Here is a 54,995-nt window from a genome sequence, read left to right on the forward strand (position 1 = left end):
GCGTTGCGCTCCTTGCATGTGCCAACGCACATGCGGCGTCGCGCGCCTTGATTGGCCCGCCCTGGCATACCTTCGCGACCCCGGAGTAGTGTGAACAGGCCCTGGCCGCGCCCCCTACACTCGGGGCCGATGGAAACTCTCACCCTGGTGACCCTGATCGTCATCGGCGCCTACCTCGTCAACTCGCAGCAGCAGCGCCGGCGCATCGCGCTGCTGGGCAGCCACCTCGGCCACTACCAGATCGAGAAGCTGATGGAGAACCTCACCGAAGGCTACCTGCGCTGTCTCGGCGAGGACGATCCCGAGCGCCGGGCCCAGATCTGGGGCCTGCTCGACAGCACCGAGGCCAAGCTGTCGGCGCAGTTCGACAGCTTCGCGGCCGAATTCGCGCAGGTCGGCGAGAAGGAGGCGCGGGTCAGCAAGCTGCCGCTGGCGCTGCCCTTCGTTGCGCAGCTGCTGCCGGCCGCGACCTTCGACCTGCGCCAGGCCTTCGCGATCCATGCCCGCGGCATCGCCGGCGTGATGCGCAACGAAGCGCAGCGCTCGCCGAAGGCCAAGGCCTACATGATGTCGGCCGAGCTGTTCCTGATGCAGCACAGCTGCCATTGGTATTGCAAGTCGAAGGCGGTGGCCTCGGCGCGGCTGATGGCGCGCCACAAGACCTCCCACGCGCAGGTGCTCGACGCCGTGAGCCCCGAGACCCGCAAGGCCTACGCGGCGCTCACCGGTCAGTGAACTGACAGCAGCGGCAGCGTGAGCGTCGCCAGCGCGCCGCCGCGCGGCGCGTTCGCGAGTTCGACCCGGCCGCGATGCAGGGCCGCGATCTCTTTCACGAAGGCCAGCCCGAGCCCGGTGCTCTTCTTCTGGCTGTGGGGCCGGGCGAGCGAGTAGAACTTCTCGAAGACCTTGTCCTTTGCATAGTCCGGGATGCCCGGACCGCGGTCGCGCACGCTGACGATGGCCCGGCGCGAACTGGCCTCCAGCGCCAGCAGCACCTCGGCGCCCGCGGGCGAGAAATCGATCGCGTTGTCGAGCAGGTTGCTGATCGCGCGGCGCAGCAGGAAGGGGTCGCCTTCGACGCTGGCCTCGGCATGGATCGCGACCTGCACGCGCACTTCGCGCCCCGCAGCCGCGGCCTGGGCACCGGCGGCCACCTCCCGCAGCAGGGGCCCCAGCGCCACCGGCTCGCTGCGGTCCAGCGCGCGCCGGGTCTCGAGCGCGGTGAGCTCCATCATGCGGTCGACGATCTCCTGGATGCGCTGGGTTTCGTGCGCGATGTTGCCGAGGAAGCGCTCGCGCTCGGCCTGCGGCATCGACGGCTCCTGGATCAGCTCGGCGGCGCCGCGGATGGCCGACAGCGGGCTCTTGATCTCGTGCGTGAAGGTCTGCACGTAGTCGGCCACGTAGTTGCGGCCGGTGAAGGCGTCGCGCATCTCGCCCAGGCCGCTGCGCAGCGTGTCGGCGGCCCGGCGCAGCATGCGGCCCAGGCTCAGGCTGCGCTGCGCGCGCAGCCAGCCGACGTAGTCCGAGATCAGCCCGAAGGGACGCACCAGCCAGACCGAGACGATGACCGCGCCCACCAGCAGGGCCAGCGCCGAGCCGACGCCGACCCACAGCGTGCGGGCCCGCGCGTCCTCGACGAACTGGCCGAAGCTCTGGACCGGCTTGCCGACGCTGACCACGCCGACGATCTCGTTGCCCCAGCGCACCGGCGCGCCCACGTACATCACCGAGCTCAGCGGATCGCCGGCGATGTCGCGCGTGGTGCGCGCGCCGTAGGTGCCCGCCAGCGAGCGGCTGACGTCGCTCCAGCGCGAGAAGTCGGCGCCCAGGTTGCGGCCCTGCGAATCGAACAGCACCCGGCCGTTGCGGTCGGTCACGTACATCCGCAATTCCACGTGGCGCTTGTGCAGGTTGTAGATCTGGGCCGAGAACTGGCGGGCATAGACCGAGCGGAACAGGGGCTCGAGCCGCGCGGTGTTGATCGCCCCGGCGATCACGTCCTGTTCGACCAGGCTGGCCATCAGCTGCGAGGCCTCGACCAGCGATTCTTCCGCCGACTCGCGGTAGCGCGGGTCGATGTCGATCACCACGCGGTAGAGCAGGAAGGCGATGCCCGCCGTGTAGATCAGCAGGATGCCGAGAAAGATGCGGGTCCTGCTAGTCACACGGCAGGCGGCAGTTCTTCGTTCAGCGCATAGCCGGTGCCGCGCAAGGTGCGGATCGGATCGACCTCGGGCGCGATCGCCTTGAGCTTGGCGCGCAGCGTCTTCACGTGCGCATCCACGGTGCGGTCGAAGCTGTCGCTGGCCTCGTCCCAGACCAGCCGCAGCAGGTCGTCGCGGGTGTAGACGCGCCCGGGCCGCTGCACCAGCAGCCGCAGCACGCCGTACTCGTAGCGCGAGAGTTCGAGCAGGCGGCCGTAGTAGCGGATCTGCATGCGTTCGAGGTCGAGCGCGAACGGCGTCGCGGGCGCGGCGGGGGCGGCGGCCGGTGCCGGGGAGGTGGCCGCCGCCGGCACTCCCTGGGCGCCGCGGCCGCTGCGGCGCAGGATCGTCCGCACCCGCGCCACCAGCTCGCGCGGCGAAAAAGGCTTGGCGATGTAGTCGTCGGCGCCGAGTTCCAGGCCGACCACGCGGTCGATCTCGTCGCTGCGCGCGGTCAGGAACAGCATCGGCACCTGCGCCCCGCCGGGCAGGGCCTGCAGCCGCTTGAACAGCTCGAAGCCGTTCATGTCGGGCAGTCCGACGTCGAGGATCGCGAGCGCCGGCGGCTCGGCCGTGAACTGCGCGATGGCCTGGGCGGCGGTGGCGCACCAGACCGGGACGAAGCCGTCGGTGCGCAGCACGTACTGCAGGGTGTCGGCGATGCCGGACTCGTCTTCGGCGATCAGGATCCGGGGGTTGGAGAGCATGCGGCGATGGTAGCCAGCCGGGGCGCCGGTGCGGCGCAGGCCTCTGAAGTTTGGCCGTATGACGAACGAACACTATGCAACCGCACTCACTTTTTGTAGTATGTAAGTATGCAAGTACAAAATCTCACAGATTCTGCTTCTGCTGCTCCGCCGGTGACTGCCAGCCGCGAGCGCACGGCTGCGCCCTGGCTGCCGATCGAGCGGGCGGATGGCAATTCGCTGAGTTACGACGACTTTCTCGCCCGCTACATGCATGCGAACCGGCCGGTCGTGATCTCGAATGTCGGCAAGGGCTGGGCGGCCATGCGCCAATGGACGCCGGAGTACTTCAAGCAGCGCTTCGGCAGCAAACCGGTCGCCATCGGCTACGAGCGGAACATGCCGTTCGACCGCTTCATCGACGAAGTGATCGCTTCCAGCGCGGAGAACCCCGGTCCCTACATGTACCGCTCGTTCCTGCACGAAGTGCTGCCGGAACTGCTGCCGGACGTGATGCCGCAGAACAAGTTCGCATTTCCTCGGCGCTTCTCGAGCCCCCTGATGCCGGAGAAATGGCGCCGTCCGGACGGCTACCTGAAATTGCTGATCGGCGGTGTCGGCAGCAAGTTTCCGGTGATGCATTTCGACGGCGAGAACGCGCACGCCCAGATCACCCAGATCTATGGCGACAAGGAATTCGTGGTTTTTCCGCCCACCGACACCCCCTATTTGTATCCGCGGGTCGCGTTCCCCAATCATTCGACCGTCGACGACCCGGTGATGCAGAACCGCGAGCGTTTTCCGTTGCTCGCGAAGGCGACGCTCTACCGGACCGTGCTCAAGCCCGGGGACATGATCTTCGTGCCGGCGCGTTGGTGGCATGCCGCGCGCGCGCTGTCGACCTCGATCTCGGTCTGCACCAACATGCTGGACTCGTCGAACTGGCAAGGCTTCCAGGACGAGGTGGCCGCCGAGGAGGCGAAGCGGTCGCCGGAAGCCGGCGCCCGGCTGGGCGGCCAGCTGGCGCGCATCGACCGGATCCTGACCCGGATCGAGCGCTTCCAGAAGGATTCGCCCGCCCTGGCGCGCGCTCTGGTGCTGCCCGCCAAGCTTGCACCACTGTCGGCCGAGGCCGCGCCGGACCCGTCGCGGCGGCAGCTGCGGATCCGCATTCCGACCTCCTGAGCGGCCCCGGCCCATGTCGGGGGCCGGGACGGCGGCCGGGCTACTGCGCCCGGTAGCCGGCGTTCTCGATCGCGACGATGATGTCCTGCCGGGGGTGCTGGCTGACGACGTCGACATGCCCGGTCTCGAGGTCGACCGTGACCTGCGCGCTGGGATCGATCGTCTGGACTGCGTTCTGCACCACGCCGGCGCAGTGGCCGCAACTCATGCCCGTGACCTGGAACTTCTGGCTCATCGTGATAGCTCCTTCATGTGGTTGAAGCGCGAGTTTGAACCTTTCCCCCATGTCAATGTCCAGTGAGGGGGTGCTTCCTGGGGTACAAACAGCAAGTTTTTTTCACTTCACTACCCACCCATGCGAATCCTTCTGGTCGAAGACGATGAGGTCCTGCGCGGCGTGATGCTGCGCAGCCTGGGTGACGCGGGCCACCGCGTCGACGTGGCGGCCAACGTCGAGGACGCCGACCACCTGTGGCGGGTACAGACCTTCGATGCCGTGCTGCTCGACCTGAACCTGCCGGCGACCGCCAGTCCGACCAGCGGCCTCGCGAGCGGCCTGGCGGCCCTGCGCCAGGCGCGCGCCCGCGGCGACCGCACCCCGGTGCTGGTGCTGACCGCCCGCGACCGCACCGACGAGCGCATCGCCGGCCTGGACGCCGGTGCCGACGACTACCTCGGCAAGCCCTTCGACCTGGCCGAGGTCGAGGCCCGGCTGCGGGCGCTGGTGCGCCGGGCTCAGGGCACCGAGGACATCGCGCTGCTCGGGCAGCTCCGGCTCGACCGGCGGGCGCGCCGCTTCGCCGTCGGGGGCGTGCCGCTGGACCTGCCGGCTCGCGAGTTCGAGGTGCTGTGGGAGCTGATGAGCCCGCCCGGGCGCACGGTCAGCAAGCGCGAGCTGTCCGACAAGCTCTCGACCTTCGACGAATCGCTCGGCGACAACGCGCTCGAGGCCTTCATCTCTCGGCTGCGCAAGAAGCTGGTCGCCAGCGGTGCCGCCATTCGCACGCTGCGCGGCATCGGCTACCTGATGGAAGCCGAGACGTGAGCGGCGGCGCGGCGGCCGCGCCCTCGCTCATCGCGCGGGTGCTGCGTCGCGTGCTGCTGCCGCTGGGCCTGACATGGCTGCTGGGCACCGCGGTGGCGCTGGTCGTCGCCAGCTATTTCGCCGAGCAGGCCTTCGACCGCGCGATGCTGGACGACGCCTATTCGGTGTCGGCCAACGTGCGGGCCGGCGAGCGCGGCATTGAGCTTCTGCTGTCGCCGCGCGAGATGAACAACCTGCTGTTCGACCAGGCGGAGACGGTCTACTTCGCGGTGCTGCGGCCCGATGGCTCGCTGCTGGCCGGCGACGCCGGCCTCGGTGCGCCGGCGCCGCAGGACGGCGCACGCCACCGCTTCTCGCGCATCGACTACCAGGGCCAGGCGCTGCGGGCGGTGGTGCTCAACCATGACGAGCCGCTCGCCTACCGCGTCGTCATCGCCCAGACCACGCGCGGGCGCGCCTCGCTGGTCGAGAAGCTGCTGGCGTATTCGCTGGCGCCGCAACTGGTGCTGCTGGCGCTGCTGGCGGCCTGGATCTGGCGCGGCATCGATCGCGAGCTGCATCCGCTGGGCGACCTGCGGCGCACGCTGGAGCGCCGCGACGCCCATGACCTGGCGCCGGTGCCGGTGGCCCGCAGTTCGCGCGAGCTCGAGCAGCTCGGCGACACGCTCAACGCGCTGTTCGAGCGCCTGGCACGCAGCGCCTCCGCGCAGCGCGAGTTCGCGGGCAATGTCGCGCACGAGCTGCGCACGCCCCTGGCGGGCATCCGTGCGCTGGCCGACTATGGCCTGGCGCAGCGCGATCCGGCGGCCTGGCGCGAACAGCTGCAGCAGATCCTCGCCAGCCAGGTGCGGGCCAGCCACCTGGTCGACCAGCTGCTGGCGCTGGCGCTGGCGGACGAGGGCCATACCCGGCTGCAGCGCGAGCCCCTGCGGCTGGACCAGCTGGGACAGCAGGCGGTGCTGCGGCACCTGGCGCGCGCCGATGCCCAGGGCGTCGATCTCGGCGGTCTCGGACTCGAGGAAGCGGTCACGGTGGCTGCCAATGCGGCGCTGGTCGAGGGCATCCTCGACAACCTGATCGACAACGCGCTGCGCTACGGCGGCCACACCATCACCGTGGAACTGTCGGGCCGCACGCTGAGCGTGGTCGACGACGGTCCGGGCATCGCGCCCGATGCCCAGCCCGACCTGCTGCAGCGCTGGGCACAGGGGCCGGCGGGCCAGAAACTCGGACAGGGCGCCGGGCTGGGCCTGGCGATCGTGGCCCGCTACGCGAAGCTGCTCGGCGCCGAGCTGAGCTTCGCACGGGCCTCCGACGAGGGAGGGCTGCGCGTCAGCGTGGCTTTTGCCGCCGACGCGCAGGCGGCCGTTCAGGCCAGGGCCGGGTAGTCGGTGTAGCCGGCTTCGCCGCCGCCGTAGAAGGTGTTCTTGTCCCACGGATTCAGCGGCGCGCCTTCGCGCAGGCGACGCACCAGGTCCGGGTTCGAGATGAAGGGCCGGCCGAAGGCGACCAGGTCGTCGCCTTCCTTGAGCGCTTCCTCGGCCAGCGGCTTGTCGTAGCCGTTGTTGACCATCCAGGCGCCCTTGCCGCCGGCCGCGCGGTAGGCGGCCTTCAGCGCCTCGTAGTCGAAGGGCCGGTCGTCCAGTTCGCGCGGGCCGCCGGTGGCGCCCTCGATGACGTGGATGTAGGCCAGGCCGAGCGGCGCCAGCTGGCGCACCACGTAGTCGAACAGCGGTTGCGGGTCGGCGTCGTGGACGTCGTTGGCCGGCGTCACCGGCGACAGGCGGATGCCGGTGCGGCCGCCGCCCACCGCGTCGACCACCGCGCGCGTGGCCTCCAGCAGCAGGCGGGCGCGGTTGGGGATGCTGCCGCCGTAGTCGTCGCTGCGCTTGTTGCTGCCGGTCTTCAGGAACTGGTCGAGCAGGTAGCCGTTGGCGCCATGGATCTCGACACCGTCGAAGCCGGCGGTCTCGACCGCGTTGCGCGCCGCGGCGGCATAGGCGTGCACGATGCCGGGAAGTTCGGCTGCATCGAGTGCGCGCGGCTCGGAGGTCTCAACGAAGGTCGGCACGCCGTCCTTGATCAGCACGGTCTTGGTCTTGGCGGTGATCGCGGAGGGGGCGACCGGCTGGCCGTTGTCGGGCTGCAGCTCGGTGTGCGAGACGCGCCCGACGTGCCACAGCTGGACCACGATCTTGCCGCCCTCGGCGTGCACCGCATCGGTCACGTGCTTCCAGGCGTCCAGCTGGTCGGTGCCGTAGAGGCCCGGCACGTCGGCATAGCCCTGGCCTTGCTGGCTGATCGCGGTGGCTTCGGTGATCAGCAGGCCGGCGGAGGCGCGCTGCGCATAGTAGGTGGCGGTGATGTCGCGCGGCACGGCATTGGGGGCCCGGTTGCGCGTCAGCGGCGCCATCACGATGCGGTTGTCGAGCGCCAGATCGCCTGCCTGGACGGGATCGAAGAGAGAGGACATGAACGGAGTGCCTGTTGTTGAAGATGAGGGAAGAGAACGCGCAAGGGTAAACCCCGAATCGCAACCCTGCTGTCGCACGGTTGTCCTGTTGGTGCTAGGCGCTGCCGCAGAATGGGCGGATTCCGCATGCCTTCGACGCCCGCCTCGCTCACGCCCGCCCAAGCCCTCCGTCTCGCATTGGCGCTGTCGCTGGGGGCGGCCGTCTCGCTCGGCATCACCCGCTTTTCCTATGGCCTGCTGCTGCCGCCGATGCGCGCGGACCTGGGATGGAGCTATGCGCTGGCCGGCGGCATGAACACCGCCAATGCCGCCGGCTACCTGTTGGGTGCGCTGCTGACGCCGGCGCTGATGCGGCGCTTCGGCGCGGTGCGGCTGCTGGTCGGCGGCGCGGTCGCGGCCAGCCTCTTCATGGCGGCCAGCGGCTTCTTCGTTTCGGCGCCGGCGCTCTTGCTGCAGCGCCTGCTGGCTGGCCTGGCCAGCGCCTGGGTGTTCGTCTCGGGCGGCCTGCTGGCGGCCCGGCTCGGCAGCGCGCAGCCGTCGCGCGCGGGTTTGTTGCTGGGGCTCTACTACGGCGGCACCGGCTTCGGCATCACGCTGTCGGCGCTGCTGGTGCCCGCGGTGCTGCAGGCCGCGGCGGGGGCACCGCATGGCTGGGCCTGGGCCTGGTGGGCGCTGGCGCTGGCCAGCGTCGCGGCCACCGCGGTGCTCGCGTTCGCGGTGCGCGCGTTCCCGGGGGAGGGTGCCGTTGCTGCGGCGCCGACGCCAGCGCCCGCGGCGGGCCGGCCGGCCTGGCCGATCCGGCGCTTCGGCTGGGCGTTGGCGGGCTATGCGCTGTTCGGTGCCGGCTACATCGGCTACATGACCTTCGTCATCGCGCTGCTGCGCGAGCAGGGCGCGAGTCCCGGCGACGTCACGCTGTTCTACGCCTTGCTGGGCGTCGCCTGCGTGGCGTCGGCCCGCCTGTGGGCCGGGCTGCTCGACCGATTTCGCGGCGGCGGCCCGCAGGCACTGCTGAACGCCCTGCTGGGGGTGGCGACCCTGCTGCCGGTGCTCAGTCCGGCCTGGCCCCTGACCCTGGCCTCGGGCCTGATGTTCGGTGCCGTCTTCCTGTCGGTGGTGGCGTCGACGACGGCGCTGGTGCGGCACAACCTGCCGGCCCCGCAATGGGCGGCCGGCATCAGCGCGTTCACGATCGTCTTCGCGCTCGGCCAGATCGTCGGCCCGACCGTGACCGGCTGGATCTCCGACGGCCGCGGCGGCCTCGCCGGCGGCCTGGTCGCGTCGGCCCTCGCGCTGTGGGCCGGCGCCTTGCTGGCGTGGCGTCAACGGCCCGCTTGAGGCCTCAACGGATTACTTCGTGAGGCCTTCTGCCTTCAATGCCTCCTGGACCGCGGGGCGCGAGGCGACCCGCGCGTGCCAGGCGTTGAGCTTCGGCAGGTCGGCGATGTCGACGCCGGTGGGCTTGGCCCAGTTGGTGACCGCGAACAGGTAGCCGTCGGCGACGCTGAAGGTGTCGCCCATCAGGTAGTCCTTGTCGGCCAGCTGGCTGTCGAGCCATTCGTAGCGCGAGCGCAGCTTGGTCTTGGAGATGGCCTTGCCTTCTTCAGGCATGCCCGGATTGAACAGCGGCGAGAAGCTCTTGTGGATCTCGGTGCCGATGAAGGTCAGCCATTCCTGCAGCCGGTAGCGCGGCATCGTGCCGTTGGCCGGCGCCAGGTTCTTGGTCGGCGCCAGGTCGGCGATGTACTGCAAGATGGCCGGGCCTTCGCGCAGGCGGGTGCCGTCGTCGAGTTCGAGCATCGGCACGTAGCCCAGCGGGTTGATGCCGTAGTAGTCGGTGCCGTCCTGAAGCTTGTGGCTCTTGGTGCTGGCGAGCACCGGTTCGAAGGCGAGGCCCGCTTCGCGCAGGGCGATGTGGGGCGACAGCGAGCAGGCGCCCGGCGAGTAGTACAGCTTCATTCGAAAAACTCCTGTGATTAGGCGAAATGCGTTCTTGAGCGTTCTTGACGACGCGACAGCGATGCTAAGCGGTTTCACGGCCCGCGTTTTTGTCCTACGGTGCCTTGGGCGCCGCGACTATGGGGCCGTCGCGAGCGGGTTCCTAAGCTTGCGGGCACCGCGACGGGGTCCGTCGTTCAAGGAGTCCACTCATGTTGAAGTACGCCATTGTCTTCGCCGTCATCTCGTTGATCGCCGGTGCCCTGGGGTTCGGCGGCGTGGCGGCCGGTGCGGCCGGCATCGCCAAGGTGCTGTTCGGGCTGTTCCTGGTGCTCGCGGTCGTCTTTCTCGTGCTGGCCGCCCTCGGCGTGGGCGCGGTGAAGAAAGCCCTGGACTGAGCGCCTGAACGCCATGCACTTCTCGCACATCGACGCGCTGCTCGAATACGAGGTCGCCGCACCGTCGCACCTGCTGCTCAACATCGAGGCCGCGCGCAGCGGCGCGCAGGTGTTGATCAGCGAAGACCTGGTCATCGAGCCCGCGGTGCCGCTGCAGGCCTTCTGCGACGAAGGCAGCGGCAACCGCTTCGTGCGCTTCGATGCGGCGCCCGGGCCGCTCAGGATCCGCTACAAGGCCCATGTGCAGCGCGCCTGGGCGGAGGTCCCGACCGACCTGGCGGAAGTGCCGGTCAACGAGGTGCCGAACGAGATCCTCCACTACCTCATGCCGAGCCGCTACTGCGAGTCGGACCTGATGTCGCGCTGTGCGCTCCAGCTGTTCGGCGACCTGCCGCCGGGCATCGGGCGCGTGCAGGCGATCGTGGACTGGATCCACGACAGCATCACCTACGAGCCGGGCAGCAGCGACTCGACCACCACGGCGCGCGAGGTCTTCGTCGAGCGCGCCGGGGTTTGCCGCGACTTTGCCCACCTCGGGATCACCTTCTGCCGGGCGCTGAACATCCCGGCCCGGCTGGTGGTGGGCTATGTCTGGTTCGACGAGCCGCCGCAGGACTTCCATGCGGTGTTCGAGGCCTGGCTGGGCGGGCAATGGGTGCTGTTCGATGCCACGCGGATGGCGCCGGTCGACCGGCTGGTGCGCGTCGGCACCGGGCGCGACGCCAAGGATGTGGCTTTTTGCACCCTCTTCGGCCCTGTGAGCATGACGGCCAAGACGCTGAGCGTGCGCGAACTGCAGGATGAGCGTCAGGGTGCGCCGGCCGAGCCGCGCCCGAGCGGTCAGATCGTGGGCATCGAGAAGCCGGTGGCGCTGCCGGCGGAAGAACTGGCGTCCGCGCACGAGGTCAGCGCCATCGACTGAGTCCCTGATGCTATCAAAATGATAGCATCAGATCCAATGCCGATGGCCAGTCGGCGCCAGGCATCGGGTCGGCCACCTTGCCCTCACGGCAGCACGAAAGTGCGTCGGCGATTAAAATCACCGCCCCTTCCCGAGCGCGCACGCGTGGTGCGCCCCATCCCATGCTGTACCCCGAAGAATTCGATGTGATCGTCGTCGGCGGCGGCCATGCCGGCACCGAAGCCGCGCTGGCCTCCGCCCGTATGGGCGCTCGCACGCTGCTGCTGACCCACAACATCGAGACCCTGGGCCAGATGAGCTGCAACCCCTCGATCGGCGGGATCGGCAAGGGGCATCTCGTGAAGGAGGTCGACGCGCTCGGCGGCGCGATGGGGATCGCGACGGACGAGGGCGGAATCCAGTTCCGGATCCTTAATTCCAGCAAGGGGCCGGCGGTTCGGGCGACCCGGGCGCAGGCCGACCGCATCCTGTACAAGGCGGCGATTCGCCGGCGGCTCGAGAACCAGCCGAATTTGTCGCTGTTCCAGCAGGCGGTCGACGACCTCATGATCGAGGGCGATCGCGTGGTGGGCGCCATCACGCAGGTGGGCATCGCCTTCCGGGCGCGGGCGGTGGTGCTCACGGCGGGCACCTTCCTGGATGGGCGCATCCATGTCGGCCTCGACAACTACCAGGCCGGCCGGGCGGGGGACCCGCCGGCGGTCAGCCTGTCGGCCCGGCTCAAGGAACTCAAGCTGCCCCAGGGGCGCCTGAAGACCGGCACGCCGCCGCGGCTCGATGGCCGAACCATCGATTTCTCGAAGTGCACCGAACAGCCCGGGGACGGGATGCCGGGCGGCGCCGGCCCGATGCCGGTGTTCAGTTTCATGGGCCGGGCGGAGATGCATCCGCAGCAGGTGCCTTGCTGGATTACCAACACCAACGCCCGTACCCACGACATCATCCGGTCGGGATTCGATCGCAGCCCGATGTTCACGGGCAAGATCGACGGCATCGGCCCGCGCTATTGCCCGAGCGTGGAGGACAAGATCAACCGCTTCGCCGACAAGGAAAGCCACCAGATCTTCCTCGAACCCGAAGGGCTGACCACCCACGAGTTCTACCCCAACGGGATCTCGACCAGCCTGCCGTTCGACATCCAGTACCAGCTGGTGCGCTCGATGGCGGGCCTCGAGAACGCGCACATCCTGCGTCCCGGCTACGCCATCGAATACGACTACTTCGATCCCCGCGAACTCAAGAGCAATTTCGAGACCCGCGCGATCCAGGGCTTGTTTTTCGCCGGGCAGATCAACGGCACGACCGGCTATGAGGAAGCGGCTGCGCAGGGGCTGTTCGCGGGCATCAATGCGGCACTGCAATGCCGGGGCGAGGCCGCGTGGCTGCCGCGGCGCGACGAGGCCTACCTGGGCGTCCTGGTCGACGACCTGATCACCAAGGGCGTGACCGAGCCCTATCGCATGTTCACGAGCCGGGCCGAGTTCCGGTTGCAGCTGCGCGAGGACAACGCCGACATGCGCCTGACCGAGGCCGGCCGGAAGCTTGGCCTGGTCGACGATGCGCGATGGGACGCTTTCTCCCGCAAGCGAGACGTTGTTTCACGTGAAACAGAGCGGCTGCGTTCGATCTGGGTCAATCCGCGGAACCTGCCGGCTGCCGAGTCGGAGCGGGTGCTGGGCAAGGCGATCGACCACGAATACAACCTGGGCGACCTGCTGCGCCGCCCAAACGTCAGCTACGCGTCGCTGATGTCGCTGGACGGTGGAAAGTACAGCGCGCCGGAGGCCCCGGGTGCGGTCGAGATCGAGCAGATCGAGATTGCGGCCAAGTATTCGGGCTACATCGATCGCCAGCATGACGAAGTCGAGCGCGCCGCCCATTTCGAAAACCTCAAGCTGCCCGAGACCTTCGATTACGGTCAGGTCAAGGCTCTGAGCTTTGAAGTGCGGCAGAAGCTGGCCAAGCACCGGCCCGAGACGCTGGGCATGGCCTCGCGCATCTCGGGCGTGACGCCGGCCGCCATCTCGCTGCTGATGATCCATCTTCGAAAGGGTGGGCACCAGGCTTTCGCCCGCGACCCGGTCGAAGCAGAAATCCCGACCGCCGAATGAGCCAGGAGCAACTGCTGCGCGAAGGCTCGGCCGCGCTGGGCCTGGACCTGACCGACATTCAATGCGAGCGCCTGCTGGCCTACGGCGCGCTGATCCTCAAGTGGAACAAGGTCTACAACCTGACCGCGCTGCGCGATCCGGCGACCGTGCTCACGCACCATCTGCTCGACAGCCTGTCCGTGATCGCGCCGCTGCGGCGCGAGTGTCCAGGCGCCGCGAATTTGCTGGACGTTGGCGCCGGCGCGGGGCTGCCCGGGGTGGTCATCGCCATCCTGCGCGACGACGTCCAGGTCACCTGCCTCGATGCCGTGGCCAAGAAGGCCGCCTTTGTCCAGCAGGTGGCGTCGGAGCTGCGCTTGAAAAACCTGCGCGGGTTGCACGCCCGGGTGGAGGCGCTTCAGGGCAGCTATGAGCTGATCAGCTCTCGCGCATTCGCCTCGCTGGCGGATTTTGTCTCGGGCTCGCAACACCTGCTGGCGCCGCAAGGCAAGTGGATGGCCATGAAGGGCAGGGCGCCGGATGACGAAATCGCCCAGCTTGCGGCCAGCTGCGAGGTGTTTCACGTGGAACAACTCACGGTTCCGGGGCTGGACGCCGAGCGTTGCATCGTCTGGATGCGAAAACCCGGCGTCTGACCCACGCTCCGCGCGTCGACCTCGCTTAGACTCGACGCACTCCCCATTGAGGTACTTTGCATGTTCGGCATCGCTGATTACGGCGCGTTCGTCGCGGCCATCGTTCTTTTTCTCGCGATTCCCGGGCCTGGCAACCTCGCGCTGATCACTTCGACCGGCAAGGGCGGCATCCGTGGCGGCCTGGCCGCCACTTTCGGGGTGATCGCGGGCGACCAGGTGCTGATGTGGGCCGCCGTGGCCGGCGTCGCCGCACTGTTGACCGCCTATCCGGCCGCATTCAGTGCCGTCCAATGGCTCGGCGCCGGCTACCTGGCCTGGCTGGGCCTGAAGATGATCCGGGCCAAGCCCGGCGCGGCCCCGATCCTGAACATCCGGCCCAGGCAGTACTTCCAGCAGGCCGTGACCATCACCTTGCTGAATCCCAAGGCCATCGTCTTCTACATGGCCTTCTTCCCGCTTTTCATCGATCCCAGCCGCCACCAGGGCCTGGCCACCTTCGGGGCAATGGCTGCCACGATCGCTTTCCTGACCTTCATGTACGGCCTGATCGTGACCTTGCTGACCTATTTCCTGGCCGAGCGCCTGCGCGCCAATCCCAAGGTTTCGGGTGCACTGGGCAAGCTGGCGGGCGTATTCCTGATCGCCTTCGGCTTCAAACTGGCCATTTCCCGCTGACATGGCCAAGATTTTCTGCATTGCGAACCAGAAGGGCGGCGTCGGCAAGACCACGACCACGGTGAACCTGGCGGCCGGCCTGGCCAAGGTTGGGCAGCGGGTCCTGATGATCGACCTCGATCCGCAGGGCAACGCCACCATGGGCTCGGGCGTCGACAAGCGCCAGCTGGAGACCACGGTGTACGACGTCCTGCTCGAATCGGCGTCGGTCGCCGAGGCCCGGGTCCGGTCCGAAGCCTGCGGCTACGACATCCTCGGCGCCAACCGCGAGCTGGCGGGCGCCGAGGTCGAGATGGTGGCGCTCGACCGACGCGAGAAACGCCTGCGCACCGCCCTGGCCGCGGTCGGGGCCGAATACGACTACATCCTGATCGATTGCCCGCCGAGCCTCAGCCTGCTCACCCTCAACGGACTGTGTGCCGCCCACGGCGTGATCGTGCCGATGCAGTGTGAGTACTTCGCACTCGAGGGGCTGACCGACCTGGTCAACACGATCAAGCAGGTGCACGCGAACCTCAACAAGAACCTTCAGATCATCGGCCTGCTGCGGGTGATGTTCGATCCGCGCATCACCCTGCAGCAGCAGGTGAGCGAGCAGCTGAAGGCGCATTTCGGGGACAAGGTGTTCGACACCGTGATCCCGCGCAACGTGCGCCTGGCCGAAGCACCGAGCTACGGCCTCCCGGGCGTGGTCTTCGATCCGCCAGCCAAGGGCAGCGTGGCCTTCGTGGCCTTTGCCCAGGAGCTGGTGGACAAGATGCCGCCGGCCAGCGCGATGGCGTCGGAGGCCGCAAGCCCGCCCGTGCCCGCCCCGATGGACGCACCGCCGGTGGCGGTCCAACTGCCGGACAGCCTTTGACCGCCCCCAAGATCCTGCTGCTGCCCGGCTGGCAGAACAGCGACGAGGCCCACTGGCAGAGCCGCTGGGAAGCGCTCCATGGCGATCACCGGGTCGAGCAGCACGACTGGATGCGGCCGCTGCGGGGCGACTGGAGCGCCCGGCTCGAAGAAGAGGTGCTGGCCGCCCCGGGTCCGGTGGTGCTGGTCGCACACAGCCTGGGCTGCATCCTGGTGGCCGCCTGGGCTGCGCACTCGGGCCATACGGCCAAGGTGCGGGCGGCGCTGCTCGTGGCGCCCGGCGACCTGGAACGCGACGACCTGCGCCAGATGATTCCCGGCTGGGCGCCGATCGTGCGCCAGCCGCTGCCATTTCCTTCGCTGATGATCGCCGGCCAGGACGACCCGTACTGCGAGCCCGCGCGTTCGCGCCAGCTGGCGCGCGACTGGGGCGCACGCTTCGTCGATGCCGGCGCCCGCGGCCACATCAACGGCGAATCCGGCCTGGGCGACTGGCCCGAAGGCCGCGCACTGCTGAACGAACTACTGAAAGACAAATGACCTCCATGGCCACCAAAAAACCAAAGGGCCTCGGCCGCGGCCTCGAGGCCCTGCTGGGCCCGACCTTCAACGGTTCGGACACCGCGGTCAACGACGACTCGGTGGTACCGAATCCGACCACCTTGCAGCTCGACCAGATGGTGCCTGGCGTCTACCAGCCACGCACGCGGATGGACGAGGGCGCGCTCTACGAGCTGGCCGAGAGCATCAAGGCGCAGGGCATCATGCAGCCGATCCTGGTGCGCCGGCTCGACAGCGACGCGGCGCGCGAGAAGAAGGCCGAGTTCGAGATCATCGCCGGCGAGCGGCGTTTCCGTGCCGCCGGCCTGGCCGGCCTGGAGAGCGTGCCGGTGCTGGTGCGTGACGTGCCCGACGAGGCCGCCGCCGCCATGTCGCTGATCGAGAACATCCAGCGCGAAGACCTCAATCCGCTCGAGGAGGCCCAGGGCCTGCAAAGGCTGGTGCAAGAGTTTGGGCTTACTCACGAATCCGCCGCCCAGGCGGTGGGGCGCTCGCGCAGCGCGGCCAGCAACCTGCTGCGCCTGCTCAACCTGGCCGAGCCCGCCCAGGCCATGCTGATGGCCGGCGACATCGACATGGGCCATGCGCGCGCGCTGCTGTCGCTCGACAAGGGCACGCAGATCACCGCGGCCAACCAGATCGCGGCCAAGAAGATGTCGGTGCGCGAAGCCGAAGCGCTGGTCAAGAAGCTGGCGGCCGAGTTCAGTCTCTCGCCGTCGCCCCGGCGCGGCGCCGCCGAGAAATCGCGCGACCTGCTGCGGGTCGAGGAGGAACTGGCCGACCTGTTGGCGGCCGAGGTTGAAGTCCGCATCAAGAAGCGCACCCGGCGCGGCGGCAAGGTGGAAGAGAGCGGCGAACTGGCGATCCACTTCGGCTCGCTCGACGCGCTCAACGGCCTCATCGACCGCATCCGCCAAACGGCCTAGGTCGCCGTCCGGCGTCCCTTGCTTCTGGTTGAATTGATTTCAACCGGTTACCCGTCCTATGCTCCCGCTACAACTTTTAAATCAAAAGTTCTAAGAGGGGAATCACATGGGACAACGCGTATCGCCATGGGCCGCCATGGCCGCGGCTGCGATGCTGCTCGCGGGCTGCGAAACCACCGACATGCAGATGGGCAGCCAGAGCGCCAAGACGGTGGCCACCGGCAGCGCTGCCGGCAGTGCCAGCGCCAACACCAGCAGCGCGCTCGAGAAATGCGCCTCGCCGCTGGGCACGGTGTCGCTGGTCGAGAACCAGTCGGCCGGCTGGTACACGATCCTGCGCAACGAGTACAAGCTGCCGCCGACGTCCAACCTGCTGCGGCTGCTGATCCAGCAGTCGAATTGCTTCGTGGTGGTCGAGCGCGGCGCGGCCGGCATGAACGCCATGTCGCGCGAGCGCCAGCTGTCGCAATCCGGCGAGATGCGCCAGGGCAGCAACTTCGGCGCCGGCCAGATGGTCGCCTCCGACTACGGCATGTCGCCCGAGATCGTCTTCAGCAACCAGAACGCGGGCGGCATGGGCGGAGCGCTGGGCGGCCTGGTAGGCGGCCGCTACAGCGGCGTGCTGTCCGCGGTCGGCGGCAGCATGCAGACCAAGGAGGCCAGCGCGATGCTGACCTTGATCGACAACCGGTCGGGGGTGCAGGTCGCGGCCTCGGAGGGCAGCGCCTCGAAGACCGATTTCGGGGCCTTCGGCTCGGTCTTCGGCGGCAGCGCCGGCGGCGCGCTCGGCGGCTACACCAACACCGCCCAGGGCAAGGTGATCAGCGCCGCCTTCATGGACGCGTTCAACCAGATGGTTATTGCGCTGCGCAACTACAAGGCGCAGACGGTGCAGGGCCAGGGGCTGGGCGGCGGCGGCCGGCTCGGCGTGGACGGCGCGGCGCCGCCGTCGCAGACCTCGGCGCCGCAACCCGCACCGGCTCGCCGCGGCAGCAGCACGCAGAAATAAGGGCAACGCTCAGGGTGAGAAAAAACCCCGGCCGCTTGCCAGAGCGGCCGGGGTTTTTCATGGGGGGCTTGATGTGAAGAAGGGCTTGATCAGTTGAGGACAGAGCAAAAACTGCTGCGCAGTTTCTTGGTCTGTCCCGCAAGGCTTCAAGAAGTCTTGGTCTGTCCCGCAAGGTCTCACAAGTTAAAGATCTTGCCCGGATTCATGATGTTCTTCGGGTCGAGCGCGCGCTTGATGGTGCGCATCATGTCGATCGCGCCGACACCCGCTTCGGTCACCAGGAAGTCCATCTTGTGCAGGCCGACGCCGTGCTCGCCGGTGCAGGTGCCCTCGAGCGCCAGGGCGCGCGAGACCAGCGCATGGTTGAGCTTCTCGGCGGTCACGCGCTCCTCGGGCAGGTTGGGGTCGAGCAGGTAGCCGAAGTGGAAGTTGCCGTCGCCGACATGGCCGACCAGGAAGTAGGGGATGCCGCTGGCATCGGCCTCGGCGACCGATTCGAGCAGGCAGTCGGCCAGCCGCGAGATCGGCACGCAGGTGTCGGTCGAGATGACACGGCAGCCGGGGCGCGACTGCACCGCCGCGAAGTAGCTGTTGTGGCGCGCGGTCCAGAGGCGGGTGCGCTCCTCGGGCGTGCTGGCCCACTCGAAGGCCTTGCCGCCGTGGCCGCTGGCGAGTTCCTGCACCGTCTCGGCCTGTTCCTTGACGCCGGCCGGCGAGCCGTGGAACTCCATCAGCAGCATCGGCTCCTCACGCAGGCCGAGCTTGGCGTAGGCGTTCACCATGCGCACCGTGTTGACGTCGATCAACTCGACCCGCGCGATCGGCACGCCGAGCTGGATGATCTCGATGGTGGTGCGCACCGCCGCCTCGATGCTCGGGAACGAGCAGATCGCGGCCGACACCGCCTCGGGCAGCGGGTAGATGCGCAAGGTGACTTCGGTGATCACGCCGAGCGTGCCCTCGCTGCCGACGATGAGCCGGGTCAGGTCGTAGCCGGCCGAGGACTTCTTGGCCCGGGTCCCGGTGCGGATCACTTCGCCGCTGGCCGTGACGACCTCGAGCGCCAGCACGTTCTCGCGCATGGTGCCGTAGCGGACCGCGTTGGTGCCGCTGGCGCGGGTGGCCGCCATGCCGCCGATCGAGGCATCGGCGCCCGGGTCGATCGGGAAGAAGAGGCCGGTGCTCTTGATCTCGTCGTTGAGCTGCTTGCGCGTGACGCCGGGCTGCACGGTCACCGTGAGGTCGTCGGCGTTGATCGACAGCACGCGGTTCATGCGGCTGACGTCGATGCTGATGCCGCCCTGCACCGCCAGCAGGTGGCCTTCGAGCGAGGAGCCGACGCCGAACGGGATGACCGGCACGCTGTGCGCGCTGGCCAGCGCGACGGCGTCGGCCACGTCCTGCGTGCTCTCGGCGAAGACCACGGCCGAGGGCGGCGGTGCGTCGAAGGAGGACTCGTCGCGGCCGTGCTGTGTGCGCACCGCCAGCGCGGTCGAGCAGCGCTCGCCGAAGCGGGCCTTCAGCGACTCGATGAGGGCGTCGGGCACCGCGCGCAGCGCGATCTCGGGCGTGAGATGGGAGGGGGCGGTGGGCGCATTCATCGGGGCGGTCTCCTGAAGGGTCTAACATTCTACGAACCGCTTCCTCAACCCGCACCAGAGACCACACCCATGGGCAACCGCCTGACACAGATCGCGACGCGCACCGGCGACGACGGCAGCACCGGCCTCGGCGACAACACCCGCGTCCCCAAGGACCACCTGCGCGTGCACGCGATGGGCGACGTCGACGAGCTCAATTCGCAGATCGGCGTGCTGCTCTGCGAGCCGATGCCGGCCCCGGTGCGCGAATTGCTGGTCGACGTGCAGCACCAGCTGTTCAACCTCGGCGGCGAGCTGTCGATGCCGGGCTACACGCTGCTCAAGGCCGAGGCCCTGCTGCAGCTCGACAATGCGCTGGCCGAGCACAACGCGGCCCTGCCGCGGCTGGCTGAATTCATCCTGCCCGCCGGCACCCGCGCCGCCTCGCTGGCCCATGTCTGCCGCACCGTGGCTCGGCGCGCCGAACGCGCGGTGGTGGCGCTGGGCGCGCAGGAGGAGATCAACGCTGCGCTGCGCCACTACCTCAACCGCCTGAGCGACCTGCTGTTCGTGCTCGCGCGGGTGCTCAACCGGGTCGATGGCGGCGACGACGTCTACTGGAAGAGCGAACGCATGGCGCGCGCCGCGGCCGAACCCCAGGATTGAATGCGAGACGAAAAGGAGATCGAACCCATGTCCCTCACGAGCAAAACCCGCACGTGCACCGCAGGCGCAGCCCTGGCCTTGCTGGGCGCCGTCGCGCTGCTGCCGCTGTCCGCGCAAGGCGCCGAGAGCAAGGTGCTGAACGGCATCGAACGCGGCAGCGACGCCGCGGGCCGCGGCATCGAGCGCGGCGCCCATGCGACCCGGCAAGGCGTCGACCACACGGCCGAGCGCGCCAGCGCGCCGGTGCGCCGCTGGGGCGAGGCCCTGGGCCGCAAGATCACGCCCGCCGGCAGCCACAAGCCGGCCGCGCCGGCCGTCGGGCCTCAAGGCACCGCGCCCTGAATCCGGGCCGGCTTTACCTTGCTTCACGTGGCGCGTACATGCGAGCGCCAGGCGCGACACCTGCGGCTTCCACACTGGACTCCTCATCAACGCAGAAGGAGTTCCGACAATGATCAAGTCCAAGAGCATGGCAGCTGCCGCCGCAGCGCTCGCGATGTGCATGGCGGGAAGCGCCTTCGCGCAGGATTCGCGCTTCGATCGCGGACCCGACCGCAATGACCGGGCACAGCCCGGCTATCGCGTCGACGCCCGTCCCGACTACCGCCCCGACCCCCGAGGCGCCTACCGTCCGGGTCCGGACCGATTCGATCATCGCGCGTATCCGAATCCGCACGCCGAATGGCGCCGCGGCGGGCGCATGCCGAGCGAGTACCGCGGCCGCCAGTACGTCGTGAACGACTGGCGCGGGCACCGCCTGCAGCAGCCGCCGCGCGGTTACCAGTGGATGGGAGTGGGTGGCGACTTCGTGCTGGCCGCAGTGGCGACAGGGCTGATCGCCCAGATCGTCATCGGCCAGTGACCGGGCTCAGGCGGTCGGCGTGAGCTGGGCGCAGACATTGCGCCCGGTGATCGTGAGCCGCAGCCCGCCGCCGTGCCATTCGAGCCAGTTGAGCCGCACGTAGGCATCGATGTCGTTGTCGTCGATCCGGTCTGCCTGGTGGTTCTGCAGATGGTCGACCGTGGCGGGCAGGGCCTGCCGCAGCCGCTCGCGCGCTGCGGCTTCGTTGGCGGCCCGTTCCGAAATGCGCGTCTGAGAATTCGATGCCATGCTGGTTCGTTCCAATCGCTGAGGAATCGCACCAATGTACGCTTCCTGCGGCGCCAGTCACGGACCTATTTCTCGATATTGCGCAGGACAATGCAGATCGAGCCCCGCGGGGCGGGGTTACTTGCGCGGCTGCAACAGCTTGCTGACCTCGTCGACGTTCGAGCGGATGCGCTCGCGCACCACCTCGAAGGCGTCGGACTGCGACTTGGCCGCCATCTCGGACAGCTCGCGGATGTCGTCCAGCGCCTGCTTGAAGGCCGCCTTGCCCATGGCGTCGAGCTTGGCGAAGCCCTCGCGCGGGTCCTTGCCCGACAGCCCCTTCATGGTCCCTTGCCATTCCTCGATCGAGGTCTTGAGCATCTCGGTCTGGCGCTGCACCACGGCCTGCAGCCCCTCGTAGGACTTCTCGTTGGCCTTGACCAGCGCCTGCAGGTCCTTGCGCCCGCTCTCGACGATCGCTCCCGCGGCGCCCGCCAGCGGCAGGTTCTGCAGTCGCTCCGCCATGCCCTTCAGCGGCTTGACGAAGGCTTCCTGGACGTCGGCCGGCGTGGGGATGCCGGTCGAACGCGTCTTCTTCGCGGCGGTGGTGCTCGACTTGCTGGTGGCCATGTGCGGTGTCTCCGGATTTGAAGGTTGGGGTCGCCACGATACGCCCAGAAGGGCGTTTCATGAAAGCCCTTCGCTCACTTGACCAGCTTGAGCGTGCCCTTCATCAGCGTCGAATGGCCGGGGAAGGAGCAGAAGTAGGTGTAGCTGCCGTCGGCGGCCAGCTTGGCCGGGGCGAAGCTCACGCTGTCGCTCTCGCCGCCGCCGACGATCTTGGTGTGGGCCACGACGCGGGCGTCGCCGGCCTTGACGTAGTTCTGGGGCAGACCGGCGGCGATGCCGTCGGCGGCGACCGCCTGCACGTCGGCGGTCTTGGCCAGCACCCAGTTGTGGCCCATGGCCTGCTTGGGCATCTTGCCGCTGTGCTTGAGCTTGACCGTGAACTCCTTGCAGGACTGGCTGACCTCGATGGCGGGCTTGTTGAACTGCATCGCGTCGTTGCCTTCGATCTCGACGGTGCAGTCGGCGGCGAGGGCGGGGACGGAGGCGAAAGCCAGCACGGCGAGGGCGGCGAGACGGTGGCGAAGCATGGGGAAGGTTCTCCAGAAAAAAGGATGGCGCGCGCAACCGTGCGCCAAGCCCATTGTGATGACTCGCCGCCGAGGTCGCGTGACCTGGATCAAGGACGTGCGACAAGAGTGCTTGCCGATACCGCGCGGCGCAACAGGCCGCGGCGACGGCCTTTGATCCAGGTCAAGTCGCGCCGCGCCGCGATCGCTAGTCTCGGGGCATGGAAGCCGTGCTCTCCCTCGCTCCTGGCTTGCCTGCCGCTTCGCAGCCGGCCTGGTCGCTGCTGGACGATCCGGCGGAATGGCCGGGATTCGGGCGTGCGCTGGAGCCCGGCGATGCCGCGGCGCGCTGGGAGTCGCAGGTCGCGGTCGAGGGCATGCACTGCGCGGCCTGCGCGTTCACGGTCGAGGCGGCGCTGATGCAGGTGCCGGGCGTGGTCTCGGCCGAGGTCAATGCGGCCAGCCGGCGCGCCCGGGTGGTCTGGTCGCCCGCCAAGGTCAAGCCATCGCGCTGGTTCGAGGCCTGCGCCGCCGCCGGCTACCGGCTGGTGCCGGCCGGCGACATGCTGGCGAGTGCGCGGCGCGCGCGCGAATCGCGGCTCGCGCTCTGGCGCTGGCTGGTGGCGGGCTTCTGCATGATGCAGGTCATGATGTACGCCTACCCGGCCTACATCGCCCGGCCCGGCGACATGTCGCCCGATGCCGCACAGCTGCTGCGCTGGGCCTCGTGGGTGCTCACCCTGCCGGTCGTGCTGTTCTGCTGCACCCCCTTCTTTCGCAGCGCCTGGCGCGACCTGCGGCAGCGCCGCATCGGCATGGACCTGCCGGTGGCGCTCGGCATGGCGATCACCTTCATCGTCAGCACCGCGGCCACATTCGATCCCGAGGGGCCGCTGGGCCACGAACTCTATTTCGATTCGCTGACCATGTTCGTGTTCTTCCTGCTGACCGGCCGCTGGCTCGAATCGCGGCTGCGCGACCGCACCGCCGGGGCGCTCGACGCCCTGATGAACCGGCTGCCCGACAGCGTGCTGCGGCGCCGTGCCGACGGCGAGTTCGAGCGCGTCGCAGTGCGGCGGCTGGCGGTCGGCGACATGCTGCGCGTGCTGCCCGGCGAAGCCTTCCCGGCCGATGGCCGCGTGGTCGCGGGCGACACCTCGGCCGACGAGGCGCTGATCACCGGCGAGTCGCGGCCGGTCGCGCGTCCTTGCGGTGCCCGGGTGCTGGCCGGCAGCCACAACGTCGGCGCGGTGGTCGAGGTGCGGGTCGAGGCGCTCGGGCCCGACACCCGGTACGCCCAGATCGTCGCCCTGATGGAGAACGCCTCGCTGCAGAAGCCGCGGCTCGCGCGCCTGGCCGATCGCGCGGCGCGTCCGTTCCTGCTCGCGGTGCTCGCGGCCGCGGCGGGGGCTGCCGCCTGGTGGTGGCAGGTGGACCCGGGCAAGGCCTTGATGGTCGCGGTGGCGGTGTTGATCGTGACCTGCCCCTGCGCGCTGTCGCTGGCCACGCCGGCGGCGATGCTGGCGAGCGCCGGCACGCTGGCGCGTGGCGGGTTGCTGGTGCGCAACCTGCAGGCGCTGGAGTCGTTGGCCGCGGTCGACACCGTGGTGTTCGACAAGACCGGCACGCTGACCCGCGACACGCCGCGGCTGGACCGGGTCTACAGCCGCCAGGGCATGCGGCCGGGCGATGCGGTGGAACTCGCGGCCGCGCTGGCGGCGCAGTCCCTGCACCCGGCCTCGCGCGCGCTGGTGCAGGCCTGGAACGACCAGCACCGTGGGCCGCCGGGCTGGGTCCCGGTGCAGCTCGCCGAGCATGCCGGTGAGGGCCTGGAGGGCACGCTGAGCCGCCGCGGCGGCGGTGCCGGTCGGCGCCTGCGCCTGGGCTCGGCCGCATTCTGCGGCGTCGCGCCGCTGGCCGTGCAGGCGGCGCAGGTCCATCTCAGCGACGACCAGGGCTGGGTCGCGAGCTTCGTGCTGGCGGAGGACCTGCGCGAAGACGCCGCGGCCACGGTGTCGGCACTGGAAGCGCAGGGCCAGGCGGTATGGCTGCTGTCGGGCGACAGCGGCGCCGCGGCGCGCGAGGTGGCGCAGCGCGCCGGCATCGCGCTGGTGCTCGGCGACTGCACGCCCGAGGACAAGCTGGCCCGCCTGAAGGACCTGCAGGCCCAGGGCCGCGCGGTCGCGATGGTGGGCGACGGGCTCAACGACGGGCCGGTGCTCGCGCATGCGCACGCCTCGTTCGCGTTCGGACGCGCGGTGCCGCTGGCGCGCGCCAACGCCGACTTCGTGGTCCTCGGCGATTCGCTCGATGTCATTCCCGGCGCCATCGCGCAGGCGCGCCGCACCCTGCGCGTGGTGCGGCAGAACCTCTGGTGGGCGGCCGGCTACAACGCGGTCTGCGTGCCGCTGGCGATCGTCGGCTGGCTGCCGCCGTGGCTCGCGGGACTGGGCATGGCCGCGAGCTCGCTGGCCGTGGTGCTGAATGCGGCGCGGCTGGCCGGCCGGCCGCTGCGCGCGGGGACGGCCTGATGGACATCCTGTTCCTGCTGATCCCGTTCTCCGTGGTGCTGGTGCTGATCATCCTCGCCGGCCTCTGGTGGGCGGTGGACCGTGGCCAATTCGACGACGTCGAGGGCGAAGGCGAGCGCATTCTGCGCAACGATTGATTTGCATCAAGCCGGCTGGAAGCCCCCAACCGGACACTGGGCCCGTTCCATACAACAAGGCTCTGCGATGCATGCTCCGAATTCTTCCGCGCCTGTCTACAGCGACACGGTCGTGCGGCAATTCGCTCTCATGTCCGTCGTCTGGGGAGTGGTGGGCATGCTGGTGGGGGTGGTCATCGCCTCGCAGCTGGCCTGGCCCGACCTCAACTTCGGCATCCCGTGGCTCAGCTACGGGCGACTGCGTCCGCTGCACACCAACGCGGTGATCTTCGCCTTCGGCGGCTGTGCGCTCATGGCCACCAGCTTCCACGTCGTGCAGCGCACCTGCCAGGTCCGGCTGTTCGCGCCGGCGCTGGCCTCGTTCGTGTTCTGGGGCTGGCAAGCGGTGATCGTGGCGGCGGCCATCAGCCTGCCGCTGGGCTACACCAGCGGCAAGGAATACGCCGAGCTCGAATGGCCGATCGACATCCTGATCGCGGTCGTCTGGGTGGCCTACGCGATCGTCTTCTTCGGCACCATCGGCGTTCGCAAGGTGCGCCACATCTACGTCGCCAACTGGTTCTACGGCGCCTTCATCATCGCGGTGGCGCTGCTGCACATCGTCAACAGCGCGGCCATCCCGGCCGGCGCGATGAAGAGCTACTCGGCCTACGCCGGCGTGCAGGATGCGATGGTCCAGTGGTGGTACGGCCACAACGCGGTCGGCTTCTTCCTGACCGCGGGCTTCCTCGGGATGATGTACTACTACGTGCCGAAGCAGGCCGGCCGCCCGGTGTATTCGTACCGGTTGTCGATCGTTCACTTCTGGGCCTTGATCTTCACCTACATGTGGGCCGGCCCGCACCACCTGCACTACACGGCGCTGCCCGACTGGACCCAGTCGATCGGCATGGTGTTCTCGCTGATCCTGCTGGCGCCGAGCTGGGGCGGCATGATCAACGGCGTGATGACGCTGTCGGGCGCCTGGCACAAGCTGCGCACCGACCCGATCCTGCGCTTCCTGATCGTCTCGCTGTCGTTCTACGGCATGTCGACCTTCGAGGGTCCGATGATGTCGATCAAGACCGTCAACGCGCTCTCGCACTACACCGACTGGACCGTCGGCCACGTGCACTCGGGCGCGCTCGGCTGGGTCGGCCTGATCTCGATGGGCTCGCTGTACTACCTGATCCCGCGCGTGTACGGCCGCACCGAGATGTTCAGCGTGAAGGCGATCGAGCTGCACTTCTGGATGGCGACCATCGGCATCGTGCTCTACATCGCCGCGATGTGGATCGCCGGCGTGATGCAGGGCCTGATGTGGCGCGCGGTCAACCCCGACGGCACGCTGACCTACACCTTCGTCGAAAGCGTGAAGGCCACCTATCCCTACTACGTGGTGCGCGTGCTCGGCGGCGTGCTGTACCTGAGCGGCATGCTGGTGATGGCCTGGAACGTCTGGATGACGGTGATCTCGGGCTTCAGCAAGCCCGCGCCGATCCCGCAGCCCGCCATGGCCCACGCCTGAGGAAACGCCCATGAGTTCGAACATTCCCCCGGGCTTCTCGCACCAGAAGATCGAGACCAACAACTTCCTGATGATCGTGCTGATCCTGCTGGTGATCGCGGTCGGCGGCCTGGTCGAGATCGTGCCGCTGTTCTTCCAGAAGTCGACCACCGAGGCGGTCGCCGGCGTCGAGCCGCTGACGCCGCTGCAGCTCGCGGGCCGCGACATCTACGTGCGCGAGGGTTGCTACAACTGCCATTCGCAGATGATCCGGCCGTTCCGCGCCGAGACGCTGCGCTATGGCCACTATTCGGTGGCCGGCGAGTTCGTCTACGACCACCCGTTCCAGTGGGGCAGCAAGCGCACCGGCCCCGACCTGCACCGGGTGGGCGCCAAGTACAGCGACGAGTGGCACCGCATCCACCTCAACAACCCGCGCGACGTGGTGCCGGAGTCGAACATGCCGGCCTACACCTGGCTCGAGAAGGCGCCGCTGGATGGCGCCGAGTCGGCCGCCCACATGACGGCGCTGCGCCGGGTCGGCGTGCCCTACACCGACGAGCAGATCGCAGCCGCGCCGGCCGCGGTCAAGGGCAAGACCGAGATGGACGCCGTGGTCGCCTATCTGCAGTCGCTCGGCCTGGCACTCAAGTAAGGACAACCGCGATGGACAACATCACCACCCTGCGAATCGCCGCCACGCTGGTCTCGTTCGCGACCTTCATCGGCATCCTGGTCTGGGCGTATTCGCGCCGCAACGCGCAGGCCTTCGAAGAGGCGGCACGCCTGCCGTTCGAGGAGGACCCGTCGTGAGCGACTTCGTCAACGCCTTCTGGTCGCACTTCGTCACCGCGATCGCGCTCGGCGGCATCCTGGCCTGCGCGCTGCTGCTGTGGCTGACGGCCCGCTTCCGCGGCCCTTCGAGCGCCGACAACACCACGGGCCATGTCTGGGACGAGGACCTGCGCGAGATGAACAACCCGATGCCGCGCTGGTGGATGGGCCTGTTCGTGCTGACCATCGTGTTCGGCATCGGCTACCTGGTGGCGTTCCCGGGGCTGGGCAGCTACCGCGGCACCCTGGCCTGGAGCACCCAGGGCGAGTACGAGAAGGCGGTGGAGAAGGCCAACGCCGAACTGGCGCCTGTGTACGCCGCCTACACCGCGCAGCCGGTCGAGAAGCTCGCCTCCGACGCCGGCGCCATGGCGGTCGGCGAGCGCCTGTTCCTGAACAACTGCGCCCAGTGCCACGGCTCGGATGCCCGCGGCAGCAAGGGCTTCCCGAACCTCACCGATGGCGACTGGCTGCATGGCGGCACGCCCGAGAAGATCCACGAGACCATCGCGCTCGGCCGCATCGGCACGATGCCGCCGATGGCCGAGGCGGTCGGATCGGCCGAGGACGTCAAGAACCTCGCCAACTACGTGCTGAGCCTGTCGGACAGCCCGCACGATTCGGTGCGCGCCGGACTCGGCAAGAGCAAGTTCACGGCGTGCGCGGCCTGCCACGGCATCGGCGGCGTCGGCAACCAGGCGGTGGGCGCGCCGAACCTGGCCGACAAGATCTGGCTGCACGGCTACGGCCAGGAAGCGATCATCGCGATGATCAACGGCGGCAAGACCAACCAGATGCCGGCGCAGCAGGGCCGCCTGACCGAAGCGCAGATCCACGTGCTGACCGCCTACGTGTGGGGCCTGTCGAACAACAAGACGGTCACCGCCGCGGGGCAATGAGGCCGCCGCCCGAGTCTTGTCCATGAGCGTTTCCATGACCGAGCAGACGACGCCACCGAAGCCGCGCACCGTGATCCCGATCGCGGCGGCCGAGGAGGACGTCGGGCTCTACGCGGCCCACAAGAAGATCTATCCGCGCAGCGTCAGCGGCTATTTCGCCCGCTGGCGCTGGGCCCTGGTGTTCGCGACGCAGCTGGTCTTCTACGGCCTGCCCTGGTTCGAGTGGGGCCAGCGGCAGGCGGTGCTGTTCGACCTCGGCGCGCGGCGCTTCTTCCTGTTCGGGCTGGTGCTCTATCCGCAGGACCTGATCTACCTGACCGGGCTGCTGGTGGTCTCGGCGCTGTCGTTGTTCCTGTTCACCGCCGTGGCGGGGCGCCTGTGGTGCGGCTACGCCTGCCCGCAGACGGTCTACACCGAGATCTTCATGTGGGTCGAGGAGAAGATCGAGGGCAGCCGCATCGCGCGCATGCGGCTCGACAACGGCGCCTTCTCGGCCGAGAAGCTGGTCAAGAAGTGGTTCAAGCACGTGGTCTGGATATCGATCGGCCTGTGGACCGGCTTCACCTTCGTCGGCTACTTCACGCCGATCCGCGAACTGGGCATGGAATTCCTGCAGACCCGGATGGGCTCCTGGGAGGTCTTCTGGGTGCTGTTCTACGGCTTCGCCACCTACGGCAACGCCGGCTTCATGCGCGAGCAGGTGTGCAAGTACATGTGCCCCTATGCGCGCTTCCAGAGCGCGATGTTCGACCGCGACACGCTGATCGTGAGCTATGACACGGCACGCGGCGAACCGCGCGGCGTGCCGGCCAAGGGTCGGGCGACCGCTGCCGCATCGGAGTTCGGCCATTGCATCGACTGCAAGCTGTGCGTCCAGGTCTGCCCGACCGGCATCGACATCCGCCAGGGCCTGCAGTACGAATGCATCGGCTGCGGCCTCTGCGTGGATGCCTGCAACATCGTGATGGACAAGATGTCGACCCCGCGCGGCCTGATCCGCTACGCCACGCAGAACAGCATGGCCGGGCGCTGGACGCCGCGCCAGGTGCTGCGCCGCGTGCTGCGGCCGCGGGTGCTGGTCTACAGCGCGGTGCTCGGCGCGCTGTGCATCGGCCTGCTGGCGAGCCTGGTGACGCGCACGCCGCTGAAGGTCGACGTGGTGCGCGACCGCGCCTCGCTGGCCCGCATCGTCGAGGGCGGCCAGCTCGAGAACGTCTACCGCCTGCAGATCATGAACGCCACCGAGCAGGTGCAGCGCTACCGGATCGAAGCCAGCGGCCTCGAGGGGCTGCACGTGTCCTCGGAGCCGGTGGTCGAGGTCGCGCCGGCGCAGTCGCGCTGGGTCGCGGTGCGGCTGCAGCTGCCCTACGGCGCGGCGACGGCCGGTTCCCACAAGGTGTATTTCGACGTTCGAGCGGAAAGCGGCCAGGGCAGCGTGTCCGAGAAGGCCGTGTTCCTGGTCCCGCGATGAAATCCAGGCCCCAAGGAGGCAGAAGATGACCGACAAGAGCAGCCATGACGAAGCGACGCGTCCCTGTCCACCCTGGTGGCGCTTCGGGCTGGTGTGGATGGTGATCGGCGGGCCGGGCCTGGTGGTGATCGCGAGTTTCGCCACCTTGTGGCTGGCCCTGCGCACGCCCGACCCGGTGGTCGACGAGGACTACTACCGCAAGGGCGTGGAGATCAACCGCACGCTGGCCGACAAGAAGCTCATGCCGGCGGTGGCCGGGCGCAACCACGCGGCCACCCCGAGCGCCGACGTGCCGTCGCCGAGGCGCTGAGCCATGCAGGCGCAACGCTGGATGTGGATACTCTGGCCGGCATTCCTGCTGGCCTGCGCGCTCGAGGTGCTGGTGTTCGCGCTGGTCGATCCGGGCGACCTCAACTGGCGCGGCGAGGCGTTGGGCGCCTCTCGCCAGGCGGTCTACACGGTCGGGTTCTTTGCCTTCTGGCTGCTGGCCACGGCGGCGGGCGCCTTGACGCTGCTGCTGGCCCGGCCGGCGGCCGAGCTCAACAGCCCGGCGGATTGACGATGCGGCGCAGCGCCTCGGGATCGAGGATGCGCACGTTGCGCTGCTCGACCTCGACCATGCCGTCGGCCGCGAACTTCGACAGCGTCCGGCTCACGGTCTCGAGCTTGAGGCCGAGGTAGCTGCCGATCTCTTCGCGCGTCATGCGCAGCACCAGCTCGGAGCGCGAGAAGCCGCGCGCATGCAGCCGCTGCACCAGGTTCAGCAGGAAGGCCGCCAGCCGCTCCTCGGCCCGCATGCTGCCGAGCAGCAGCATCACGCCATGCTCGCGGACGATCTCGCGGCTCATGATCTGGTGCACGTGGCGCTGCAGCGCCGTCACCTCGCGCGACAGTTCCTCGATGCGTTCGAAGGGCATCACGCAGACCTCGGAGTCTTCGAGGGCGACGGCGTCGCAGGTGTGCTGGTCGTTGACGATGCCGTCGAGGCCGATGATCTCGCCGGCCATCTGGAAGCCGGTGACCTGGTCGCGCCCGTCCTCGCTGGTGACCCGGGTCTTGAAGACCCCGGTGCGGATCGCGTAGAGCGAGGTGAAGGGCTCGCCGTTCCGAAACAGCGTCTCGCGCCGCTTGACCTTGCGCCGCGTGGCGACCAGGTCGTCGAGGCGCTGCAGTTCCCCGGGCGCCAGTCCGACCGGCATGCACAGCTCGCGCAGGTTGCAGTTGGAACAGGCGACCTTGATATTTTCGGGCTTCATTGATGCAGTCGAGGTCATGCGGGGATTGTCCGTGGGGGGGTGGGCCGGATGCTTGATGCAGGTCAAGGTTTGCGGATCGCGACGGCGGCATAGTGACACACCGAAGCCCATGCCTGCGTCCGCGATGCCTCCCGTCTCCGCTCCAGCCCTCACGCCGCCCCCCCTGGTGCCCGCGCCGTCCGTGCTGCGGCGGTTCGACTGCGCCGGGCCGCGCTACACCTCCTACCCGACCGCGGACCGCTTCGTCGACGCCTTCACGGCCGAGGACTATGCCCAGACGCTCGAACAGCGCGGCAGCACCGGCGCCAGCGCGCGGGCGCTGTCGCTCTACGTGCATATCCCGTTCTGCGAATCGCTCTGCTACTACTGCGCCTGCAACAAGATCGTGACCCGCCACAAGAGCAAGGGGCGCGAGTACCTGGACTACCTGGCGCGCGAGATCGCGCTGCAGGTCGAGCGGCTCGGCCGCGGCGCCGTGGTCCGCCAGCTGCACCTCGGCGGCGGCACGCCGACCTTTCTCGACGATGCCGGCCTGCGGACGCTGATGGGCATGCTGCGCGATGCCTTCTCCTTGTCGCCGGATGGCGAGCATTCGATCGAGATCGACCCGCGCACCGTCGACCGGGAACGCCTGGTGACCCTGGCCGCGCTGGGCTTCAACCGGCTGAGCTTCGGCGTCCAGGATTTCGACCCCGACGTGCAGAAGGCGGTGCACCGGATCCAGCCGGCCGGGCAGGTGTTCGACCTGATGGCGACGGCTCGCGGGCTGGGCTTCGATTCGGTCAACGTCGACCTGATCTACGGGCTGCCGCGCCAGAGCGCGGCCTCCTTCGACCGCACGCTGGCCCAGGTCTGCGCGCTGCGGCCCGACCGGATCGCGCTCTATGCCTATGCCCACCTGCCCGAGCGCTTCAAGGCCCAGCGCCGCATCGCGACCCAGGCGCTGCCCGATGCGGCGGCCAAGGTCGAGATGCTGTCGCGCTCGATCGCCGCGTTCACCGAGGCCGGCTACGTCTACATCGGCATGGACCATTTCGCGCTGCCCGGCGACGCGCTGGCGGTGGCCAAGCGGCAGGGCCGGCTGCACCGCAACTTTCAGGGCTACAGCACCCAGCCGGACTGCGACCTGGTGGCGCTGGGCGTGTCGGCGATCGGCCGGGTCGGCGCCACCTACAGCCAGAACGCCAAGACGCTCGAGGAGTACTACGACCTGCTCGACCAGGGCCGGCTGCCGGTGGTGCGCGGCCTGGCGCTGACCCGCGACGACGTGCTGCGGCGCACCGTGATCATGGCGATCATGTGCCAGGGCCGGGTCGACTTCGAGACCATCGGCTCGGCCCACCTGGTCGATTTCCAGCGCTGCTTCGCGGCCGAGCTCGAAGCGCTGGCGCCGCTCGAGGCGCAGGGCCTGGTGGTGGTCAGCGATCGCCACCTCGAGGTCACGCCGCTGGGCTGGTTCTTCGTGCGCGCGATCGCCATGGTGTTCGACCGCTACCTGCAGGCCGACCGCAACCGCACGCGCTTCTCGCGCATCGTGTGATGAGCCCCACGGCGCCGGCCTGATCCATGCAGTCCGCCCTGCTCGCCACCGCATTCGTGATGGGGCTGGCCGGCGGGCCGCACTGCGTCGCGATGTGCGGCGCGGCCTGCGCGGGCGTGATCCGCATCGTGCGGGCACCGGCGGGCGGCGTCGCCGCGCTGCAGTCTCCGGGCCGCTCGCTGCCGGCGGGCGCCTTGTTCCACGTGGGCCGGGTGGCCGGCTATGCGGCCGCCGGGGCGGTGGCGGCCGCCGCTGCCCAGGGCCTGGCGCAGGCGGGCCAGCAGGTGAGCGCGCTGCGCCCGGCGTGGCTGCTGCTGCATGTGTTCGTGTTCGCCTGGGGCCTGCTGCTCGCCGCCTCGGGCCGGCAGCCCGCCTGGGCGCACCGCTTCGGGCGCTGGGCGTCGGCGCGGCTGCAGCCCATGACCCGCAGCCCCTTCGGCGTGCTGGCGGCCGGCGCGCTCTGGGTCGCGCTGCCCTGCGGCCTGCTGTATTCGGCGCTGATGCTGGCGGCCCTGGGCAACGGCGTGCTCGAAGGCGCGGCCGTCATGGCGCTGTTCGCGGCCGGCAGCGCGGTGTCGCTGCTGCTGGCGCCCTGGCTGTGGCAGCGCCTGCGGTCGGGCGCCGGCATGCTGTCGCAGCAGTGGGGCACGCGGCTGGCGGGCGCGATGCTCGCGGGGGTGGCGCTGCAGGCGCTCTGGCTCGACCTCGCGCACCAGGTCGAGGCCTGGTGCCGCTGAGCGAAGGGCCCGTCCCGCTCAGGCGGCGGGCGGCGGCGGTTCCAGGTTCATGGCCACGTGCAACACGTCGGCGGAATCCTCCAGGCTGGGCACGCGCTCGAAGCCCAGCGCACGCGACAGCTTCAGCATGCGGCTGTTCTCGCGCAGGATCATGCCGACCAGGCGCCGGGTGCCGCGGCTTCGGGCGTGCGCGATCAGCTGCTCGAACAGCATCCTGCCGAGGCCGCCGCCCTTGAGGTCGGAGCGCACCACCAGCGCGAACTCGGCTTCGACGTTGTCGGGGTCGCAGACGGTGCGGGCGACGCCGAGCGTCTCGGGCTGGCCGTCCGCCGCCGTGGCCTCGGCGATGAAGGCCATTTCGCGGTCGTAGTCGATCTGGGCCAGCCGGGCCAGTTCGCTGCGCGGCAGTTCGCTGCGCGCCTGGAAGAGCCGCATGCGCACGTCCTCGGCGGTGAGCCTTCGCAGGAAGCGCCGGTGCTGGCCTTCGTCCTCCGGGCGGATCGGCCGGATCGTGATCGGGCGGCCGTTCCACTCGGCCTGGCGGACCCATTGGGTGGGGTAGGGCCGGATCGCGAAGTTCGCGGCGCCGGCCACCCGGCCGGCCGCGACCCGGAGCCGGGCGTCGAGCGCCAGCGCGCCGTGCTCGTCGACCCACAGCGGGTTGATGTCGAGCTCGGCCAGCTGCGGCAGGTCGGCCAGCATCTGCGACACCGCGATCAGCACGTCGTGCAGGGCATCGAGATCGGCCGGCGGGTGGTCGCGGTAGCCGGCCAGCAGCCGCGACACGCGGGTGCGCGAGACCAGCTCGCGCGCCAGGCTGCGGTTGAGCGGCGGCAGCGCGACCGCGACATCGGCCGTCACCTCGACCGCGATGCCGCCACCGCCGCAGAGGATGACCGGGCCGAAGACCGCGTCGATGCTGGCCCCGACGATCACCTCCTGCGCGTGCGGGCGGTGCACCATGGGCTGCACGGTGAAGCCGTCGATGCGCGCGCCGGGCTGCAGGGTGGCGAGCGCCTGCCGCATCTCGCCGACGGCCTGTTCGAGCGCGGCCGGGTCGCGCAGGTCCAGCCTGACGCCGCCGACGTCGGTCTTGTGGGCGACATCGCGCGACACGATCTTGAGCACCACCGGATAGCCGAGCTCGCGGGCCGCGTCCAGCAGGCCTTCGGCCGACGCCGGGACCATCCGCGTGCGCACCACCGGCACGCCGTAGGCCTGCAGCACTGCCTTGGCCTCGTGTTCGGCGAGCCATTCGCGGCCGTCGGCGGCGGCGGCTTCGAGCAGCCGCTGCGCCGCCGGCACGTCGGGCGCCGGGTTCTCGCTGGCGCTGGGCGCCTCCATCAGCAGCGCCTGGTTGCTGCGGTAGGTCTGCAGCATGCTGAAGGCGCGCACGGCGTCTTCGGGCGTCGGGTAGTCGGGAATGCCGGCCGCCTCGAACAGCTGGCGTGCCGGCGCCATGTCGGCATCGCCGAGCCAGCAGCCCATCACGCGCGGATCGTTGGCGCGGACCAGCGGCGCGCAGGCGCGAGCGATCTCGTCGCTGCGCTCGGCCACCGTCGGGGCGTGGACGAACAGCACCGCGCCGCTCGCGGGGTCCGCCAGCAGCGCCGACAGCGCCGCGGCATAGCGCGCCGCCGGCGCGTCGCCGAGGATGTCGATCGGGTTGGCGCACGAACCGCCAGCCGGCACCCACTGGGCCAGCTGCTCGAGCAGGGCGGCACTCGGCTCGGCCAGCCGGATGCCGGCGCGGGCGGCGGCGTCGGCCGCCATCACGCCGGCGCCGCCGCCGTTGCCCAGGATGGTCAGCGTCTCGCTGCGGTTGAGGCGGAACCGCGCCAGCGTGGCGGCCGCCATGAACAGCTCCTGCAGCGTCTCCACCCGCAGCATGCCGGCGCGGCGGATGGCCGCGTCATGGACGATGTCGGAGCCGGCCAGGGCGCCGGAGTGCGAGGCGGCGGCACGCAGGCCCTGGCCCGCGCGGCCGGCCTTGACGACGATCACCGGCTTGTTGCGCGCCGCGGCGCGCGCGGCCGACATGAACTTGCGCGGCGAGGCGATCGATTCGACATAGAGCAGGATGGCGCGGGTCCGCCCGTCGCTCGCGAACCGGTCGAGCAGGTCGCCGGCATCGACGTCGCAGTGGTCGCCCAGCGCCACCAGGTGCGACAGGCCGACCCCGCGGCTCGCGGCCCAGTCCAGCATCGCGCTGGCCACCGCGCCGGACTGGGAGATGAACGCCAGCTCGCCCGGCGGTGCGGCAACGTGGGCCAGGCCGGCACGGAGGCCGATGTGCGGGCTCAGGACGCCGAGCGAGTCCGGGCCCAGCAGGCGCAGCAGGTGCGGCCGGGCGGCGTCGAGCGCGGCCTGCTGCTCGGCGGCGCTCAACCCGGTGCCGACGATCACCGCGGCCCGGGCGCCGGCCGCCCCGAGTTCGGCCACCAGTCGCGCCACCGTGCGCGCCGGCGTGCAGATCAGCGCCAGGTCCGGCGCCGCGGGCAGGTCGGCCACCCGCGCGAAGACGGGCAGGCCGTCGAGCCGCGCATGCTTGGGGTTGACCGGGTAGACCGGGCCGGCAAAACCGCCGGCGCGCAGGTGCTGCCAGACGCGGGTGCCGATCGCGCCGGGCCGGTGCGAGGCACCGAGCACGGCGACGGATCGCGGCAAAAGCAGTCGGTCGAGGTGGCGGATGCTCATGGCGCCTCTGCGGATGAACCGGGGGCCCGCATCATGCGCGCACCCTCGGGGGCCCTGTCAATGGGCGTGACGGTGCGCGTGCGCGTCGCCGTCGGCCGGCGCCTGCACCAGCAGCACCGGCACCGGCGTGCAGCGCAGCAGGTACTCGGCGCAGCTGCCCCCCACGAAGCGCTCGACGCCGCGGCGGCCATGGGTGCCGATCACGATCAGGTCGGCGGGCCATCGGCTGGCGTCGGCGGCGATCAGATCGGGGACCGGGTTCGACGCGCCGTCATGCAGCAGCGTCTCGGCCTCGACGCCCGCCGCGGCGGCCGCGGCCTGGCCGTCGTCCAGGATCTGCCGGCCGTTGCGCGCGAGCACCTCGAAACAGTCGCCGACCGGGCCGGCGGCAAGGCCCATCGCCATGGCCATCGACTGCGAGTCGACCACGTGCACCAGCCGCAGCCGCCCGTGGGTCTGGGCAGCGAGCCGTATCGCTTCGTCGAGGCCCTGCTTCGATGTCGCGCTGCCGTCGAGGGGAACAAGGATCCGTTGGTACATGGCGCGCTCCTGCCGACGGTTGAGATGCCGCCAGTATCCGGCGAGCGCAGGCCGCCGTGTTGACCGTTGGCAACACGGGGCGACACGGCGTCTTGTTGATCTGGGGCAAGGCGGCGTGGCGCCGGCCGTGGAAAGCTGGGGACCCCACTCCGGAGACACGAAAATGACACACGCCACCACCCGCATCATCCGCGACGAACACGCGGCCCTCTCGGCGATGCTGCGCTCGATCCTCCTGCTGCTCGATGTCCATCGAAGACAGCAGAGCACGCCCGACTTCTCGGCCTTGCGGGCGATGCTGTTCTATGTCGACCAGTTTCCCGAGCAGCGCCATCACCGCCACGAGACCGAGCTGCTGTTTCCCAAGCTGCGCGCCCGCACGCCGCTGTCGCGCGAACTGCTCGACCACCTGGACCGGGACCACGCGCTCGGCGAGCGCAACATCCGCGAAGTCGAACATGCCTTGCTGGTCTACGAGATGCTCGGCGAGGCGCACCGCGAGCCCTTCGAGCGTGCGATCGCGCGCTACACCGACTTCTACCTGGCCCACATGGCGCAGGAGGAGAAGGAAATCCTGCCGCTGGCCGAGCGCGTGCTCACCGAAGAGGACTGGCGCGATCTCGACGCCGCCTTCGGTGCCCATCGCGATCCCTTCACCGGCCACGAACCCGACGACACCTACCGCGCGCTCTACACCCGCATCGTCAATGCCGTGCCGGCACCGATCGGCCTCGGCCCCGCGCTGGACACCGGCAAGCCGCAGCGGCACGCGATGCAAGCTTGATCCCGGTCAATCCGGGCGGCCCGCGGCTGACCGAGACTGGAGGCCTTCAACCGGAGACCTCCATCATGTTCAAGAAAATCCTGGTCGCCACCGATGGTTCCTCGCTGTCCGAAAAGGCGGTCGAGAGTGCCATCGAAATGGCGCGTCATCACAGCGCCGAACTGGTCGTCTTCACGGTGGCGCGCCGGCCGCCCAAGAGCTACATGGATGGCTCGACGGTGCGTGAGTCGGTGGAAAGCGAGAGCATCGACAAGCAGCGCCAGGAGACCGCACAGGCCCTGGTGGCTGCGATCGGCGAGCGGGCCCGCGGGCGTGGCGTCTCCTGCCATCCGCTGGTGGCCCATTCGAGCCAGGTCGCCGAATCGATCATTGCCGCCGCCGGCAACCAGGCCTGCGACCTGATCGTGATGGCCTCGCACGGCCGCAAGGGCCTCGGCCGGCTGCTGATCGGCAGCGAGACCCAGCACGTGCTGACCCATTCCACCCTGCCGGTGCTGGTGCTCCGATAGCGCCGGATGAGCGAGGATTCCGATCAAGTACGGGGCGCCGCCGGGCGACTCGGGGCGCTGGCCAGCGCCTCCGGCCTGCGGCGCTGGACGCTGTCGGGCCGCCAGCTGCTGCCGGTGGTGCAGGGCGGCATGGGCGTCGGCGTGTCGGCCGGGCGGCTGGCCGGCACCGTGGCCGGCCTGGGCGGCATCGGCACCGTGTCGTCGGTCGACCTGCGCCGCCTGCACCCGGACCTGTGGGCCCGGACCGCCAACATCGAGGCCGAGCCCGATGCCGGTGCGCGCATCGACGCCGCCAACCTCGAGGCGCTGGGCCGCGAGATCAAGAAGGCCCGGCAACTCGCCGGCGGCCGCGGCCTGGTCGCGGTCAATGTCATGAAGGCGCTGACCGCCTACGAGGCGCAGGTGCGGCATGCGATGGCCTGCGGCGCCGATGCGCTGGTGGTCGGCGCCGGGCTACCGCTCGACCTGCCCGACCTGGCGCGCGAGCACCCCGGCGTGGCGCTGATCCCGATCCTGTCGGATGCGCGCGGCGTTCAGCTGGTGGTGCGCAAGTGGGAGAAGAAGGGCCGACTGCCCGACGCCATCGTGATCGAGCATCCGCGGCTGGCGGGCGGCCATCTCGGCGCCGCCAAGGTCGGCGACCTGAACGACCCGCGCTTCGAGTTCGACGTCGTGCTGCCGCAGGTGCAGGCCTTCTTCAGGACCGCGGGCATCGAGGGCCGCATTCCGCTGATCGCGGCCGGCGGCATCGAGAGCCTGGATGACATCCGCCGGCTGCAGTCGCTCGGCGCCTCGGCGGTGCAGCTCGGCACCGCCTTCGCGGTGACCACCGAATGCGATGCCGACCCGGCCTTCAAGCGCGTGCTGGCCGATGCCGCGCCCGAGGACCTGGTCGAGTTCACCAGTGTCGCCGGCCTGCCGGCGCGCGCGGTGCGCACGCCCTGGCTCGACAAATATCTGCGGCTGGAGCCGCGGCTGATGACCAAGGTCCACCGTGAAACAGCCTGCACCATGCGCTTCGATTGCCTGGCGCATTGCGGGCTGCGCGACGGCACGCCAGGCTGGGGCAAGTTCTGCATCGACAAGATGCTGGGCCACGCGCTGGCGGGCCGCACCGGGCAGGGGCTGTTCTTCCGCGGCGCGGGGCGGCTGCCCTTCGGCAACCAGATCCGGCCGGTGCAGGACCTGATGCGCTGGCTGCTGGGCGGACTCATGCCCGCAGCAAACTGAAAGCTTCCTCTCCCGATCACGCGCTTGCCTGATTTCGGGCGCGCGATCCGTCGAACACCACCTGGTCGTACCACCAGAGCCCCTCGAACAGGACGCGCGCGACGTTGCGAAGCGCGCTTCCGGACACCATCTCGCCAATGGACCTCTGGCCGTCGATCGAATCGACCAGCTGCTTCTGATGCGCGTTGATCGGCAGATACAAGTCGGTGTAGGTGTGATGCCGGTTGATCAGCACCGCTGCGGCGCCCGGCGGCAATCGCTCCTCCACCATGATCGTGTCCGGGACACGGACCGGCACGTAGTCGAGCCACGCTTCGCCCTGGAAGCTGATCGGCTCATGATCGGGTCGATCGTTGCGGTAGACCACGGCACTGTGGCGAATCATCGAACCCCGGAAGAGTTCCACGGCGGCATACTGCTCCGGCGTCGGGAGTCGGGCGAGCAGGGCGTGATGGGGCGTTGACGCCAGCACGCCGCATTGCGGCAGGTAGGCGGCCTGCTCTATCCAGCGCCCGAATCGGAAGCCGCCAGCCTCGATGAAGTCCATCATCTGCGGGACTGAATAGGCCCGGTCGCAGGGATGAAGAAGCGCATCGGCCAGCGCCGCTTCGTTGCCGAAGTCCGGCGAATTGCGCAACACCGGCATCAGCGGATGATCCGGCGGGATCGCCTGAAGGCTCTGCGCGAGCGCCTTGATCTCTTGTGCCGTCGCCCCGATCCCGAGCCGGCGGCAGTAGTCCTGCAACAGGTACACCCCGGCACGGCCATAGGGCGCGTAGACCATGAGTTGCATCGCGCCGTCGGGCTCCAGCACGCCGTGCAGGGCCCTCAGGCCCGCGTCGGGGTCAGGCAGGTGGTGCAGCACGCCCGTGCAGACGATGTGGTCGAAGCTGCGCCGGAGCTCGGCTGCGCGCTCCACCGGAAGCTGGAGCAACTCGAGATTGTCCAGGCCGTACTTGTGCTTGAGGCGTTCGGTGCTCTCGATGCTCGACAGGCTGACATCGATCCCGACCACTTTCGCCCGCGGCCAGCGCAGCGCGTGCCTTGCCGCCTGCGATGTGCCGCATCCGACCACCAGGACGGTCCGATCGTCCCGATAAGCGGCATGCGGCCAGTAGAGATGGGCATCGGCGCGCCGCCGGTCATCGGTCCACAATTTTCGGTAGGGCTCCAGGTCGTCGACCGGAGGCGGGTAGGGATGGCGTTCGTAGAACGCGCTCACCTCCCGCGCCACCCGATCGACGTCCACTCCGTGCGCCTCGCGGAGCTCAGGAATTGCCGTGCCCCGCCACCTGCGCCAACACCGCATCCAGGTTGAACGAAGCGGGTTTCTGGCGAGGCGGGAACTTGGCGAAGTCTGCGATCTGCCCCGCGATCACCGCCTGCATGAGGTACATCTGCGGCACGTGGTCGACCATCCAGTCCAGGTAGGTGTTCGAATTGAATTCGGCCCGCTCGTAAGGGTCGCGGCGCAGGTTCATGATGTACGGCAGCCGAAGCTTCACGAACGGCTCGGCCCACTGCCGCATCGTATTCGCGCGCTGCACGGCAAGGTGGAACTTGTAGTCGCCAACCCGCACCGCGATCACCTCGCCGTCATCGCTGAAGTACACGATGGCATTTCGCAGGCTCTCCTTCACCGCGCCAGTCAGGTACGGGATCTGGTCGTAGCCGTCGAGATGCACGTGGAACTTCTTGCCGTCGACCGTGCAGCCGTCTAGCAGTTGCTGCTTCACATCCGGATTGCCGGCGGCCGCGAGCAAGGTCGGGAACATGTCGATGTGCGAGACGATGCCGTTCAGCACCGAGCCGGCCTTGATCTTGCCCGGCCAGCGCATGAAGCACGGCACGCGCCAGCCGCCCTCCCAGTTGGAGTCCTTCTGGCCACGAAACGGGGTGGTGGCGCCGTCGGGCCACGTGTCGTTCTCCGGGCCGTTGTCGGTGGAGTACATGACGATCGTGTTGTCGGAAATGCCCAGTTCGTCGAGCTTGGCGAGCATCTGCCCGATCTGTTCGTCGTGGACAACCATGCGATCGCTGTAGGGGTCCTGTCCGCTCTTGCCGAGGTTCTTCTCGGCGACGTGCGTGCGGAAGTGCATCGCTGTCGAGTTGTACCAAAGGAAGAACGGCTTGTCCGCCTTCGCCTGTTTTTCCATCCAGGCGATCGCACTGTCCGTGATCTCCTCGTCGATGGTTTCCATGCGCTTCTTGGTCAGCGGGCCGGTGTCCTTGATCGTCTGCCCGCCCTTGCCGTCGGCGATGCAGTGCAGCACGCCGCGTGGACCGAACTGCTTCCTGAACTCGGGATCCTTCGGGTAGTCGGGAAGCTCGGGTTCTTCCTCGGCGTTCAGGTGATAGAGATTGCCGAAAAATTCGTCAAAACCATGCATGGTCGGCAGGAACTCGTCGCGGTCGCCGAGATGGTTCTTGCCAAACTGACCCGTGGCATAGCCGAGCGGCTTCAGCAATTCGGCGATGGTCGGGTCCTCTTTCTGCAGGCCGACGGTGGCGCCCGGCATCCCGACCTTGGTCAGGCCGGTGCGGATCGGGTTCTGGCCGCATATGAAGCAGGCACGGCCGGCCGTGCAACTCTGCTGCGAGTAGTAGTCGGTGAATGTCACCCCTTCCTCTGCAATGCGATCGATATTGGGGGTCCGATAGCCCATCATGCCCCGGCTGTTGTGGCTGATGTTCGAAATGCCGATGTCGTCGCCCCAGAGGATCAGGATGTTGGGTTGCTTCGTTGTCATTCAGGCTCCTTTCGGTTGATAGACCACAGGATTCAGCGAACGCGACGCGGGACCCCGCGGGCGTAGAGCATAGTCTTCATGGGGCCCCGCGCCAACACGCGCAGCCAGGCGCTGCGCTGCACCAAGGTGCAATTCCGCCGAGGGCCATTGCGGCGGATGATGTCGGAGATTGCGCGCCCGCCGACCCTCAAAGGAGCACCGATGGCCACCTCAACGAAGCCGAACATCCTGTTCATCATGGCCGACGATATAGGCTGGTTCAACGTCAGCGCCTACAACCTCGGCGTGATGGGCTACCGAACCCCCAACATCGACAGAATCGCCCGCCAGGGTGCGCTGTTCACCGACTTCTACGGACAGCAGAGCTGCACGGCCGGCCGGGCCGCATTCATCACCGGGCAGACCCCCATCCGCACCGGCCTCACCAAGGTGGGCATGCCCGGAGCGACGCTGGGGCTGAGCGCAGAGGACCCTTCGATCGCCGAGCTTCTCAAGGGCTTTGGCTACGCCACCGGCCAGTTCGGCAAGAACCACCTGGGTGACCGCAACGAGCACCTGCCGACCGTGCATGGCTTCGACGAGTTCTTCGGCAACCTGTACCACCTCAATGCCGAGGAGGAGCCCGAGTACGAGAACTACCCCAAGGACCCGGCATTCCGAAAGCGGTTCGGCCCCCGCGGCGTGATGCGGTGCACGGCGACCGACAAGGATGACGCGAGCGTCGACGAGCAGTTCGGCAAGGTCGGCAAGCAGATCATCGAGAACACCGGGCCGCTCACTCGAAAGCGCATGGAGACGGTGGATGAAGAATTCATCGGCGCGGCCATGGACTTCATGGAGCGGAAGACGAAGGAGGGCGGCCCCTGGTTCTGCTACTTCAATCCGACCCGCATGCACGTCTTCACGCACCTGAAGGAATCATCGCGCGGCAAGAGCGGCTTCGGCCTCTACCCCGACGGGATGGTCGAGCTGGACGGCTATGTCGGCGAGCTGCTGAAGAAGCTCGATGAGCTTGGCGTGGCCGACAACACCATCGTCGTCTTCACCACCGACAATGGGGCCGAGGTCTGCACTTGGCCCGACGGCGGCGCAACACCGTTCCGCGGCGAGAAGGACACCAACTGGGAAGGGGGCTGGCGCATCCCGTGCGTGATGCGGTGGCCCGGGGTGATCGAGCCCGGCTCGGTGATCAACGACATCTGCTCGCTGCAGGATTTCATCCCGACCTTCGCCGCAGCCAACGGGGAGCCCGATCTCGTCGCCAAGCTGAAGAAGGGCCATCAGGTCGGAGAGAAAAGATTCAAGGTGCACCTCGACGGCTACAACCTCTTGCCCTTCCTTTCAGGCCAGGAGAAGACGAGCCCGCGCGACGCCTTCCTCTACTGGAGCGACGACGGCGACATGATGGCGATCCGCATGGGCAAGTACAAGATCGTCTTTTCCGAACAGCGCAGCCAGGGCATCAACGCATGGCGTGAGCCCCTGTCGCCGATGCGCGTACCCAAGTTCTATGACCTTCGCGCGGATCCCTTCGAGCGTGGCGAAGAAAGCATCAAGTACAACGACTGGTTCATGGAGCAGAACTTCCTGCTCTACAGCGCTCCACCGGTGATCGCGAAGTGGCTGGAGAGCTTCAAGGAGTTCCCGCCCCGTGCAAGGGCTGCGAGCTTCAGCATCGAGCAGGTGGTCGAGAAGCTGATGCCGAAGAGTTGATGGGCGCACGCAGCGATCTGGTCACCTACCCGCGCCATTGGAGTTCATATGCCGTACCTTCAGTTGGACGTGACCTGCAGCTATTCCACAGGCGACAAGAAGCGGTTGGCTGCGGCGATGAGTGAGACCTACGCGCGCATGATGTCCGTGGATATTCGGCGAATCAGCGTTGCCATCCGTGAGCTGGGCGAGGGCGGGGTGTGGCGCATTCCAGAAGTGGGAGACGAGCCGACTCCCGTCTCACTGCTCATGTTGGACATCCGCCGAGGGCGGCCCGCCGAGCTGCGAATGCAAGTGGCAAAAGCCCTCTGCCAGCACTGCGTTGACATTCTCGGCCTGCAGGAGAACCGACTCAACGTCGAGTTCACTCAGCACGACGGGGACGAGATGTACCACCCGGAGCTTGGCGGTTACAGCCCGGATTGGAAGCCCGGCGAGGCGTGAGCCGCTCGACGCGCGATCAGAGCATCGAGAAGGCGATAGCCGTGGATCACGGAGGGCAAGGGACGTTTTTGGAAATATGCCAGCAGTGACCTCGTCTGCTCCGCCTACTCGTAGAACGCGGGCGACAGCTTCTGTCCGTCGCGCTGCGCCTTGTCGTGGTTGATCCAGAGCTGGGCCTTGTCACTGGCCATGATGTTCGCGAGCCGCTGCATCGAGGCGGCGGTCTGCTCCGCGTTGAAATTGATCGATGGGACGCGTCTGTTGTCCCAGTTCTCCTTGAAGTGGACGGCATCACCGGACAGCAGCACGGCGCCGGTGCGGGGCAGCTTGACGAGCAGCGATTGGTGCCCCACGGTGTGCCCAGGTGTCGAGATGATGATGACACTGCCGTCGCCGAACACGTCGCGGTCGCCTTCGATCGTGGTCACTGTCGCACTGGGTCGGGACCGAAGGGAGCTTCCGCCCGGGGACTCGTATTCGGCTTTTTGCACCATCAGCATCGAGTTCTGGAACATGTCAACATTGCCGATGTGATCGGGGTGGCTATGAGACACCGCGACGTATTTGATGTTCGACGGCTTCAATCCGAGTTCGTCGATCTGCGCTGCGAGCGTCTTCGGCAGGTACCAGGTGATCGCGCGCGGGTCCGAGGGTCGCAAGCCCTTGGGCATGGCCGCGACCGAGTCCGCGAGGCCCGTGTCCCAAAGCATCCAGCCCTGCGCGTGCTTGATGAGATAGCAGCTTCCGGCGAATGGCATCGACTTGCCCACGTTGACGCCCGGTGACCACCGGGAGATGTCTCCCGCGACGCCTTCGCCACAGTTCAGGATGTAGAGACGCTGCACGCCGGACGCCGGCGCTTGCGAAACGATGGGCTGCGAGCAAGCCTGCAACAAGGAAAGGACCGCCACGAGGCCGGCCACTATCAGGCCGAGACGCTTGACAGACATCATGTTGTTCCTTACACGACGGTCACTGCGCCGTGATTCAGTTCTTCCTGATCAAGCCCCACGCATCGCGACTGCGCCGGCGTTCAAGCGCGAGAAAGGACCTCTCTTGTAACGCCACTGGGGCGGATCTAAAACCTGAACTCAAGCGAGCTATTACCTCTTCCGACCCCGACCATGCGGGTCTGCGCTGCTTTCCCCTGGGGCTCCGCTGTAACCGTGTATCGACCAGGCGCCAGGTCGATAAGGCAAATTGGTCCGCCCGAGGAGGGAATTGAAAGCACGCCCGTGCCTGCATCGTTCTTGACCGTGACCGCGACCGCGGCCAGGAACTCGCCGCGCGTGTTCACAAACATCAGCGAAAGTGTGTGATCTCTCATCGCGCCGCGAAATGCGGTTGACTGCCTCGAGCCGATTCCGCCACAGACATACTTCACGTCGCCTTGTGCTTGCATTGGCGGGATGGCGGATTGGGCCTGTGCCGTCCAAGGTGCAGTAACGGCCAGGATGATGGCGCTGCAACCAAGAATCGATGGAAAGCGATGCATGGTGTGCTCCGCTCGTTGAGGGGCGGCCATCTTCAGTTTGCCAAAGGGGGATGTCAAGCAGACGGGGACAAATCGGCCACGGAAAGTTATTCAGCTCACCGACCCGACGAGCGCTGCTTTATGACGGCTTTGGAGAAAATCGTGTGACTCCAGTGGGCCCATCTGCGACATCCGCTGCGAGCCACCCGTCCTCAGCTGGACACCGACACCCGCGCCCCTCCACGCCCACCCTCATCCCCCCAATTCGCCGGCTCGAACCGCGCCCCGCGCAGATGCAGCGCCAGCGCCGCATCCATCGACTGGACGTGCTTGTGATACCAGTCGCGGAATTGCCAGGCCATCTGCCGGGCCTGCAGCAACTGGCCCTCCCGGGCCTGCACGATGCCTTCGCGCATGACCTCCAGCACCACCCGGTGCTGCAGCGTGTGGTCCTTGCGGCAGGAGAAGCGGGTGGCCTGCATCCACTCGTCCTCGCGCGCGAAGGTCTGGGCAGCCAGGTCGACCACCCGCTGCCAGGCGGCCGGCAGCTCGGCGTCGCCGGCTTCGTCGACGAGGGTCAACAGGGCCGTGAACTGCTCGTGCGCCCGGTCCATGAAAGGCAAATCGAGCGAAAGCGAGGCTGCCATGTGTCTTCTCCGCATTGAAAGGAAAGACACAAGGCTAGCCCTCCCGCGCGCGGGGCTCATTGACCTGCGACAAGCATCGCGCAGGCCGCGAACGAAGGCCTAGCCGCGCAAGGTGAAGACGACGGAGAGGTACGACACCGGCTGGGTGCCCAGGTCTTCGATGCCGTGCATGGCGGTGGCATCGAAGAGCAGCGAATCTCCGACGCGCATCTTCACGCGCCTCGGCCCATAGCGATAGGTGACGTCGCCCGACAGAAGATAGAGAAACTTCAAGCCCGGATGCTGAAAGGTCACATGGGGTTGGGCGTCGGCTTCGAGCATGACGAGGTAGGGCTCGACGAACAGGTTGCCCGAGAGCACATGGCCGAGCAGCTCGTAGCGGTAGTCCGCGACGGTGCCCAGGCGTTCGACCCGAAGGCCCTTGCCTGAGGGCACATGGCTGAAGTCGGCGTGCCAGCGGTGGTCCGCGAAGAGGCGAGAAAGCGGAATGCCCAGTCCGTTTGCCAGCCGGTCCAACATCTCGACGGAGGGCGATACCTGGCCGTTCTCGATGCGCGAAAGCATGGAGCGGGAGACGCCGGAGCGCATTGTGAGCTCCAGGGCCGAAACGCCGGCAGCCCGGCGCAGGCGGTTCACCTGGGTTCCGACAAGGGCGGCAGGTGCGCTGCGCGTGGGCTTGGCCTTGGGCGTCGGCAGGTAGAGCGACGGCGGCAGCCTGCGGGGGCGCGCGGTCGGGAAAGGGGAGGGGACTTGTCGGGTCTTCATGGCTCGGGCGTTCCCGTCCGAGCCTTGTCGTTGCATGGCATTTGATGTCCTCCCTTTAGCGCGATTGGCAAGTCGCTTCGACGGTCCGCCAACACACGGATGTTTGCTTGAGCGTCAACGCATTCAAACTCACCTTACCAGTTATATGGGAAAATTACTATTCACGTGGGAATGATAAAAATCAACTGCTTATGACAATCGTTCGGTGCGATCCCGAGTCAAAGAAGCAGAATCCTTTTCCGAGCGCTTGCGTGTCGCAATGGCCAAGCGCGGGTACAAGGAATTCGGTGCGACGGCTCTCGCCGAGGCGCTGACGCCGGTATTCCCGTCGGGGCTCAGCGTTCAGACCACGCACAACTGGGCATCGGGCAAGTCAGTTCCGCGAGCAGACCGCATCGCATTGATCGCCAAGCTGCTGGATGTCTCGCCGCATTGGCTCCAGCACGGGCCAGATCCGCAAGGTGAACGGAAGAATCCCAAGACGCTGGATGGCGAGATCAGCGGGAAGGCGTTCGCTGAGCGATTTCATGCGTTGACGACAGATCAGCGGCGGATCATGTTGGCGCTGTTGCATGAATTCGAGCGCGGAAGGTCTCGATGAACTACCGCAAGAGCTTGGAGTGCCGCGAGTCGCTGGGACCGTCTGCCGATCGAATCGTTGTTTCGGACTTCTGCTGAGCAAGCGGAAGCAGTCGCGCGGCACCAGGGACTGGCGCCAGCGCTGCTGCGCTCGTCAGTGCAAGTGCATGTTGTGCAGGTCAGCGGCCATTGACCGTCTTGCGGCGCACGGCCTCACGCGCTGAATTGGGCGCCGCCTCCGGGACGGACATAGCGCGGCACAGCCTGGCCGCCAGCCTTGGCCACTTCATGCAGCATCTGCTCGATCCAGCCGGCATCCATGATGTTCATGTAGTTGTCGTTCTCGTCAAAATTCACGTTCGCGCCGTGCACGACCATGAAGCCCTCGGTGCCGTCCCTGCTCGAGAAGGTGTGTACGGAACCGCCTGGTTCATAGAGGTACGAACCCTCGGTCTGAACATCATCCGGATACTCGACGTAGTTCCAGGCGCCGGCCGTCGTGTAGAAGTGCACCGTGCCGGTGTGGAAATGCTTGGGCATCAGCGTGCCAGCCTCGAAACGGGCATACAGCACCCAGATGCCGGCTTCCGCGTCCAGGAAGCACGGCGTGACATGCACGCCGGGGAACACGTTCTTGATCTCGCCTTCGCGATGACGATTGATCGTCAGCAGGAACGGCTGGTGGTTGACGGTGGTATTGAGGGCCATGTGCGTGTCTCCGTGTTTGAACTTTCTCCTGCGGGTTGCAGGACGGTGTGAGTTTGCCGAATTGCCTCTGGCGCCTCTTGTGCTTGCGCGACATAATTTTGATGCTGGACGACACACAACGACCGCCGAAACTGCCGCCTGATCATGTTGGACATTGTTCGTGCCGGTGGATTGGCAGGCTTCGAGTCACTGGTGCGCAGTCTGGGAGGCTCGGCGTCGGTCATCCTGCGCCGCGTCGGGCTGCGCGTTGACGATCTCGCGGATCCGGATCGCTATCTGCCGTACCGCAACGTCCTTCTCGCCATCGAAGAGGCGGCCACGGAACTGAAGTCGCCGGATTTCGGTTTGCGCCTTTCGGCAGTACAAGACGTGAGCATCGTGGGGACGCTGGCGCTGGCGATCCAATCGGCACCCAGCATGCGTGAGGGCATGCTGCTGGGCGCCAAGTACATGCACTTCCACACGCCCGGTATCGGATTCAAGGATTTCAGATCCGACGACGGGCGAACCGAATGCCTTGAGTTCTCTTTTCGGTTTCCGCAGGCTCCAAGTGCTCCGCAAGCCGTGGAGCATGTGGTTGGACACCTGTGCAACCTGGTGGCGCTCCTGTCGGACCGGAACATTCGTCCGGTCGGTATTCACCTTCGGCACGGAAAGATCGGCAGCAGCAAGCAGTACATCAGGCACCTGGGACAGTTGCCCCGGTTCAATGCGGCCTTCGATGGAATATCGATGGACTCGCTGGAATGGCGACGGCCCCTGCAGACCCACAACGCGGTCCTGCAAGCTTTTCTGGAACGCTTTTTTCTAGGCATCAGGCCACCGCAGGATCACCCGATCGCGGACCAGGTCCGCGAGGTGTTGTCCAATCTCACACGTATCGGCCCCGTGGACTTGAGCGATGTCTCGCGAGTATTGGAACTTCATCCCCGAACGCTGCAGCGGCGGTTGCGCGCCGACGGGGTCGCATTTGAAGACCTCAGGGATACAGCCAGACGGACATTGGCCATCGAGTTGCTGGCACAACCGCAGGTGAGCCTGGCCCACATGGCGCAGCTGCTGGGCTTTGCGGACCAGTCGGTCCTGACTCGCGCTTGCCAACGTTGGTTCGGCACTACGCCAAAGCGAATGCGCAGTAGCCGCGCGACCAGTTCGCCGTCGACCTGACGGAGCCAGGATTTTTGCTACGTCCAGAACGTCGCGACGCGCCCTACGAACCAGAACCCGGCGAGCGATCCGATTGCATACGGCGCGGCATTTGCGACATGGCGTTCGAGCGAGCGCAGGAATGCGATGCGGCGGAGGATCGCGAGGGATCCCAGTACTGCGGCGATGAATGCGAGCTGACCCAGCTCGACGCCGACGTTGAAGGCGAACAGCGCCAACGGAATGTCGCCGCGCGGCAAACCGATCTCTGACAACGCGCCGGCAAAGCCGAAGCCGTGGAGCAACCCGAAGCAGAAGGCGACGACCCACGGCCAGCGCGCGGTGAGGCTCGGCTCACCGCGGCGCAGGCGCACGATCTCGGCTGCAAGCAGCATGATCGAGAACGCGATGGCGGCCTCGATCGGTGGTCCGGGCAGGTGGACGACATCGAGGGTCGCCAGCGCGAGCGTGATCGAGTGCGCGAGCGTGAACGCGGTGATCGTCCAGACGAGCGCGCGCGTGCTGGGCACGATGAGGATCAGCGCAAAGATGAACAGCAGATGATCGTAGCCGCCGAAGATGTGCTCGATTCCGTGCCCAACGAAGGCTCCGGCGATTGCCAACGGACCGCCTCGCGCCGCGGGAATTTCCACCCACGGCTGCGCCCCGCGCACGAGTGTCGTCGTCGTTCCGCCGTCGGCGGTCTGCACGCGAACCAGCACATCGGTGATCGTCAATTGCAGCCCGACGAATTCGATGCGCTTTCCGGCGAGGCCACCGGAACCTGCGTCGATCGAGCGGCGCTCGACGAGCGAGTCGACGAGCTCCTGAACCATGGGTTCCCTGACATTCGACACGCCGTCGGGAAACTGCAGCACGACGGGCAGCCGCATGCCCGAGAGCACCGGAGTGCGCCACAACACGCTGTATTGTCCCGGTGCGGTCTCCCTCAGGTCGAGATACGCCGGGCGTGCTTCGTGAGCCCACGCCACGACAGGCAGCACCGCGAGCAGAAGCTGCGCGAGCAGGCGCAGGGCATACGCGAGCAGAAGACGGGCGCGCGGGCGCAATGGCGTCACGAGCCCTCCTCGCGCGCGGATGGCGTTCCTTTGCCGCCGGGCGCCGTTGCTGCGCGCGCCGGCTGCGCAATGTCGGTGGCGGCCGGAAGGAGGATCGTGTACTTGGCGCGCATGTCCTTGTACGCCTTCTGCCAGGCTTGAGCTTTCTGCTCGGTGAGCCATGCGGTCTTCACGTCCTGCTCGATCTCCTCGAAAGCGGGAACGCGGCCTGGAAGGACGGCGTCGACAAACACGAGATGCCAGCCGAAACCCGACTCGATCGGACCCTGCCAGGAATCGGGGGGGAGTTTCGCGACGGCCTGTGCGAACCGCGGTCCGAATTCCTTGCCGAGGAACTCCGGCGCGCGTTCGCGGTAGTACTCCTGAAACATGAATGGGTCGGCAAGCGAAACGCCGACCTTCGTGTCCTCGGGCTGAGCGGCAAGCTGCGTCAATGCGCTCGCCGCATCGTCGTGCGCGCGAGCGCCACGCCGGTCGGGCGAGAAGTACAGGTGCCTGAAGCTCACCCGACTCGGTTGTGCGAAACGCTCGCGGTTGCCGTCGTACCAGCGCATGAGCTCGTCGCTCGTCGGCTCGTGCGCCGCCGCGACATCCTCGGCGAGGAACTGCATCTTCTGCGCCATCCGGCGCTTGACGATTTCGTCGTCCTTGTCGAGTCCCATCGCAAGCCCCTCGCGATACAGGATCTCGTTCTGTACCTTGCTCTCGACCAGACGGTTGAACTCCTCTGGCGTGGGATCCCGGCGCCATTGCGACTTGAACACGAGCGCCAGCTGTCCGAGCTCGTCGACGCTCAGTCGAATTTCCGTCGAGGGCGCGGCGGCGGGTCGCGTGTGACTGTAGATGCCGAACAGAAGGGCGCCAACCAGCAGGAACTGGAGCAAGGGCTCGTGCAGCAGCTTCTTCATCGAACGATCCTCATCACGGAATGCCGGGGAGCAAGGTTGCTGGACCTTGGAGCCTGCTCAGCGCAACACGCCCTTGGCGGGTAGCGGGTTCAGCTCGGCCACCTCCGGAATGACCTCGTAATTGGCGTAGCCGAACTCGTTGCTGCGCGCGCCGACGAACTTGTCGCCGAGCTTGTAGACCGTGACCTCGATCGGAGTTCCGGCTAGCACCGTAACGAGCTTCCCGCGATTGACGTAGTAGGGGGTGGAAGCACCTGTGCGGGTGCGGCGCGCCGGGTCGTCGGTCAGGCTCGGCTGCAGTTGGTCGCGACCAGCGTGCGACACGATGATTTGCCCCTGATTGCGGTCGAGCTTCGAGGTGACGTTGCCGGGATCAATGGGTGTGCTCTCCTTTGCGCTGGAGCCGGCCGCGCTGAAGGTCATCCTGAATTTCGACCCGGTCACGTTGTTCTGCAGCCAGGGGGACTTGTCGACGAGCAGCGCCTTCAGCTGTGCTTCATTCAGCGCCACGGCGCCCCGCTTCTTGAGTGCCTCCACGGTGAGGCCGGGCTTCGCAGCGCCCCGCGCCTGCTCGGATGGCGAGTACCAGACCGGCGAGCTCCAGGCGCGCTCCTGGACTGTCGCCGCCACGACGTCAGGCGGGGCGATGCGCAACTCTGCCGCCTGGATCGTCGTCCAGCGTGGAGTCGGAATCTCGAGCACGCGAGCGTAGTAGAACGCGTGCAGGCTCGCGTCGAACTCGGGATCGGACCACACGGTCTTCAACTCCGTCGAACCACGATCGTTCGTGTACGTGCCCTTCTCGATGTCGACCGTGCTCTCGATGGGCTGCACAGAGCCGGACGCCTTGTCGAGCTTGCGGTCACCCGACCAGACGACGTCGAAGACCTTCTCGAAGCTCTGGCCCTGCTTTGTCCAGCCCTTGACGACCTGAATGCGATCCAGATTGCCGGACGTTGGATCCTTGACTGCCCAGAGTACGAAGGTCGGCGCCGCGCCCTTCGTCGCCGGCATGGACGGGAGGTCGCCTCCCATGGGCACGCCGTTGGCATAGGACTGGCGCACCCAATCCTGCGCGTCAAGGATGTCCTTGTTGTAGTTCCAGCCGCCGAAGAAGCGAACCTTGATGTGCGGACCGCTGACCGCGAAGGTTTCCTTGCGCTTCATGGCATCGAAGATGGAAGCACGGGTGTTCTCCTCGGCCCAGACACCCGTCAGGCCTGCCGGGGCCTCCGTGCGCGGGTCGATTCCGCCGAAGAGGCGCCCCGCCATGCGCGCCTCGATCGTTGCATCCATCACCCCGTGCGCGCCGAAGAAATTGTTCTCTCTGTAAGGCGCGCCCGTGGTGTGTGCATCGGCGGCCGCACCAAAGCCGAACTTGTACGGGTTGAACCCCTTGGTGTCCTCCAGAGCCAGACCATCCTTGAGCGCCTGCCGCGCGTAGCTGCCGACGACATGGGGGATGCGACCGGCCGGATCCCCGAGCAGGAACGTCCAGATCTCGAAGGAGGCGAATTCGTCCGTGGGAGAGAGGAGCGGATGCGTCTCCGATGCCCCCTTGATCTGCTTGATCTCGATCAACGGTTCGTTCCGCATGCGCGATTCCGCGTACGCCCGGTCGATCGCTCGACCGTGAAGATCGATCTCGGTGGGATACATGCGCCCATCGGAAAGATTCGCGTTGTGGGAGATGGCGAGGAGCTCATTGCCTCCCTTGCGCTGGGTGTCCATCCACCGCCATAGCTCCGAGGGGTCGGTCGAGTCCAGGGAGCTGAAGGGGGCGGGGGGTACGTGTGCGCAATCCCTGAAGAAGATGTTGCGGTGGAGGTTCATGTTGTTCGGCATGGACGTCCACTCATAGCTGCAGAAGGCGGTGAACTTCCCGGGTTGGTTGGCTTCATCGGCGATCGAGACGGTCTTCTGCCAGACCGTGTGCGAGATCTCCGGCGTCATCAGTGCCTTGACCGGCGCACCGCTGATGATCTTCTGAGCCGCGAGAAAGACACGGCTGGCCTCCGCAGGCGTGTTGTTTCTGAGGATGACAGCCTGCGCCGCTGGCACCTTGCTGATGGGTGAGCTCGGATCATTGGCGAGCGCCACGACCCCGACGTATTCGGAGTGGTCGGTAACGCCGCCAAAGTCCAGTGGCGTGTCGATCTTGATGTCGAAGCCCGCCGGAGACTTGATCGGCTCCCCCTTCATGTACTTGTAGGCATCGACCGGCGTCGTCAGGCGGTCTCCGAGGAGCCAGGCATCCGCCGACCAGCTGGTATGCAGATGAGTCTCGCCGAAATAGGCGTTGCGGTCGGCATTCCTTTCCTGGGCCTGGGCCGGCGCGCCTATGAAGACGAACAACAAACCGAAGGTGATTCGCGACAGTTTCATCTTTGTCTCCCCCAAGTTCGCCGTCGCGACTACTCGCACCAGCGCGCGTTGATCTGGGTCCTATCACCGGATCGGGTTGAGCTCCGCCACTGCAGGAGTGAGCTCATAGTTGGCGTAGCCGAATTCGTTGCTGCGCGCCCCCCAGTACTTGCTACCCACCTTGTAGACGGTGATCTCGATGGGCGTGCCGACGAGCGCGGTGACGATCTTCCCGTTGTTGAGGTAGTACGGCCTGGAGGCGCCGAGATAAGTGGCGTCGGCCACGTCGCTGGTCAGGCTGGGCATCGCCATCTTGCGCCCCACGTACTTGAACTGGATCTCACCCTGGTTGGCGGCGAAGCGCTGGGAGACGTACCCGGGCTCGACGGGTGTGGCCGGCTTGCCCGATGGGCTCTTCCCCGAGGCGCCATAGACGATCTGATACTTGTCGCCGGTGACCGTGTTCTCCAGCCACAAGGACTTCTCCACGATCAGCGCTTTCAACTGCGCGTCGTTGAGCGCCACTGCGCCCTGCGTCTTGAGCGCGGCGACGGTGGTCCCGGGCTTGGCGCTCTTGAGTGCCTCGGCGCTGGGTGTATACCAGACGGGTGAACTCCAGGCGCGCTCTTGGACCGTGGCGGCCACCACGTCGGGGGGCGCAATGCCGAGTTGCTTGGCCTGGATCGTGGTCCAGCGCGGTGTGGGGATTTCGAGCGCGCGGGCGTAGTAGAAGGCGTGCACGCCGGGATCGAACTCGGGGTCGGTCCAGACGGTCTTGAGTTCCACTGCGCCGATCGAGTTCGTGTACGCGGCGGTCTCGAGGTCCACAGTGCTGCCGATCGACGGCACCACGCCGGTCCACTTGTTCGCCTTGCGGTCGCCGGCCCAGACGACGTCGAAGACCTTCTCGAAGCTCTGGCCGTTCTTCGACCAGCCCTTGACGACCTGGATACGGTCGAGATTGCCCGAGGTCGGATCCTTGACCGCCCAGACCATGAACGTCGGGGCCTTGGACTTCGCAGGCGGCAGGTCGCCACCCATCGGTACGCCCTTCGCATAGCCAGTCTTGACCCAGTCCGCGTCGGCCAGCATGGACGCGGTGTACTCCCACCCGCCGAACAGGCGCACCTTGATATGCGGCCCGCTGACCGCGAAGGTTTCCTTGCGTTGCATGCCCTCGAACAGCGAGGCGCGTGTGTTCTCTTCGGCCCACACGCCGGTCAGTCCGCCCGGGCCAATCGAGCGCGGGTCCATGCCGGCGAACAGACGGCCGGACATGCGCACCTCGATGGCGCCGTCCAGCGAGGCGTGACCGCCGAAGAAGTTGTCCTGGCGGTAGGGGACGGCGGTATTGTGGGAGTCCGACGCGGCCCCGAACCCGAACTTGTAGGGGTTGAAGCCCTTGGTCTCCTGCATGGCGAGCCCATCCTTCAAGGCTTGCCGGGCGTAGCTGCCGACGATGTGCGGAATGCGGCCCACCGGGTTGCCCAGCAGGTACGGCAAGATCTCGAAGTTGGCGAACTCGTCGTTGGGCGAGAGCAAGGGATGCGTCTCCGAGGCACCCTTGATCTGCTTGATCTCGATCAACGGCTCGTTGCGCATGCGCGACGCGGCATAGGCAGCATCGATCGCGCGCCCCTTGTCATCGACCTCGGTCGGGTACATG

Annotated in this window: 58 protein-coding genes (1 of these 58 running past the window's edge); 35 read left to right on the forward strand and 23 right to left on the reverse strand. The window is 67.7% G+C overall.

Going from position 1 to position 54,995, the window contains the following annotated elements:
- Positions 1–129: 129 nt before the first annotated feature.
- Positions 130–735: a hypothetical protein gene (locus QTI68_RS37300; protein ID WP_286529269.1), complete on the forward strand. Its 606-nt coding sequence runs from the start codon at positions 130–132 to the stop codon at positions 733–735.
- Here the strand turns inward: QTI68_RS37300 and creC are convergent.
- On the reverse strand, positions 729–2,168 hold the full coding sequence (gene creC, locus QTI68_RS37305; RefSeq protein WP_286529270.1) for a two-component system sensor histidine kinase CreC: 1,440 nt from the start codon (positions 2,166–2,168) through the stop codon (positions 729–731). The genes QTI68_RS37300 and creC overlap by 7 nt on opposite strands.
- Positions 2,165–2,914 (reverse strand): two-component system response regulator CreB, encoded by a 750-nt coding sequence (gene creB, locus QTI68_RS37310; RefSeq protein WP_286529272.1) that lies wholly within the window; start codon positions 2,912–2,914, stop codon positions 2,165–2,167. Before creB ends, creC begins: the two co-directional genes overlap by 4 nt.
- 153 nt (positions 2,915–3,067) lie before the next feature.
- Between creB and QTI68_RS37315 the strand changes: the two genes are divergently transcribed.
- Positions 3,068–4,078: a cupin-like domain-containing protein gene (locus tag QTI68_RS37315; RefSeq protein WP_286529273.1), complete on the forward strand. Its 1,011-nt coding sequence runs from the start codon at positions 3,068–3,070 to the stop codon at positions 4,076–4,078.
- Positions 4,079–4,118: 40 nt separating this feature from the next.
- Here the strand turns inward: QTI68_RS37315 and QTI68_RS37320 are convergent, their stop codons facing one another.
- Complete coding sequence (locus QTI68_RS37320) at positions 4,119–4,313, reverse strand: heavy-metal-associated domain-containing protein (RefSeq protein WP_286510471.1); 195 nt, start codon at positions 4,311–4,313, stop codon at positions 4,119–4,121.
- 120 nt (positions 4,314–4,433) lie between these two features.
- Between QTI68_RS37320 and QTI68_RS37325 the strand changes: the two genes are divergently transcribed.
- Together QTI68_RS37325 and QTI68_RS37330 are read left to right on the forward strand one after the other, a co-directional pair.
- Complete coding sequence (locus tag QTI68_RS37325; RefSeq protein ID WP_286510472.1) at positions 4,434–5,123, forward strand: response regulator transcription factor; 690 nt, start codon at positions 4,434–4,436, stop codon at positions 5,121–5,123.
- Complete coding sequence (locus QTI68_RS37330; RefSeq protein WP_286529275.1) at positions 5,120–6,511, forward strand: sensor histidine kinase; 1,392 nt, start codon at positions 5,120–5,122, stop codon at positions 6,509–6,511. Before QTI68_RS37325 ends, QTI68_RS37330 begins: the two co-directional genes overlap by 4 nt.
- Here QTI68_RS37330 and QTI68_RS37335 read toward each other — a convergent pair.
- Positions 6,493–7,596, reverse strand: a complete 1,104-nt coding sequence (locus QTI68_RS37335) for an alkene reductase (protein ID WP_286529276.1) — start codon at positions 7,594–7,596, stop codon at positions 6,493–6,495. The two genes, QTI68_RS37330 and QTI68_RS37335, sit on opposite strands and share 19 nt — an antisense overlap.
- Positions 7,597–7,722: 126 nt before the next feature.
- Here QTI68_RS37335 and QTI68_RS37340 point away from each other — a divergent pair, with 126 nt between their 5' ends.
- Positions 7,723–8,934, forward strand: a complete 1,212-nt coding sequence (locus tag QTI68_RS37340) for a YbfB/YjiJ family MFS transporter (RefSeq protein WP_286529277.1) — start codon at positions 7,723–7,725, stop codon at positions 8,932–8,934.
- Between the two features lie 12 nt (positions 8,935–8,946).
- On the opposite strand, the gene gstA is transcribed toward QTI68_RS37340, so the two are convergent.
- Positions 8,947–9,555 (reverse strand): glutathione transferase GstA, encoded by a 609-nt coding sequence (gstA, locus tag QTI68_RS37345; RefSeq protein WP_286529279.1) that lies wholly within the window; start codon positions 9,553–9,555, stop codon positions 8,947–8,949.
- Positions 9,556–9,746: 191 nt separating this feature from the next.
- Between gstA and QTI68_RS37350 the strand changes: the two genes are divergently transcribed.
- The 9 genes from QTI68_RS37350 to QTI68_RS37390 all read left to right on the forward strand — a co-directional run bounded on the left by QTI68_RS37350 (position 9,747) and on the right by QTI68_RS37390 (position 17,629).
- The gene (locus tag QTI68_RS37350; protein ID WP_286510477.1) at positions 9,747–9,932 is read left to right on the forward strand and encodes a DUF1328 family protein; all 186 of its coding nucleotides are present in this window, start codon (positions 9,747–9,749) and stop codon (positions 9,930–9,932) included.
- A gap of 13 nt (positions 9,933–9,945) precedes the next feature.
- The gene (locus tag QTI68_RS37355) at positions 9,946–10,854 is read left to right on the forward strand and encodes a transglutaminase-like domain-containing protein (RefSeq protein ID WP_286529281.1); all 909 of its coding nucleotides are present in this window, start codon (positions 9,946–9,948) and stop codon (positions 10,852–10,854) included.
- Between the two features lie 161 nt (positions 10,855–11,015).
- Positions 11,016–12,965, forward strand: coding sequence for a tRNA uridine-5-carboxymethylaminomethyl(34) synthesis enzyme MnmG (gene mnmG, locus QTI68_RS37360; protein ID WP_286529282.1), 1,950 nt, complete (start codon positions 11,016–11,018; stop codon positions 12,963–12,965).
- On the forward strand, positions 12,962–13,600 hold the full coding sequence (gene rsmG, locus QTI68_RS37365) for a 16S rRNA (guanine(527)-N(7))-methyltransferase RsmG (protein ID WP_286529283.1): 639 nt from the start codon (positions 12,962–12,964) through the stop codon (positions 13,598–13,600). Before mnmG ends, rsmG begins: the two co-directional genes overlap by 4 nt.
- Before the next feature lie 60 nt (positions 13,601–13,660).
- The gene (locus QTI68_RS37370) at positions 13,661–14,275 is read left to right on the forward strand and encodes a LysE family transporter (RefSeq protein WP_286529284.1); all 615 of its coding nucleotides are present in this window, start codon (positions 13,661–13,663) and stop codon (positions 14,273–14,275) included.
- Position 14,276: 1 nt separating this feature from the next.
- Positions 14,277–15,134, forward strand: a complete 858-nt coding sequence (locus tag QTI68_RS37375; RefSeq protein ID WP_286529286.1) for a ParA family protein — start codon at positions 14,277–14,279, stop codon at positions 15,132–15,134.
- A complete protein-coding gene (locus QTI68_RS37380; RefSeq protein WP_286529288.1) occupies positions 15,131–15,673 on the forward strand; it encodes an RBBP9/YdeN family alpha/beta hydrolase in 543 nt (180 codons plus the stop codon). The genes QTI68_RS37375 and QTI68_RS37380 overlap by 4 nt, the downstream gene beginning before the upstream one ends.
- A 5-nt stretch (positions 15,674–15,678) precedes the next feature.
- Positions 15,679–16,620, forward strand: coding sequence for a ParB/RepB/Spo0J family partition protein (locus QTI68_RS37385; RefSeq protein ID WP_286529290.1), 942 nt, complete (start codon positions 15,679–15,681; stop codon positions 16,618–16,620).
- 106 nt (positions 16,621–16,726) lie between these two features.
- Positions 16,727–17,629, forward strand: a complete 903-nt coding sequence (locus QTI68_RS37390) for a CsgG/HfaB family protein (protein WP_286529292.1) — start codon at positions 16,727–16,729, stop codon at positions 17,627–17,629.
- Positions 17,630–17,805: 176 nt separating this feature from the next.
- Here QTI68_RS37390 and QTI68_RS37395 read toward each other — a convergent pair whose 3' ends face one another.
- Complete coding sequence (locus tag QTI68_RS37395; protein WP_286529294.1) at positions 17,806–19,230, reverse strand: FAD-binding oxidoreductase; 1,425 nt, start codon at positions 19,228–19,230, stop codon at positions 17,806–17,808.
- 69 nt (positions 19,231–19,299) lie between these two features.
- On the opposite strand from QTI68_RS37395, the gene QTI68_RS37400 reads away from it, so the two are divergent.
- From QTI68_RS37400 to QTI68_RS37410, 3 genes are all read left to right on the forward strand, one after another.
- Positions 19,300–19,875, forward strand: coding sequence for a cob(I)yrinic acid a,c-diamide adenosyltransferase (locus QTI68_RS37400; RefSeq protein WP_286529295.1), 576 nt, complete (start codon positions 19,300–19,302; stop codon positions 19,873–19,875).
- A 27-nt stretch (positions 19,876–19,902) separates the two neighbouring features.
- Positions 19,903–20,217 carry a hypothetical protein gene (locus QTI68_RS37405; protein ID WP_286529297.1) on the forward strand — a complete coding sequence of 105 codons (315 nt, stop codon included), beginning with the start codon at positions 19,903–19,905 and terminating at the stop codon, positions 20,215–20,217.
- A 109-nt stretch (positions 20,218–20,326) separates the two neighbouring features.
- Complete coding sequence (locus tag QTI68_RS37410; RefSeq protein WP_286529299.1) at positions 20,327–20,737, forward strand: RcnB family protein; 411 nt, start codon at positions 20,327–20,329, stop codon at positions 20,735–20,737.
- A gap of 6 nt (positions 20,738–20,743) precedes the next feature.
- Here the strand turns inward: QTI68_RS37410 and QTI68_RS37415 are convergent, their stop codons facing one another.
- The 3 genes from QTI68_RS37415 to azu all read right to left on the reverse strand — a co-directional run bounded on the left by QTI68_RS37415 (position 20,744) and on the right by azu (position 22,122).
- Positions 20,744–20,986, reverse strand: coding sequence for a hypothetical protein (locus QTI68_RS37415; protein ID WP_286529301.1), 243 nt, complete (start codon positions 20,984–20,986; stop codon positions 20,744–20,746).
- A gap of 117 nt (positions 20,987–21,103) precedes the next feature.
- Positions 21,104–21,595, reverse strand: a complete 492-nt coding sequence (locus QTI68_RS37420) for a phasin family protein (RefSeq protein WP_286529303.1) — start codon at positions 21,593–21,595, stop codon at positions 21,104–21,106.
- 74 nt (positions 21,596–21,669) lie between these two features.
- Positions 21,670–22,122: an azurin gene (gene azu / locus QTI68_RS37425; protein ID WP_286529305.1), complete on the reverse strand. Its 453-nt coding sequence runs from the start codon at positions 22,120–22,122 to the stop codon at positions 21,670–21,672.
- Positions 22,123–22,322: 200 nt separating this feature from the next.
- Here azu and QTI68_RS37430 point away from each other — a divergent pair, with 200 nt between their 5' ends.
- The 9 genes from QTI68_RS37430 (at position 22,323) to QTI68_RS37470 (ending at position 30,018) form a co-directional block, all read left to right on the forward strand.
- A complete protein-coding gene (locus QTI68_RS37430) occupies positions 22,323–24,632 on the forward strand; it encodes a heavy metal translocating P-type ATPase (RefSeq protein WP_286529307.1) in 2,310 nt (769 codons plus the stop codon).
- The gene (gene ccoS, locus QTI68_RS37435) at positions 24,632–24,769 is read left to right on the forward strand and encodes a cbb3-type cytochrome oxidase assembly protein CcoS (RefSeq protein ID WP_286529309.1); all 138 of its coding nucleotides are present in this window, start codon (positions 24,632–24,634) and stop codon (positions 24,767–24,769) included. The genes QTI68_RS37430 and ccoS overlap by 1 nt, the downstream gene beginning before the upstream one ends.
- Before the next feature lie 67 nt (positions 24,770–24,836).
- Complete coding sequence (ccoN, locus tag QTI68_RS37440) at positions 24,837–26,276, forward strand: cytochrome-c oxidase, cbb3-type subunit I (RefSeq protein ID WP_286529311.1); 1,440 nt, start codon at positions 24,837–24,839, stop codon at positions 26,274–26,276.
- 10 nt (positions 26,277–26,286) lie between these two features.
- Positions 26,287–26,910: a cytochrome-c oxidase, cbb3-type subunit II gene (gene ccoO, locus QTI68_RS37445; RefSeq protein WP_286529312.1), complete on the forward strand. Its 624-nt coding sequence runs from the start codon at positions 26,287–26,289 to the stop codon at positions 26,908–26,910.
- A gap of 11 nt (positions 26,911–26,921) precedes the next feature.
- Positions 26,922–27,068, forward strand: coding sequence for a cbb3-type cytochrome oxidase subunit 3 (locus tag QTI68_RS37450; RefSeq protein ID WP_286529313.1), 147 nt, complete (start codon positions 26,922–26,924; stop codon positions 27,066–27,068).
- Positions 27,065–27,988 carry a cytochrome-c oxidase, cbb3-type subunit III gene (gene ccoP / locus QTI68_RS37455; protein WP_286529314.1) on the forward strand — a complete coding sequence of 308 codons (924 nt, stop codon included), beginning with the start codon at positions 27,065–27,067 and terminating at the stop codon, positions 27,986–27,988. Before QTI68_RS37450 ends, ccoP begins: the two co-directional genes overlap by 4 nt.
- 22 nt (positions 27,989–28,010) lie before the next feature.
- Positions 28,011–29,459: a cytochrome c oxidase accessory protein CcoG gene (ccoG, locus tag QTI68_RS37460; protein WP_286529316.1), complete on the forward strand. Its 1,449-nt coding sequence runs from the start codon at positions 28,011–28,013 to the stop codon at positions 29,457–29,459.
- 25 nt (positions 29,460–29,484) lie between these two features.
- Complete coding sequence (locus QTI68_RS37465; protein ID WP_286529318.1) at positions 29,485–29,769, forward strand: FixH family protein; 285 nt, start codon at positions 29,485–29,487, stop codon at positions 29,767–29,769.
- A 3-nt stretch (positions 29,770–29,772) separates the two neighbouring features.
- On the forward strand, positions 29,773–30,018 hold the full coding sequence (locus tag QTI68_RS37470) for a hypothetical protein (RefSeq protein ID WP_286529319.1): 246 nt from the start codon (positions 29,773–29,775) through the stop codon (positions 30,016–30,018).
- On the opposite strand, the gene fnr is transcribed toward QTI68_RS37470, so the two are convergent.
- Positions 29,999–30,715 carry a fumarate/nitrate reduction transcriptional regulator Fnr gene (gene fnr, locus QTI68_RS37475; protein ID WP_286529320.1) on the reverse strand — a complete coding sequence of 239 codons (717 nt, stop codon included), beginning with the start codon at positions 30,713–30,715 and terminating at the stop codon, positions 29,999–30,001. The two genes, QTI68_RS37470 and fnr, sit on opposite strands and share 20 nt — an antisense overlap.
- Before the next feature lie 124 nt (positions 30,716–30,839).
- Here fnr and hemN point away from each other — a divergent pair, with 124 nt between their 5' ends.
- On the forward strand, positions 30,840–32,255 hold the full coding sequence (gene hemN / locus QTI68_RS37480; RefSeq protein ID WP_286529321.1) for an oxygen-independent coproporphyrinogen III oxidase: 1,416 nt from the start codon (positions 30,840–30,842) through the stop codon (positions 32,253–32,255).
- Between the two features lie 26 nt (positions 32,256–32,281).
- A complete protein-coding gene (locus tag QTI68_RS37485) occupies positions 32,282–32,992 on the forward strand; it encodes a sulfite exporter TauE/SafE family protein (RefSeq protein ID WP_286529322.1) in 711 nt (236 codons plus the stop codon).
- 18 nt (positions 32,993–33,010) lie between these two features.
- Here QTI68_RS37485 and QTI68_RS37490 read toward each other — a convergent pair whose 3' ends face one another.
- Entirely contained in the window at positions 33,011–35,689 is a 2,679-nt protein-coding gene (locus tag QTI68_RS37490) for a bifunctional acetate--CoA ligase family protein/GNAT family N-acetyltransferase (protein WP_286529323.1), read from the reverse strand.
- 57 nt (positions 35,690–35,746) lie between these two features.
- Positions 35,747–36,229, reverse strand: a complete 483-nt coding sequence (locus tag QTI68_RS37495; RefSeq protein WP_286529324.1) for a universal stress protein — start codon at positions 36,227–36,229, stop codon at positions 35,747–35,749.
- 163 nt (positions 36,230–36,392) lie between these two features.
- On the opposite strand from QTI68_RS37495, the gene QTI68_RS37500 reads away from it, so the two are divergent.
- From QTI68_RS37500 to QTI68_RS37510, 3 genes are all read left to right on the forward strand, one after another.
- Positions 36,393–37,013: a hemerythrin domain-containing protein gene (locus tag QTI68_RS37500; RefSeq protein WP_286529326.1), complete on the forward strand. Its 621-nt coding sequence runs from the start codon at positions 36,393–36,395 to the stop codon at positions 37,011–37,013.
- A gap of 65 nt (positions 37,014–37,078) precedes the next feature.
- Positions 37,079–37,522 carry a universal stress protein gene (locus tag QTI68_RS37505; protein ID WP_286529327.1) on the forward strand — a complete coding sequence of 148 codons (444 nt, stop codon included), beginning with the start codon at positions 37,079–37,081 and terminating at the stop codon, positions 37,520–37,522.
- Between the two features lie 6 nt (positions 37,523–37,528).
- Positions 37,529–38,752, forward strand: a complete 1,224-nt coding sequence (locus tag QTI68_RS37510) for an NAD(P)H-dependent flavin oxidoreductase (protein WP_286529328.1) — start codon at positions 37,529–37,531, stop codon at positions 38,750–38,752.
- 16 nt (positions 38,753–38,768) lie between these two features.
- Here the strand turns inward: QTI68_RS37510 and QTI68_RS37515 are convergent, their stop codons facing one another.
- Together QTI68_RS37515 and QTI68_RS37520 are read right to left on the reverse strand one after the other, a co-directional pair.
- Entirely contained in the window at positions 38,769–40,001 is a 1,233-nt protein-coding gene (locus QTI68_RS37515; RefSeq protein ID WP_286529329.1) for a class I SAM-dependent methyltransferase, read from the reverse strand.
- Between the two features lie 19 nt (positions 40,002–40,020).
- On the reverse strand, positions 40,021–41,502 hold the full coding sequence (locus tag QTI68_RS37520) for an arylsulfatase (RefSeq protein WP_286529330.1): 1,482 nt from the start codon (positions 41,500–41,502) through the stop codon (positions 40,021–40,023).
- A gap of 201 nt (positions 41,503–41,703) precedes the next feature.
- On the opposite strand from QTI68_RS37520, the gene QTI68_RS37525 reads away from it, so the two are divergent.
- Complete coding sequence (locus QTI68_RS37525) at positions 41,704–43,215, forward strand: arylsulfatase (protein ID WP_286529331.1); 1,512 nt, start codon at positions 41,704–41,706, stop codon at positions 43,213–43,215.
- A 48-nt stretch (positions 43,216–43,263) separates the two neighbouring features.
- Entirely contained in the window at positions 43,264–43,659 is a 396-nt protein-coding gene (locus QTI68_RS37530; protein WP_286529333.1) for a tautomerase family protein, read from the forward strand.
- Between the two features lie 104 nt (positions 43,660–43,763).
- Here QTI68_RS37530 and QTI68_RS37535 read toward each other — a convergent pair whose 3' ends face one another.
- From QTI68_RS37535 to QTI68_RS37550, 4 genes are all read right to left on the reverse strand, one after another.
- Positions 43,764–44,612, reverse strand: a complete 849-nt coding sequence (locus QTI68_RS37535) for an N-acyl homoserine lactonase family protein (protein ID WP_286529334.1) — start codon at positions 44,610–44,612, stop codon at positions 43,764–43,766.
- Between the two features lie 125 nt (positions 44,613–44,737).
- Positions 44,738–45,154, reverse strand: a complete 417-nt coding sequence (locus QTI68_RS37540) for a carboxypeptidase regulatory-like domain-containing protein (RefSeq protein ID WP_286529335.1) — start codon at positions 45,152–45,154, stop codon at positions 44,738–44,740.
- 191 nt (positions 45,155–45,345) lie between these two features.
- Positions 45,346–45,780, reverse strand: coding sequence for a hemerythrin domain-containing protein (locus tag QTI68_RS37545; protein WP_286529336.1), 435 nt, complete (start codon positions 45,778–45,780; stop codon positions 45,346–45,348).
- A gap of 99 nt (positions 45,781–45,879) precedes the next feature.
- The gene (locus QTI68_RS37550) at positions 45,880–46,416 is read right to left on the reverse strand and encodes a helix-turn-helix domain-containing protein (protein ID WP_286529387.1); all 537 of its coding nucleotides are present in this window, start codon (positions 46,414–46,416) and stop codon (positions 45,880–45,882) included.
- Between the two features lie 334 nt (positions 46,417–46,750).
- Between QTI68_RS37550 and QTI68_RS37555 the strand changes: the two genes are divergently transcribed.
- A complete protein-coding gene (locus QTI68_RS37555) occupies positions 46,751–47,146 on the forward strand; it encodes a hypothetical protein (protein ID WP_286529337.1) in 396 nt (131 codons plus the stop codon).
- A gap of 191 nt (positions 47,147–47,337) precedes the next feature.
- On the opposite strand, the gene QTI68_RS37560 is transcribed toward QTI68_RS37555, so the two are convergent.
- Complete coding sequence (locus tag QTI68_RS37560) at positions 47,338–47,832, reverse strand: 2,4'-dihydroxyacetophenone dioxygenase family protein (RefSeq protein WP_286529339.1); 495 nt, start codon at positions 47,830–47,832, stop codon at positions 47,338–47,340.
- A 144-nt stretch (positions 47,833–47,976) separates the two neighbouring features.
- Between QTI68_RS37560 and QTI68_RS37565 the strand changes: the two genes are divergently transcribed.
- On the forward strand, positions 47,977–48,999 hold the full coding sequence (locus QTI68_RS37565; RefSeq protein WP_286529341.1) for an AraC family transcriptional regulator: 1,023 nt from the start codon (positions 47,977–47,979) through the stop codon (positions 48,997–48,999).
- A gap of 17 nt (positions 49,000–49,016) precedes the next feature.
- On the opposite strand, the gene QTI68_RS37570 is transcribed toward QTI68_RS37565, so the two are convergent.
- The 4 genes from QTI68_RS37570 to QTI68_RS37585 form a co-directional block, all read right to left on the reverse strand.
- Positions 49,017–50,057, reverse strand: a complete 1,041-nt coding sequence (locus QTI68_RS37570) for a HupE/UreJ family protein (protein WP_286529342.1) — start codon at positions 50,055–50,057, stop codon at positions 49,017–49,019.
- Entirely contained in the window at positions 50,054–50,965 is a 912-nt protein-coding gene (locus tag QTI68_RS37575; protein ID WP_286529344.1) for a peptidylprolyl isomerase, read from the reverse strand. The genes QTI68_RS37570 and QTI68_RS37575 overlap by 4 nt, the downstream gene beginning before the upstream one ends.
- Positions 50,966–51,022: 57 nt before the next feature.
- Positions 51,023–53,350 carry a DUF3604 domain-containing protein gene (locus QTI68_RS37580; RefSeq protein ID WP_286529345.1) on the reverse strand — a complete coding sequence of 776 codons (2,328 nt, stop codon included), beginning with the start codon at positions 53,348–53,350 and terminating at the stop codon, positions 51,023–51,025.
- 63 nt (positions 53,351–53,413) lie between these two features.
- Positions 53,414–54,995 carry the 3' portion of a DUF3604 domain-containing protein gene (locus QTI68_RS37585; protein ID WP_286529346.1) on the reverse strand. 728 nt of this gene lie beyond the right edge of the window, so the window shows 1,582 of its 2,310 coding nt (coding positions 729–2,310); the start codon falls outside the window, past its right edge; it ends in the stop codon at positions 53,414–53,416.

Source organism: Variovorax sp. J31P207, from assembly GCF_030316965.1.
GTDB lineage: Bacteria > Pseudomonadota > Gammaproteobacteria > Burkholderiales > Burkholderiaceae_C > Variovorax > Variovorax ginsengisoli_B.

Coding starts and splice junctions, on each gene's coding strand:
- QTI68_RS37300 (WP_286529269.1), top strand. CDS start 130: ATGGAAACTCTCACCCTGGTGACCCTGATCGTCATCGGCGCCTACCTC.
- creB (WP_286529272.1), bottom strand. CDS start 2,914: ATGCTCTCCAACCCCCGGATCCTGATCGCCGAAGACGAGTCCGGCATC.
- QTI68_RS37320 (WP_286510471.1), bottom strand. CDS start 4,313: ATGAGCCAGAAGTTCCAGGTCACGGGCATGAGTTGCGGCCACTGCGCC.
- QTI68_RS37325 (WP_286510472.1), top strand. CDS start 4,434: ATGCGAATCCTTCTGGTCGAAGACGATGAGGTCCTGCGCGGCGTGATG.
- QTI68_RS37335 (WP_286529276.1), bottom strand. CDS start 7,596: ATGTCCTCTCTCTTCGATCCCGTCCAGGCAGGCGATCTGGCGCTCGAC.
- QTI68_RS37340 (WP_286529277.1), top strand. CDS start 7,723: ATGCCTTCGACGCCCGCCTCGCTCACGCCCGCCCAAGCCCTCCGTCTC.
- gstA (WP_286529279.1), bottom strand. CDS start 9,555: ATGAAGCTGTACTACTCGCCGGGCGCCTGCTCGCTGTCGCCCCACATC.
- QTI68_RS37350 (WP_286510477.1), top strand. CDS start 9,747: ATGTTGAAGTACGCCATTGTCTTCGCCGTCATCTCGTTGATCGCCGGT.
- QTI68_RS37355 (WP_286529281.1), top strand. CDS start 9,946: ATGCACTTCTCGCACATCGACGCGCTGCTCGAATACGAGGTCGCCGCA.
- mnmG (WP_286529282.1), top strand. CDS start 11,016: ATGCTGTACCCCGAAGAATTCGATGTGATCGTCGTCGGCGGCGGCCAT.
- rsmG (WP_286529283.1), top strand. CDS start 12,962: ATGAGCCAGGAGCAACTGCTGCGCGAAGGCTCGGCCGCGCTGGGCCTG.
- QTI68_RS37370 (WP_286529284.1), top strand. CDS start 13,661: ATGTTCGGCATCGCTGATTACGGCGCGTTCGTCGCGGCCATCGTTCTT.
- QTI68_RS37375 (WP_286529286.1), top strand. CDS start 14,277: ATGGCCAAGATTTTCTGCATTGCGAACCAGAAGGGCGGCGTCGGCAAG.
- QTI68_RS37385 (WP_286529290.1), top strand. CDS start 15,679: ATGGCCACCAAAAAACCAAAGGGCCTCGGCCGCGGCCTCGAGGCCCTG.
- QTI68_RS37390 (WP_286529292.1), top strand. CDS start 16,727: ATGGGACAACGCGTATCGCCATGGGCCGCCATGGCCGCGGCTGCGATG.
- QTI68_RS37395 (WP_286529294.1), bottom strand. CDS start 19,230: ATGAATGCGCCCACCGCCCCCTCCCATCTCACGCCCGAGATCGCGCTG.
- QTI68_RS37400 (WP_286529295.1), top strand. CDS start 19,300: ATGGGCAACCGCCTGACACAGATCGCGACGCGCACCGGCGACGACGGC.
- QTI68_RS37405 (WP_286529297.1), top strand. CDS start 19,903: ATGTCCCTCACGAGCAAAACCCGCACGTGCACCGCAGGCGCAGCCCTG.
- QTI68_RS37410 (WP_286529299.1), top strand. CDS start 20,327: ATGATCAAGTCCAAGAGCATGGCAGCTGCCGCCGCAGCGCTCGCGATG.
- QTI68_RS37415 (WP_286529301.1), bottom strand. CDS start 20,986: ATGGCATCGAATTCTCAGACGCGCATTTCGGAACGGGCCGCCAACGAA.
- QTI68_RS37420 (WP_286529303.1), bottom strand. CDS start 21,595: ATGGCCACCAGCAAGTCGAGCACCACCGCCGCGAAGAAGACGCGTTCG.
- azu (WP_286529305.1), bottom strand. CDS start 22,122: ATGCTTCGCCACCGTCTCGCCGCCCTCGCCGTGCTGGCTTTCGCCTCC.
- QTI68_RS37430 (WP_286529307.1), top strand. CDS start 22,323: ATGGAAGCCGTGCTCTCCCTCGCTCCTGGCTTGCCTGCCGCTTCGCAG.
- ccoS (WP_286529309.1), top strand. CDS start 24,632: ATGGACATCCTGTTCCTGCTGATCCCGTTCTCCGTGGTGCTGGTGCTG.
- ccoN (WP_286529311.1), top strand. CDS start 24,837: ATGCATGCTCCGAATTCTTCCGCGCCTGTCTACAGCGACACGGTCGTG.
- ccoO (WP_286529312.1), top strand. CDS start 26,287: ATGAGTTCGAACATTCCCCCGGGCTTCTCGCACCAGAAGATCGAGACC.
- QTI68_RS37450 (WP_286529313.1), top strand. CDS start 26,922: ATGGACAACATCACCACCCTGCGAATCGCCGCCACGCTGGTCTCGTTC.
- ccoG (WP_286529316.1), top strand. CDS start 28,011: ATGAGCGTTTCCATGACCGAGCAGACGACGCCACCGAAGCCGCGCACC.
- QTI68_RS37465 (WP_286529318.1), top strand. CDS start 29,485: ATGACCGACAAGAGCAGCCATGACGAAGCGACGCGTCCCTGTCCACCC.
- QTI68_RS37470 (WP_286529319.1), top strand. CDS start 29,773: ATGCAGGCGCAACGCTGGATGTGGATACTCTGGCCGGCATTCCTGCTG.
- fnr (WP_286529320.1), bottom strand. CDS start 30,715: ATGAAGCCCGAAAATATCAAGGTCGCCTGTTCCAACTGCAACCTGCGC.
- hemN (WP_286529321.1), top strand. CDS start 30,840: ATGCCTCCCGTCTCCGCTCCAGCCCTCACGCCGCCCCCCCTGGTGCCC.
- QTI68_RS37485 (WP_286529322.1), top strand. CDS start 32,282: ATGCAGTCCGCCCTGCTCGCCACCGCATTCGTGATGGGGCTGGCCGGC.
- QTI68_RS37490 (WP_286529323.1), bottom strand. CDS start 35,689: ATGAGCATCCGCCACCTCGACCGACTGCTTTTGCCGCGATCCGTCGCC.
- QTI68_RS37495 (WP_286529324.1), bottom strand. CDS start 36,229: ATGTACCAACGGATCCTTGTTCCCCTCGACGGCAGCGCGACATCGAAG.
- QTI68_RS37500 (WP_286529326.1), top strand. CDS start 36,393: ATGACACACGCCACCACCCGCATCATCCGCGACGAACACGCGGCCCTC.
- QTI68_RS37505 (WP_286529327.1), top strand. CDS start 37,079: ATGTTCAAGAAAATCCTGGTCGCCACCGATGGTTCCTCGCTGTCCGAA.
- QTI68_RS37510 (WP_286529328.1), top strand. CDS start 37,529: ATGAGCGAGGATTCCGATCAAGTACGGGGCGCCGCCGGGCGACTCGGG.
- QTI68_RS37520 (WP_286529330.1), bottom strand. CDS start 41,502: ATGACAACGAAGCAACCCAACATCCTGATCCTCTGGGGCGACGACATC.
- QTI68_RS37525 (WP_286529331.1), top strand. CDS start 41,704: ATGGCCACCTCAACGAAGCCGAACATCCTGTTCATCATGGCCGACGAT.
- QTI68_RS37530 (WP_286529333.1), top strand. CDS start 43,264: ATGCCGTACCTTCAGTTGGACGTGACCTGCAGCTATTCCACAGGCGAC.
- QTI68_RS37535 (WP_286529334.1), bottom strand. CDS start 44,612: ATGATGTCTGTCAAGCGTCTCGGCCTGATAGTGGCCGGCCTCGTGGCG.
- QTI68_RS37540 (WP_286529335.1), bottom strand. CDS start 45,154: ATGCATCGCTTTCCATCGATTCTTGGTTGCAGCGCCATCATCCTGGCC.
- QTI68_RS37545 (WP_286529336.1), bottom strand. CDS start 45,780: ATGGCAGCCTCGCTTTCGCTCGATTTGCCTTTCATGGACCGGGCGCAC.
- QTI68_RS37560 (WP_286529339.1), bottom strand. CDS start 47,832: ATGGCCCTCAATACCACCGTCAACCACCAGCCGTTCCTGCTGACGATC.
- QTI68_RS37565 (WP_286529341.1), top strand. CDS start 47,977: ATGTTGGACATTGTTCGTGCCGGTGGATTGGCAGGCTTCGAGTCACTG.
- QTI68_RS37575 (WP_286529344.1), bottom strand. CDS start 50,965: ATGAAGAAGCTGCTGCACGAGCCCTTGCTCCAGTTCCTGCTGGTTGGC.
- QTI68_RS37580 (WP_286529345.1), bottom strand. CDS start 53,350: ATGAAACTGTCGCGAATCACCTTCGGTTTGTTGTTCGTCTTCATAGGC.